Source organism: Dyella sp., assembly GCF_035503745.1.
Lineage (GTDB): Bacteria > Pseudomonadota > Gammaproteobacteria > Xanthomonadales > Rhodanobacteraceae > Dyella_B.
This window is the reverse complement of the sequence record NZ_DATJTC010000014.1, coordinates 1-57,671: the sequence shown is the minus strand read 5'-3', so window position 1 is coordinate 57,671 and position 57,671 is coordinate 1. Positions and strand designations below refer to the sequence as shown.

At 62.8% G+C, this 57,671-nt stretch carries 44 protein-coding genes and 2 pseudogenes (1 of these 46 running past the window's edge); 26 read left to right on the top strand and 20 right to left on the bottom strand.

Annotation, left to right across the window (positions count from 1 at the left end; all coding sequences use genetic code 11):
* The 7 genes and pseudogenes from VME63_RS05655 to VME63_RS18435 form a co-directional block, all read right to left on the bottom strand.
* On the bottom strand, positions 1–739 hold the 5' portion of the coding sequence (locus tag VME63_RS05655) for a nitronate monooxygenase (RefSeq protein WP_325431136.1). 335 nt of this gene lie to the left of the window's left edge; the window shows 739 of its 1,074 coding nt (coding positions 1–739); its start codon is at positions 737–739; its stop codon lies beyond the left edge, outside the window.
* A 112-nt stretch (positions 740–851) separates the two neighbouring features.
* Complete coding sequence (locus VME63_RS05650; protein WP_325431144.1) at positions 852–1,928, bottom strand: hypothetical protein; 1,077 nt, start codon at positions 1,926–1,928, stop codon at positions 852–854.
* A gap of 186 nt (positions 1,929–2,114) precedes the next feature.
* Positions 2,115–3,101 (bottom strand): hypothetical protein, encoded by a 987-nt coding sequence (locus VME63_RS05645; protein ID WP_325431134.1) that lies wholly within the window; start codon positions 3,099–3,101, stop codon positions 2,115–2,117.
* A 176-nt stretch (positions 3,102–3,277) separates the two neighbouring features.
* Positions 3,278–4,414: a CHASE2 domain-containing protein gene (locus VME63_RS05640; RefSeq protein ID WP_325431132.1), complete on the bottom strand. Its 1,137-nt coding sequence runs from the start codon at positions 4,412–4,414 to the stop codon at positions 3,278–3,280.
* Between the two features lie 60 nt (positions 4,415–4,474).
* Positions 4,475–6,139 (bottom strand): FecR domain-containing protein, encoded by a 1,665-nt coding sequence (locus VME63_RS05635; RefSeq protein WP_325431130.1) that lies wholly within the window; start codon positions 6,137–6,139, stop codon positions 4,475–4,477.
* 179 nt (positions 6,140–6,318) lie between these two features.
* Positions 6,319–7,749: pseudogene (locus VME63_RS18440) on the bottom strand (ATP-binding protein); the annotation flags it as partial.
* A gap of 210 nt (positions 7,750–7,959) precedes the next feature.
* Positions 7,960–8,994, bottom strand: a pseudogene (locus VME63_RS18435) (histidine kinase dimerization/phospho-acceptor domain-containing protein); the annotation flags it as partial.
* A gap of 370 nt (positions 8,995–9,364) precedes the next feature.
* Between VME63_RS18435 and VME63_RS05625 the strand changes: the two are divergent.
* The 4 genes from VME63_RS05625 (at position 9,365) to VME63_RS05610 (ending at position 13,344) form a co-directional block, all read left to right on the top strand.
* A complete protein-coding gene (locus tag VME63_RS05625) occupies positions 9,365–10,045 on the top strand; it encodes a response regulator transcription factor (protein WP_325431125.1) in 681 nt (226 codons plus the stop codon).
* A gap of 684 nt (positions 10,046–10,729) precedes the next feature.
* Positions 10,730–12,058 carry a sensor domain-containing diguanylate cyclase gene (locus tag VME63_RS05620; RefSeq protein WP_325431123.1) on the top strand — a complete coding sequence of 443 codons (1,329 nt, stop codon included), beginning with the start codon at positions 10,730–10,732 and terminating at the stop codon, positions 12,056–12,058.
* 66 nt (positions 12,059–12,124) lie between these two features.
* The gene (locus VME63_RS05615; protein ID WP_325431121.1) at positions 12,125–12,412 is read left to right on the top strand and encodes a hypothetical protein; all 288 of its coding nucleotides are present in this window, start codon (positions 12,125–12,127) and stop codon (positions 12,410–12,412) included.
* A gap of 137 nt (positions 12,413–12,549) precedes the next feature.
* The gene (locus VME63_RS05610; protein ID WP_325431120.1) at positions 12,550–13,344 is read left to right on the top strand and encodes a FadR/GntR family transcriptional regulator; all 795 of its coding nucleotides are present in this window, start codon (positions 12,550–12,552) and stop codon (positions 13,342–13,344) included.
* A gap of 28 nt (positions 13,345–13,372) precedes the next feature.
* Here the strand turns inward: VME63_RS05610 and VME63_RS05605 are convergent, their stop codons facing one another.
* A complete protein-coding gene (locus VME63_RS05605) occupies positions 13,373–14,542 on the bottom strand; it encodes an aldose epimerase family protein (RefSeq protein ID WP_325431119.1) in 1,170 nt (389 codons plus the stop codon).
* Between the two features lie 545 nt (positions 14,543–15,087).
* Here VME63_RS05605 and VME63_RS05600 point away from each other — a divergent pair.
* The 19 genes from VME63_RS05600 (at position 15,088) to VME63_RS05510 (ending at position 38,035) form a co-directional block, all read left to right on the top strand.
* Positions 15,088–17,958 (top strand): TonB-dependent receptor, encoded by a 2,871-nt coding sequence (locus VME63_RS05600; RefSeq protein WP_325431117.1) that lies wholly within the window; start codon positions 15,088–15,090, stop codon positions 17,956–17,958.
* A gap of 105 nt (positions 17,959–18,063) precedes the next feature.
* Positions 18,064–19,908 carry a glycoside hydrolase family 35 protein gene (locus VME63_RS05595; RefSeq protein ID WP_325431115.1) on the top strand — a complete coding sequence of 615 codons (1,845 nt, stop codon included), beginning with the start codon at positions 18,064–18,066 and terminating at the stop codon, positions 19,906–19,908.
* 104 nt (positions 19,909–20,012) lie between these two features.
* On the top strand, positions 20,013–21,218 hold the full coding sequence (locus tag VME63_RS05590) for a glycoside hydrolase family 27 protein (RefSeq protein WP_325431113.1): 1,206 nt from the start codon (positions 20,013–20,015) through the stop codon (positions 21,216–21,218).
* Between the two features lie 16 nt (positions 21,219–21,234).
* Complete coding sequence (locus VME63_RS05585; protein ID WP_325431111.1) at positions 21,235–21,465, top strand: hypothetical protein; 231 nt, start codon at positions 21,235–21,237, stop codon at positions 21,463–21,465.
* 179 nt (positions 21,466–21,644) lie between these two features.
* Positions 21,645–22,355 carry a FadR/GntR family transcriptional regulator gene (locus tag VME63_RS05580; RefSeq protein ID WP_325431109.1) on the top strand — a complete coding sequence of 237 codons (711 nt, stop codon included), beginning with the start codon at positions 21,645–21,647 and terminating at the stop codon, positions 22,353–22,355.
* Positions 22,352–23,311 carry a 2-dehydro-3-deoxygalactonokinase gene (locus VME63_RS05575; protein WP_325431107.1) on the top strand — a complete coding sequence of 320 codons (960 nt, stop codon included), beginning with the start codon at positions 22,352–22,354 and terminating at the stop codon, positions 23,309–23,311. The genes VME63_RS05580 and VME63_RS05575 overlap by 4 nt, the downstream gene beginning before the upstream one ends.
* Positions 23,308–23,949, top strand: a complete 642-nt coding sequence (locus tag VME63_RS05570) for a 2-dehydro-3-deoxy-6-phosphogalactonate aldolase (protein WP_325431105.1) — start codon at positions 23,308–23,310, stop codon at positions 23,947–23,949. Before VME63_RS05575 ends, VME63_RS05570 begins: the two co-directional genes overlap by 4 nt.
* Complete coding sequence (gene dgoD / locus VME63_RS05565) at positions 23,946–25,094, top strand: galactonate dehydratase (RefSeq protein ID WP_325431103.1); 1,149 nt, start codon at positions 23,946–23,948, stop codon at positions 25,092–25,094. The genes VME63_RS05570 and dgoD overlap by 4 nt, the downstream gene beginning before the upstream one ends.
* 26 nt (positions 25,095–25,120) lie before the next feature.
* Positions 25,121–25,885, top strand: coding sequence for an SDR family oxidoreductase (locus tag VME63_RS05560; RefSeq protein ID WP_325431101.1), 765 nt, complete (start codon positions 25,121–25,123; stop codon positions 25,883–25,885).
* The gene (locus VME63_RS05555; protein WP_325431099.1) at positions 25,882–26,772 is read left to right on the top strand and encodes an SMP-30/gluconolactonase/LRE family protein; all 891 of its coding nucleotides are present in this window, start codon (positions 25,882–25,884) and stop codon (positions 26,770–26,772) included. Before VME63_RS05560 ends, VME63_RS05555 begins: the two co-directional genes overlap by 4 nt.
* A gap of 76 nt (positions 26,773–26,848) precedes the next feature.
* Complete coding sequence (locus VME63_RS05550) at positions 26,849–28,237, top strand: sugar porter family MFS transporter (protein ID WP_325431097.1); 1,389 nt, start codon at positions 26,849–26,851, stop codon at positions 28,235–28,237.
* Between the two features lie 97 nt (positions 28,238–28,334).
* Entirely contained in the window at positions 28,335–29,783 is a 1,449-nt protein-coding gene (locus tag VME63_RS05545; protein WP_325431095.1) for an APC family permease, read from the top strand.
* A gap of 429 nt (positions 29,784–30,212) precedes the next feature.
* A complete protein-coding gene (locus VME63_RS05540) occupies positions 30,213–30,521 on the top strand; it encodes a lipid-A-disaccharide synthase N-terminal domain-containing protein (protein ID WP_325431093.1) in 309 nt (102 codons plus the stop codon).
* Positions 30,518–30,790, top strand: coding sequence for a lipid-A-disaccharide synthase N-terminal domain-containing protein (locus VME63_RS05535; RefSeq protein ID WP_325431091.1), 273 nt, complete (start codon positions 30,518–30,520; stop codon positions 30,788–30,790). Before VME63_RS05540 ends, VME63_RS05535 begins: the two co-directional genes overlap by 4 nt.
* Positions 30,791–30,862: 72 nt before the next feature.
* Entirely contained in the window at positions 30,863–32,365 is a 1,503-nt protein-coding gene (locus VME63_RS05530) for a glycosyltransferase family 39 protein (protein WP_325431089.1), read from the top strand.
* A 55-nt stretch (positions 32,366–32,420) separates the two neighbouring features.
* Complete coding sequence (asnB, locus tag VME63_RS05525; RefSeq protein ID WP_325431087.1) at positions 32,421–34,328, top strand: asparagine synthase (glutamine-hydrolyzing); 1,908 nt, start codon at positions 32,421–32,423, stop codon at positions 34,326–34,328.
* Between the two features lie 236 nt (positions 34,329–34,564).
* On the top strand, positions 34,565–35,152 hold the full coding sequence (locus VME63_RS05520; protein ID WP_325431085.1) for a cysteine dioxygenase family protein: 588 nt from the start codon (positions 34,565–34,567) through the stop codon (positions 35,150–35,152).
* Between the two features lie 78 nt (positions 35,153–35,230).
* Positions 35,231–36,622: an FAD/NAD(P)-binding protein gene (locus VME63_RS05515; protein WP_325431083.1), complete on the top strand. Its 1,392-nt coding sequence runs from the start codon at positions 35,231–35,233 to the stop codon at positions 36,620–36,622.
* A 93-nt stretch (positions 36,623–36,715) separates the two neighbouring features.
* Positions 36,716–38,035 (top strand): thioredoxin family protein, encoded by a 1,320-nt coding sequence (locus tag VME63_RS05510; RefSeq protein ID WP_325431081.1) that lies wholly within the window; start codon positions 36,716–36,718, stop codon positions 38,033–38,035.
* Positions 38,036–38,130: 95 nt separating this feature from the next.
* On the opposite strand, the gene VME63_RS05505 is transcribed toward VME63_RS05510, so the two are convergent.
* Positions 38,131–38,517 carry a hypothetical protein gene (locus VME63_RS05505; RefSeq protein WP_325431080.1) on the bottom strand — a complete coding sequence of 129 codons (387 nt, stop codon included), beginning with the start codon at positions 38,515–38,517 and terminating at the stop codon, positions 38,131–38,133.
* A gap of 484 nt (positions 38,518–39,001) precedes the next feature.
* On the opposite strand from VME63_RS05505, the gene VME63_RS05500 reads away from it, so the two are divergent.
* Both VME63_RS05500 and VME63_RS05495 read left to right on the top strand, forming a co-directional pair.
* On the top strand, positions 39,002–41,704 hold the full coding sequence (locus VME63_RS05500; RefSeq protein ID WP_325431142.1) for a beta-mannosidase: 2,703 nt from the start codon (positions 39,002–39,004) through the stop codon (positions 41,702–41,704).
* An 83-nt stretch (positions 41,705–41,787) separates the two neighbouring features.
* A complete protein-coding gene (locus VME63_RS05495; RefSeq protein WP_325431078.1) occupies positions 41,788–43,233 on the top strand; it encodes a glycoside hydrolase family 125 protein in 1,446 nt (481 codons plus the stop codon).
* Positions 43,234–44,237: 1,004 nt separating this feature from the next.
* Here VME63_RS05495 and VME63_RS05490 read toward each other — a convergent pair.
* The 8 genes from VME63_RS05490 to VME63_RS05455 all read right to left on the bottom strand — a co-directional run bounded on the left by VME63_RS05490 (position 44,238) and on the right by VME63_RS05455 (position 52,591).
* On the bottom strand, positions 44,238–44,852 hold the full coding sequence (locus VME63_RS05490) for an OmpH family outer membrane protein (RefSeq protein ID WP_325431077.1): 615 nt from the start codon (positions 44,850–44,852) through the stop codon (positions 44,238–44,240).
* A 213-nt stretch (positions 44,853–45,065) separates the two neighbouring features.
* On the bottom strand, positions 45,066–46,055 hold the full coding sequence (locus VME63_RS05485) for an LLM class oxidoreductase (protein ID WP_325431075.1): 990 nt from the start codon (positions 46,053–46,055) through the stop codon (positions 45,066–45,068).
* Between the two features lie 237 nt (positions 46,056–46,292).
* Positions 46,293–46,610 (bottom strand): EthD family reductase, encoded by a 318-nt coding sequence (locus VME63_RS05480; protein WP_325431073.1) that lies wholly within the window; start codon positions 46,608–46,610, stop codon positions 46,293–46,295.
* A gap of 184 nt (positions 46,611–46,794) precedes the next feature.
* The gene (locus tag VME63_RS05475) at positions 46,795–47,610 is read right to left on the bottom strand and encodes an SDR family oxidoreductase (protein ID WP_325431071.1); all 816 of its coding nucleotides are present in this window, start codon (positions 47,608–47,610) and stop codon (positions 46,795–46,797) included.
* Positions 47,611–47,882: 272 nt separating this feature from the next.
* On the bottom strand, positions 47,883–48,863 hold the full coding sequence (locus VME63_RS05470) for a zinc-dependent alcohol dehydrogenase family protein (RefSeq protein WP_414648208.1): 981 nt from the start codon (positions 48,861–48,863) through the stop codon (positions 47,883–47,885).
* A 514-nt stretch (positions 48,864–49,377) separates the two neighbouring features.
* A complete protein-coding gene (locus tag VME63_RS05465) occupies positions 49,378–49,665 on the bottom strand; it encodes a DUF2845 domain-containing protein (protein ID WP_325431067.1) in 288 nt (95 codons plus the stop codon).
* Positions 49,666–51,354: 1,689 nt separating this feature from the next.
* Positions 51,355–51,897, bottom strand: coding sequence for a hypothetical protein (locus VME63_RS05460; RefSeq protein WP_325431065.1), 543 nt, complete (start codon positions 51,895–51,897; stop codon positions 51,355–51,357).
* Positions 51,898–52,468: 571 nt separating this feature from the next.
* A complete protein-coding gene (locus VME63_RS05455) occupies positions 52,469–52,591 on the bottom strand; it encodes a hypothetical protein (RefSeq protein ID WP_325431063.1) in 123 nt (40 codons plus the stop codon).
* 528 nt (positions 52,592–53,119) lie between these two features.
* Here VME63_RS05455 and VME63_RS05450 point away from each other — a divergent pair.
* Positions 53,120–53,452, top strand: a complete 333-nt coding sequence (locus VME63_RS05450) for a hypothetical protein (protein ID WP_325431061.1) — start codon at positions 53,120–53,122, stop codon at positions 53,450–53,452.
* A gap of 18 nt (positions 53,453–53,470) precedes the next feature.
* On the opposite strand, the gene VME63_RS05445 is transcribed toward VME63_RS05450, so the two are convergent.
* The 3 genes from VME63_RS05445 to VME63_RS05435 all read right to left on the bottom strand — a co-directional run.
* Positions 53,471–53,893, bottom strand: coding sequence for a hypothetical protein (locus VME63_RS05445; protein WP_325431059.1), 423 nt, complete (start codon positions 53,891–53,893; stop codon positions 53,471–53,473).
* 27 nt (positions 53,894–53,920) lie between these two features.
* Complete coding sequence (locus tag VME63_RS05440) at positions 53,921–55,912, bottom strand: RHS repeat-associated core domain-containing protein (protein ID WP_325431057.1); 1,992 nt, start codon at positions 55,910–55,912, stop codon at positions 53,921–53,923.
* A gap of 588 nt (positions 55,913–56,500) precedes the next feature.
* The coding region (locus VME63_RS05435) for an RHS repeat-associated core domain-containing protein (RefSeq protein WP_325431055.1) at positions 56,501–57,671 on the bottom strand (1,171 nt) is incomplete at its 5' end.

Genomic DNA, 57,671 nt, shown 5'->3' with positions numbered 1-57,671 from the left:
CGACGAAGGCCGTGCCCAGCTGCGCGGCGCTCGCACCCAACTTGAGCACGGCAGCGATGCCGCTGCCATCCATGATGCCGCCCGCGGCAATCACCGGCAGCGTGATACCGCGTGCAAGCACGCGCGTGAGTGCGAACGTGCCCAGGCGCGTGTCCGGCGCGTCCGGATCGAACATGCCGCGATGGCCGCCGGCTTCATAACCCTGCGCCACCACCGCGTCGACGCCCGCGCGCTGAAAGGCTTGCGCCTCCTCAAGGTTGGTGGCGCTGCCCAGCAAGACGATACCGGCGCCGCGCAACGCCTCGATCTGCGCCGGATGCGGCAGGCCGAAGTGGAAACTCACCACGTTCGGCTTCTCCTGCACCAGCATGGCGAGCATGTCCTCATCCTCGAGGAAGGAGGTATAGATCTCGCCGAGCGCTGCCGGCGGCTCGGCGTCGTAGCGCTCAAAGTGCGGGCGCAGGCGTTCGATCCATGCCGCTTGCTTGACGGCATCGGCTTGCGCGGGGCGATGGGTGAATACGTTGATGTTGAGCGGCCCCGCGCTCAAGGCACGGAACTGCCCGATCGCTTCGCGCGCCTTGGCCGCGTTCATGGCGCCGACGCCGAGCGAACCGAGCCCGCCGCTTTCGCTCACCGCGGCGGCCATGGCCGGCGAGGACACGCCCGCCATCGGTGCCTGGATGATCGGCACGCGGATGCCGAGCAGATCGAGCAGCGGGGAAGTTGGCGTGGCCATGGACGAGGTCTCCTGCGATGAACCTGACGGCACTCTACGCGCGCCTGAGGTCCCGGCGTAGACGCCGCGCGCGGCAGTCAGTCTTGCGGCGTGCGCAAGAATGCCGCGCCATTCAGCGGCTTGGCGTGGTGGGCCACGGCGCGAAGCGCCAGCAGCTCTGGTAGAAATCCTCCAGCGTGCTGCGCACGGGATTGAGCACGAACGCAAAGCCATAGCGATAGGCACGGTTGCTTTCGCTGACCCAGGCGCCAAGCGTGTAGCCATACAGCAGCTTGCCCAGCTGCGTGGAGGGATATTGGCGGCTGATCAGCACTGCCTGGTCGGCCACGCTGGCGCCGTCGCGTTCCTGCGAGGCCGATTCCTGCTGATTGACTTCCATGTAGGAGCGAAATCCGCGCGCTACGATCTCCCGCGCGCGCACGGCGCCGACCACGTCGTAGGCCGTGACATTCACCACACCGGGATTGCACTGCATCGCGATGCGATGCTCGCCGTTGCGAAAGACCTGGCTGATCACCAGCGAAGGCGCGCCGGGCGAGGGCGTGAAGCTTGCGGTGAGCGGCTGGTTGCCATTGTTGGCCAGACCCGTCTGGAGCATTTGGTCGGCCGACAGCCACAGCGTTTCCTCGCGCGACGCCGACGTTGGCGCCGGCAACGCTTCGGGCTTGATGCCCATCTCCTTCAGGTACGCCGCGATGTCGTCGGGCGCCTGCGCGGCGGCGCCGGGTTTCGCATCGACGGGCTTGAAGCCCATGCGATCGAAGCCCGACGGCGACCAGCGATAGAAACCGCCCAGGTACGCATACACACATGCATCGGTGCAGATCGCCGTCTTGGCTTTTACCGGCGCATGCAGCGGCTGGCGCGGCGTACCCAGATGCGTGGCCATCGCGCCCGCGCGGAACAGCCGGCCCAATGCCATGCCGGCGCGAAGATCGCCGCCCGACGCATTGAGATAGATGTCCGAACCGTTGGGAATCTTCCACGATTTCATCAGCGCCGCGATGCGTTGCGGCGCGTCGGCGTCGATGACGCCATACAGATACACCTGCGGTACTTTGGTGATCTTCAGGGTTAGTCTGTCGTCGTTGATCTGCACCGCCAGCTGTCCACCGCCCGGCCTGGACGCGGCGTGAACCTGGGCGTTTGCGCGCGCGCCAGCGTTGGCGGCAAGACCCGCGCAAAGCATCACGCACACGCTGCCAAGCAGGTACCGGCGCCGGCCCCTGCGGGCCGCAAACCCCTCACTGACGCTACCGATATGCACTGCCAACCCTCGACGCGGAACAGCTCAGTGTCTCTCGCTTGGGATGTCCTAAAGGTGAACGGCGCGGCTCTTGCGCTGCCGCGCCAGTCCATGCTTAACGGGCTCGCCTCAGCTGGAGATCGCCAGCACGCATGCATCGGCACCGTAGCTGCGGCAGCAGACGGCGAAGATGGACAGGTTGCGCGAAGGCACCACGCGGCCGATCAGGCCCTGGATATAGCCATCGAAAAAGCGGCAACCGGAATGGCCGCCTTCGGTGCATAGCTGGCTGTCGCCAATATGCAGCTGCCCGCCGTTGTAGTGGACCTGGGCGAGCGCGCTCATGGCGGGTATGCCGATGCGCCGCATGGCTTCGTCCAGATCCAGCTGCGTTTCTTGCGCGTAATCGCGTTCGAATACCCATGCGCCGATGCGCTGGCCCGCCAGCTGCAAGGTCGATTCGCGCGCGCCTTCGGCCACCGAGCGCTCCAAGGCGCTCAACAGTGGAAAAACGTGCGGATAGCCGTTGGTCAATTTGGCCAGCAGCTTCTCCACTTCCTCGGCATCGGCCGCCAGCTCGACCGGCTCGACATACGGTTCGATGACCACCGGCGCGGGCGCGGGTGCCGGTGCACGGGTGGGCATGATGAGGAATTCCGGTTCCGGCTCCGGCACGGCGGGCGCCTGCGCGCTCTGCACCGATGGCAAGGGTGCCGGCGATTCGTCGGCCGTTTTGGCTTGGTTGCTTTGCGCGGGCTTGCCCACTGCCGCCGGCGCGGCGGCGGCAGGTGCCGGTTCGGTCTCCACCACCGGTGCCGGCGGCGCGACGTAGTTGTGCGCCAGCTTGCGTGCAGCGGCGAAGTGCGGCTTGGGCGGACCGTCCTCGAAGGGCGCGGCGTTGAAGCTGATGATGCGCTCGTGTGCGTCCAGCGCTGCTTCCAGCGCGCGCTGCTTGCGCTCCGGGCCGCGCACGACCAGGGTCAGCAGCACGCCGTTCGGATCCTGCACCAGCCGTTGGCGCTGCAAAGTAAAGCCGCTGGCGACGACGGTTCGTCCCACGTCGACCAAAAGACCCTCTCGCGATTGTGAGAGTGCCTGTATTTCCAGCTCGATCATTAAGCCCCCTGTTGTCGATGCTGGCGAATGGTATGGTGGCCGATACGATGACCATGTCCATCGGAAAGTAATGTGACGCCAATCAAACCATCGACAGCGCCGGCATTCTACGCAATAGGAGGCATGAATTGTGCTACGTGCGAATGACGCGCCGTGCCGTATGGGCTTGAGCCAAGCTACGCCGACGGTTGCGCATGGCGCGTCAACACGCTCCAGGCCGCGAACTCCACCGCCACCACGATCAGGCATGCGACCGGCGGCCACCATAGATAAAATACGCGCAGCAAGCCCAGGCACATCAGCAGCACCAGTGCCACGGTGACGGCCAGCAGTTGCCAGTTGCGCCGCAGCGCGCGCGTTCCGTACAGCAAGAGCGGCGGGATCAGCATCGCGGCGGCCAGCGCGAACTGGCCGAGGAAGTTGATCGGCGTAACCAGCATGCCGCGCTCCAGCGACTCCAGCACGTTGGCCTGGTATTCCACGCCGGGCATCGGCGATTGCGGCGTCTGGAAAATATCGCCCAGGCCCTGGGCGGTCGCGCCGATCAGCACCCAGCGTCCCTTGAGCAGGCTGGCGGGCACGTTATCGTTGAGCACATCGGTGTAGGACAAGCGGCCGAACGTGCCTGCCGGGCCCGCATAGCGCAGCATCACGTAGTTGTCGCGCATCCACAGGTACGGCGAGGCATCGTCGTGCGAGGGATCGCGCATGCCCGGCAGCGGCGCGGTCGAATCGGGCTTGCCCAACTGCTGCAGCGCCAACGCCAGCGAAGGCCAGTAGGCACTGCCCAGGCCGGCTTTCAGATACGCGCCGCGCACGCGCTCGTCGGCGTCCTTGGCCACATCCACCTGGCCGAGCGCGGCGACGTGTTCGGCGATGGGCGAAACCGGCAGGGCTTCTTCCAGCGGGCCGCCCAGCGTGCGCGCTTCGGCAAACACCGGCATCACGACTTTGCCGCTGCGTTGCATCGCCTGCGCCAGCAGCTGGTCGTTGCCGGGGTTGTCCGATTCGGGCGTTGAAAGGGTGATATCCATGCCGATGCCGCGCACGCCATCGGCAGTGAGGCGATCGATCAACTGCGCATACACCGAACGCGGCCACGGGAAACGCCCGATCGCATCGAGGCTCTTGGCGTCGATCGCCACGATGACCACGTCATTGCTCGGCGTGTAGCCCCAGAACTGCGCGTGCGCATCGTAGAGCGCATCGTCCAGCGGCGTAGCCACGCCGCTGACCATCAGCAGCACCAGCAAACCCACGCCCGCCATCCAGATCATGCCGCGCGCCAGCCAGGTGAAAGCGTCGCCGCGCATCAGCGTACCGGTGCCGCTGGGCGTGGCGTGAAACGAGGGCGGACGCGCGTCATGCCTCTCTTATAGCAGGAGCCAGATCACCACGGCGCCGCCGCCGGCCACCGCCGCGATACGGCATGCCATGCATGCGATGCGGATTTTTTGCGCCGCGCCCCACGGTCCGGCGTAGCCGTCGGTGTCGATGGTCTGCACGCGCACATACCACACCCCTGCGCCGGGCTTGCGCATCTGCAGCACCGGCTGGGTCAAGGTCTGGTCGATCGCCGGATGCGCGAAATCGGCCTGGCGGTCCAGCTGTATGTGATAACGCTGCCCCGGCGCACCGGCCTGCCAGCCGATGCTCACCTGATGACGCGAGGAGGCAGGTTTGCCGACTTCGGGCGCGGGGGGCTGCGGCACCAGATCGAACGGCATCGGATCGGTGAAGGGTCCGACCTTGCCGTTGCGATCGCGGCTGGCGATGCGCCAGTAATAGCGGCCGTAGGGCAGCGCGTGCGGGGCGCGCACGCTGTCGCCGCTGATGGCCGGTTCGCTGCCGAGCACTTGCGTGAATGACGCATCGCTGGCGAGCTGCCAGACGTAGGACACCGCTTCGGTGCTTTGCGTCCATTGGAAACGCGGGCGCGTGTCGCGCGCCTTGCCGCCGGGCAGCGGCTGCATCACCAGCGGTGGCTGCGGATGGCCGCTGATGTGCAACGTGCACAGGCTGTCCAGTCCTTCGAGCTTGCCGGCGGCGATGCCGCGCACGCGCAGGGCGTAATCGCCATCGGGCACGTCGGGCAGCTGGAGTTGCGTGTTGCCGGTCACGCGATCGATCAGCAGCGCTTCGAAGCGATCGCTATGCGCCATTTGCACGCGATAGCCGGTGGCTCCGGCGAGCGCGATCCAGGTAAACGTGTAGGGAAGCTGGCCCACCGGTTGTACCGGACATTGCAGCGCGGGGCCGGCCAGCAGCGGCTGTGCGCCGGCCGGCCGCGCGCCGTCCGCCACGGCCACGCCGAGATTTTTGGTCACCAGCACGTGCGCGCGATCGCCGGCAACGTCCACGCGGCCCGTCAGCACTTCGGTTTGCGACTGGCCCTCATCGGCCGCGACGCGGAAATGCGTGCCACGCACGCTGGAAATGGTACCGGGCGTTTCCACGCTGAAGTGCGCGGCGACGCCAGTCATCGGCGTGACGGAACTGGACACGCGCCCGTGCTGCAGCCGCAGGCGCGTATCGACCATGCCGGTACGGCCGTAGGCGCTCATCTGGTCCAGGTCCAGTGCGCTGTTTTCCTGCATCAACGTGCGCGAGCCGTCGGCGAACTGCAGCGTGAGGCTGGCGTTGGCATCGGTGCTCAAATGCGCGCCATAGCCCAGCGACATGCCTGCCGTCACCGCCTGCGCTTGCGATTGGCCGCGCTCTTGCACGTGCGCGCTGCCGATCACGGCGATCACCTGCGCGTTGGCCGGCTGCACGCGCAGCCACTCGATCGGTACGCGCAGCATCATGCCCGGCGGCAGGTGATAGGGATCGCCGACGTGGTTGTAGTCCTGCAGTTTCTGCCAGGGCACGTCGGGGCGAAGATAACGTCCGGAAAGATCCCAGATGTTGTCGTGCGGGCGCACGCGATAGATCCAGTCCGTCGCCGCGGCGACGGGTATGCACGCTGGCAAGACGCAAGCTGAAAATGCGAACGCGAGGGCAAGCTGCTTAAGCAGCTTGTAGCGGGTGCGATGCATCGTCGGTACCCCCTGTAAACCTGTGCGGTCTGGCAACCGCACCAACGAAACGCCCCCTCACGTCACGGATCGGCCGATGGCAGGCGCCTTGGGTCCGGGGGTCGCCTGACAACGTCGAAATGGTTCAAGCGAATTTTGATGCAGGAAGGCCTGTAATACCAGCGTGGAACAGCCCCCGTTCATGAATGCGCCGTTGCCTGTGCCAGTTCCGACAGCAACGCTCGCAGGTTCTTGAGGTAATCGGGCAGTTGCCGCAGGGCATCGGGGGCATCGACACCGCCCAGGCCTTCCATCAGGGCACGCCCCTCGCTGAGCACGCGGCCGGAGGTGAACAGCTGCAGCGCGCCCAGCATGCGGTGCAGGGTGCGCATGGCCAACGGGGCATCGCCGCCGGCCATGGCGTTCTCAAGCGTGGCCAGGTCGGCCTCGCTGGTGCGGATCAGTACGTGCAGCATGTCGGTGCGCAGGTCCTGCATGCCCGGTTCGGCAAAAACGTCCTGGTAGAACTTGGGTTCGGCGGACACCGGGCGCGGCATCCACTGGGCGATCTTTTCTTCAAGCTGACGCAGTTGCACCGGCTTGCTCAGGTGATCGTCCATGCCGGCGGCGCGGCAGCGTTCGATCTCGCCGTCGAGCGCATTGGCGGTCATGGCGATGATCGGCAGGCGCCGGTTCGCGTGGGTGTCCGCTTCGTGCTTGCGCCAGGCGGCCGCCAGCTCGTAGCCGTTTAGCGACGGCATCTGGCAGTCGGTCATCAGCAGTGCGTAGTTGCGCCGGGCCAGCGCATCCAGGGCGGCGCGGCCATCGCCCACCACGTCGCAGGCGCAACCGAGCAGATCGAGCTGGCGCCGGATCAGCGACTGACTGATCGGATGATCTTCCGCCACCAGGATGCGCCCGCGCGATGCTGGCACGGCGGCGGTGGCAGCGGGAGGAGCGGCGACAACGTTGTCGCGCGAAGGGGGCGCCAAGGGTTTCAAGGCGAGCGTGCACACGCGTGCCACCGCCTGCCACTTCAGCGGATTGGCATTGAGCCAGATCTGCTCGTCATGGCGCAGGCCGCTGGTGCCCGCGGGCGCGGTGTCCACCAGCACCGGCTGCGCCGCGACCCGCGCGGCGCTGTCGCCATCGTCCGCATCGATAAACAGCAGGTTGGCCGCGATGCCGCTGCGCATGGGTTGCGCCGGCGGGATCTGTTCGACCGTGAGGCCGAGCGCGGCCAGGTGCGCGGCCAGCGCGTTGGCGGCGGCGATGGACGCCAGCCGCACGATCGCGTGGCGTCCGGCGAGCGCATCCGGACGATCGATCTGGCGCGCGTGCACCGGTAGGCGCAGCTCGAACGCGACCTTGGTGCCCTCGCCCAGACGGCTGCTCAAGGCGATGCTGCCGTCCATCAACTGCACCAGGTGCCGGCAGATGGCCAGGCCGAGCCCGGTGCCGCCGTAGCGGCGCGTGGTCCACGATTCGGCCTGCGAGAACGGCGTGAACAGGTTGGCCTGCTTGTCGGCGGCAATGCCGATGCCGGTATCGGTGACGCTGATGCGCAGGCGTTGCGCATGGCCGTCGTCGCCGACCACGCGCAGATGCACGCTGACGCTGCCGCGCTCGGTGAATTTGCCCGCGTTGTTGAGCAGGTTCAGCAGAATCTGCCGGATGCGCACGCTATCGCCCAGCAGCTGGCCGGCGAGCGTGGCATCGACGTCTACATCGATCTGCAAGCCTTTCTTGTGCATCGCGCCGGTCATCATGCCGACCACGTTGTCCGTCAGCACTCGCGGATCGAACGGCGCATCGTCCAGGCGCAGGTTGCCTGCCTCCAGCTTGGAGAAATCCAGCACGTCGTTGAGCATCTGCATCAGTACGCCGGCCGAATCCTCCACCGCATGCACCAGTTCGCGCTGTTCGGCATCCAGCGGCGTGCGGCCGAGCAGTTCCAGCATGCCGATGACGCCGTTCATCGGCGTGCGGATCTCGTGGCTCATGGTGGCCAGGAAATCCGCCTTCGCCTTGGATGCGCGCTCGGCCGCGTCGCGCGCGGCCATCAGCGCTTCGTTGTGCGCGTTGATGCTGGTGGTATCGATGAAATAGCCGATCCACTCCACGCTGCGGTCCGGCGAGCGCCGCGTGGCCATCACCAGATGGATCCAGCGCATACCTTCGGCGCCGTAGGCGCGAAAATCCAGCGTGGAGGTGCGCATGTGGCGCGTCGCCCGCTGCAGCAGGCGGCGCAGCGCGGGCGCGTCTTCCGGATGGATGCGGTCGTGGAACGGCCAGTCGCGCAGCAGGTCGTCCTTTTCCAAGAGGTCGCCCGGCTGCAGGCCGAACAAGGCGTGCACATTGCCGGCGATGAAGGCCAGCCGTTGCAACCGGTCGTGGCCGCGGCGCACGGCGAACACCACCACCGGAATGCGCTGGGTAATGTTGCGCAGGCTTTGCTCGGTGGCGCGGGCGGCCAGTTCCATCTGCCGGTATTCGGTGATGTCCAGCACTACGCTGACCGTGCCGCCGGGCGATCCATCCGGCGCGAGCGTGGGCGATTCCAGAAACAAACCGGCGCGCTGGCGTCCCTCGCCGCTGAAGTAATCCACTTCGCAACGCTGCACTTTGCCCTCGCGCAACGCCTCGACACCGAGCCGGTGGATGCGCTCGGTGGCGGGCGTGCCGTCGGCGACCGGCAGCCAGCGATGCGCGTCCAGGTCCAGGCTGGTCTGGCCGATGGCCTGCACCGGATCGATACCCAGCCGGCGGCTGCAGGCGTGGTTGAAGGCGCGATAGATGCCCGCTGCATCCTTGAGCATGATGGGAAACGGAATCGCATCCCACTGCGCCTGCGTGGCGGCGAGCTGCCGCTGCATGGCGTCCTGGGCACGCGCAAGCTTCTGCCGTTGCACAAACACCACGCGCAGCACCGCCAGCGCCAGCAGCGCGGTCAGGCTCAACAGGCTCGCCAGCACCACCACGGCCATGACGATGGGGCTGGCATCGAACCAGCTCGGTTCCGCGTCGTTGATCAGGGTGGCAAGGGTCACGGTGAAAGTTCGGTCGAAGGGCTGCGGCATGCTTGCCGGCCGCGCGGCCATGCGCGCGGCCTTGGGCTTCATCATGCCCGTTTGCCGTGCAAGATCAATCGACCGGCGGCGCCTGCACGAACGCGGCACTTGGGTAGAATCCTCCCAGGGGCCGCATCTTGCGCTCCCTGTGATGGAGTGCTGAGCAGCCTTGGCTATGTCCCCGAATGGCGCGATAACCCGGATCGTCATCGCCGACGACCATCCCGTCGTGACCCTTGGCATCCGTGCCCTGGTCAAGCCGCTGGGCGACGTGGAGGTGGTGGGCGAGGCCAGCAGCGGCGGCGAACTGCTGCACGTGCTCGCCGGCGCGCCTTGCGAGCTGCTGATTACCGATTTCTCGATGCCCTACGAAGACGGCTCCGGCGACGGCCTGCCGCTGTTGCGGCGCCTGCGCCGCGACCATCCGCGGCTGCCGATCATCGTACTGACCATGCTGCACAACCCGGCCCTGACCCGCGGCATGCTGGCGGTGGGCGTCAACGGCCTGGTCAGCAAGGTGGCGATGATGAAAGAACTGCTGCTGGCGATCGGCGCGGTCATGAACGGGCGCACCTATATCTGCGAAGCAATGCGCGAGCACGTCGCCGACTGGACCCTGCCGCGCGCCGCCGGCGAGGCCGCGCAGCCGGTTGCCGGGGACCCGGCCGTGCTGTCCCAGCGCGAGGCCGAAGTGGTACGGCTGTTCGCGCAGGGCATGTCGGTGACACAGATCGCCGAGCATCTGCATCGCAGCGTCAAGACGGTCAGCCAGCAGAAGAACGACGCGATGCGCAAGCTCGGCGTCACCAGCAACACCCAGCTGTTCGAATACGCGCGCGCTTACGGGCTGATCTAACGCGCGATTCCTCGCGGCCCGGCCGCGTCCGCGCGCACCTGGCGCATCGCGCGCGCCGCATGCAATTTAGGAATTTTCCGATACAGGCCGTGCGCCCCGCACAGCATTCTGAGCTCGTGAGGCGATGTTCCGCCCGGGCGCACCGATCTACCGCCCCCGCGCATGGACATTCCGGCTTTCCCGCGTGCCCACGGAAGGGGGCGTGTCGACGAGCCTACGTTGGCGACAGGCATCTAACTGCCCCCTGTGGTTATGTCTGTCGGGATTCTGATTGCAGCGATGGAAGGGGGAGCGGGGTAGTGCCGGGACGCAGTATGTCATCGAACAGGGACCGTAACCGCGCGATGCCGCCGCATCGCCGCGGCGCAAGCAACAAGGAAGACATGCCTGTTCTGGCCCATGGCCGGCGCAGCGGCGTGTCTGCCTGGCGTGGATCTGCCCTGGGTTGTGGGCATCGGATCGAAGCGTCGGCTGTAACGTGAGATCCATCGCGGGGTACCTCGCCAGTCGTCCGGCACACCATGGTCCGGATGCCGCAAGCGGCCGCATGGCGGCCGGCCTCGTCTGTTGGGATCGCACCGACGGTTCATCCATCGAACCCCTCGCGCATCCGGCCAGCACCGCCGGCCGCGCGACAGGCGCGGCTTAGGTTCGCCGCGCCCGATTCCCGACGAGGTATGGCAGATGTTTTTCGACTTGAATGAAGAAGCGCTCGATCCATTGCATGCCGTCATCCAGGCGCACCCGCAGCTGCAGTGGGAGATCGACCGGCGTTTTCGCTTTACCAAGATCGCCCGCAGCGTGCTCAAGCTGCTTGGCCGCGAACACGAGGCGGTCATCGGCGAGCCGATCCATGCTTTCATGAGCGAAGAGGAAGCCTCACGCGTGACGCGTTTCTTCCAGGCCCGCCAGGGTGGCGCGTTTTCCTGCCTCATTTCCCGTCACCTGCGGCCCGACGGCAGCACGGTGGCGATCGAATCGCACATGATGCCGCTGGAGGACGCGCAGGGCACGCTGCACGGCTATCGCGGCATCTCGCAGGGCATCGCCGGCGCGGATCTGTCGCGCAGCGAAAGCATGTATCGGATGATGGCCGTCTATAACACCGCGCCGACCGCGCTGTGCCTGATCGGCCGCGACGGCCGCTACCTCGCCGCGAACGCCGCCTATGCGGCGATCTTCAACCTGGCCCCGGATGCGCTGATCGGCCGCAGGGTCGGCGACATGATGGCGGGCGGCAACGAGCGGGCGCGCCGGAACTTCACGCTGCTCGATGCCGGCACGGATGTGCCCGCCTATGAAGTGGAGCGTGACGGCCGCCATTTCCAGGTGCTGGTCAACCCCGTGCACAACCTCATGGGCCAGGTGGCCGGCATCACCGTGGCGCTGATGGACATCACCGACCGCAAGCAGGCGGAGAAGAAGTTGGAGGATCTCAACCACAAACTGGCCCACTACGCCCGCAACGACCACCTCACCAGCCTGCCCAACCGCCGCCACGTGGACGAAGTGCTGGCCGACGAAGTGCACCGCGCGCTGCGTGCCGGCCATCCGCTTTCGGTGCTGATGCTGGACGTGGATTTCTTCAAGAAATACAACGACCACTACGGCCACCTTCGCGGCGATGCATGCCTGCGCACGGTGGCGGCGGAGCTGAAGAAATCCCTGCACCGCCATGGCGACCTGATCGGCCGCTACGGCGGCGAAGAATTCGTCGCGGTCTTGCCCGGCACCGATGCACTGGGCGCCCTGAAGGTGGCCGGCGCCATCCTGCACGCCATCCGTTTGATGAATCTTCCGCACGCCAGGAGCCATTATGGCCAGGTCACGCTGAGCATCGGCGCGGCCACACTCGCGACCGCGACGCAGGCGCATGCGCCCCGGGTCCTGTGCGACCGGCTTTTGAACACCGCCGATCGCGCGCTGTATACCGCCAAGCAGTCCGGCAGAAATGCCGCCCACGGATTGTCGCTCGAGGAGACGGCCGATGCGCAGCACCATCGCGTGGATTGACCGTACCTGCCCGTGGCTCCCCATGCTTGTGCATTCCGGCCTCCGCCCGCGCGCACGGTGCCGCGCATGATGCAGCGCCAGGTCACCCATGCCAGCGGCAGCTTCGCCGCCTGCGCCGACTGCAAGAAGGAACCCCGCCACTTCACCGCCCACGGCAGCGCCAAGCACGAAGACCCCCTGTTCGCCGCATGGGCCGAACGGCATCAACTGGAGTGCGTGTGCGCGCGGCGCACCGGCTGGTGCAACACGCTGGCCGATGCGGTGCGCGTATGGAACGAACTGGGCGACACCCTGCCCGCCGCCGCACAGGCCGGCGGCAACGTGTTACCGATCCGGCTGCACCGTCCGACCTGATCGGGCCAAGCACCGCGTGGCCGCGGCAAGATCGGCCGCGGGCAAACGTGGCATCATCTCCCGCACGGCGAGGGTGCAAAACCCCGCGCTGCAATGGGTTCATGGATCACATCGCGAGCTGGGCTGGAGATCGACGCATGGCATCATCCTTTCGAAGCGGCAAGGACGGCGGCACGGCGCAGTCGGCCCGTCCCTCGCTCGCGCGACGGGTTCGCACCGGCGTAGGTCCCATGGCGGCGCGCAATCTGCACGGCCACGTGGTGCAGCAACTGGGCATGCGCATCGTCAGCGGCGAACTGAAGCCGGGCACGGTGCTGCCGCCGGAGGCGAACATGGCCGAAGAGATGGACGTCAGCCGAACCTCGCTGCGCGAAGCGATGAAAGTGCTGTCGGCCAAGGGCCTGGTCGAGGCGCGCCCGAAGGTGGGCACACGCGTGCGCGACGCGCGCTTCTGGAACCAGCTCGATGCCGACGTGCTGGCCTGGCGTTGCAGCTCGATGCCCACCTCCGACTTCGTCGACAAGCTGACCGAGATGCGCGAAATCATCGAGCCGGCGGCAGCCGCCAGCGCGGCACGCCATCGCACTGCCGCGCAACTGCATCGCATGCAGAGCGCATACGATGGGATGGAAGCGGCACCCGACCCGGAAGCCTGGACCGGCGCGGATCTGGATTTCCACGAAGCGATCCTTGCCGCCACCGGCAACGAGCTATTGATCTCGCTGTTCTCGGTGATCGAAACGGCGCTCAGCAGTTATTTCACGATGTCGGCGCATACGGCCGCCAATTTCAAATATTCGCTGCCGCAACACCGCGCGGTGCTGCTCGCCATCAAGGACAAGCAGCCCGAAGTCGCGCACAAGGCGATGCTCAAGGTCATTGCCGACACGCGCGCCAACCTCGGCAGCAAGCGCCGCGGCAGGCCCGGCTGATCGATGTCCCACTTTCACCGTGCTCAGGTCACTTGGGCGATGCCGGCGCACGGCCGCCGTCGACGCCGAAGCGATAGACGATGATGTTGCGATAGGTCTGCCCGGGCAGCAGCCGCGCCGAGCCGAAGTCGGGGTGATTGGGCGTGTCCGGAAACAGCTGCGGCTCCAGCACGAAAGCATCGCCCTGCCGGTAGATATGATTCGCCTTGCCGACCGTGGTGCCGTCGAGGAAGTTGCCTGAGTAGAACTGCAACCCCGGCTGCGCGGACCACAACGTGAGCACGCGTCCGGATTGGGGATCTTCCACCCGCGCCACCACCCGCGCCTCGGCCACGGGCTTGCGGCTGATCACCCAGTTCATGTCGTAGCCGTGGCCGAACAGCAACTGTTGCGAGCGGCCATCGCGGATGTCTTTGCCGATCGGCTTGGCGACACGGAAGTCGTACGGCGTGCCCGCCACGGGAACGATGTCGCCGTTGGGAATCAAGTTCGCATCCACCGGCGTGATCGCAGCGCCCGGAATCGTCAACCGCTCGTCCATCACCGTGCCCGAGCCTTCGCCGCCCAGATTCCAATAGGTGTGATTGGAGAGATTGACGATGGTCGGCGCGTCGGTGGTGGCGCTGTAGGTGATGGTGAGCTGGTTGTCTTCACTCAGCTTGTAGGTTGCGGTCAGATTAACCTTGCCCGGATAGCCCTGGTCGCCATCGGCACTGGTGTATTGCAGCGTGACGCTCGCCGCCGAACCGATCGTCTTTACGGCAGTCACTTTCCACACCTGCATGTCCAGCCCTTTCGTGCCGCCATGCAGCGAGTCCGGGCCGTCGTTGAGGGTAAGCTGATAGTGCTTGCCGTCCAGCGTGAAGCGGCCGCGTGCGATGCGATTGGCGTAACGGCCCACCGTCGCCCCGAAATACTGGCGGCGATCGAGATATCCCTGCAGGTTGTCATAGCCGAGCACGATATCGTCCAACTTGCCGTTGCGATCGGGCACCCGCAACGCTTGCAGCGAAGCACCGTAGCTGATCACGCGAGCCTCCACGCCATGGCTGTTGGTCAAGGTCACGATCTCCACGTTCCGGCCATCGGCCGTGCGGCCGAACGGTGCGCGCGTCGCTTGCGCGCCGGCCTGCGCGGCCGCTACCGGTAGCGCGGCCATGGAAAGACACACGGAGCCAAGCAAAACGGCGTACTTCATTGAATACATCCCCTGACAAGACGCGAGCGTTAGGCCCAGGACTGTACACGCTGGAAAAGCAAAGTCGGTGACAGCCGGATCGATCGATGCCGGCTCCGCGGCGCGGTGAGCCTGTTCGCAAGCCGATGGCTTGGGATTGAAATCATCGCGCGCACGCCCGGCACGAAGACGCGCCGTTCCGGCCGCTGCGCTTTTGATCGTTCATGGCCTGCGCCTTGCCGGGCCGACGGCCGCGGCGACGAGCGAGTCTTGCGCGGGATGCTGCGGTGCAGCTTGTTGTCTCATACGAGAATACTATTATCCTAAAATACTACTAATACGCAGGCTAAGGCGGAAAACCGTCCAAAGCGCCAACCAACCGGCCGGCGCTCTGGCTTGCCTGATAGCGCGGCTCGCGCGTGGCTACCGACGAGGGAGCGGTGCCTCGGGCCGCGAGAGTAGTGAAGTGGGTGGGGCTCAATCTGGGCGAATCGACGTGACGCCAAATGGCGTCATGGACGTCCTTACATACATATCTACAAGCATTACGCATCCAGGGACAATCCATGCAACGAACCAAAATGACGTTGTCTGTGTGTCAGGCGCTGGCGATGGCAGGGGGCGCTTGTCTGCTTGGCTACAGCACATACGGATACGCGCAAACAAACACGGCCGCGCCGGCCGCCGGCACGCCTGCAACGACGGCATCCAGCCAGTCGGCCCCTGCTTCAGGTGCCAAGAAAACCGACGGCAAGAACAAAAAGGTCACCGACCTGACTGCGGTGACCGTTACCGGCCAGCTTGCCGCGATCCGTCGCGCCCAGGCGATCAAGCAGGATGCCACCAACGTCGTCGATTCCATTTCGGCGGAAGAGGCGGGCAAATTTCCTGATCCCAATGTCGCCGACGCATTGCAGCGCGTACCGGGCGTATCGGTGGATCGAAGCGGCGGTGAATCCAGCCAGATCGCCATTCGCGGCTTTGGCCCGGATTTCGTGGCGGTGACGATCAACGGCCGCCAGATGGCTACCGCTTCGGGTACGCGCGCATTCGACTTCGACGTGCTGCCTTCGGACATCATCAGTGTCGCCCAGGTCAACAAAACGGCGTCCGCCGACATTCCGCAGGTCGATATCGGCGGCGTGGTGGATATCCAGACCGCGCGCCCGCTGGATTTCAACGGCTTTCACGCCAGTGGCAGCGCCGCAGGCGTCAACGCCAACCTGACCGGCAGCTGGGCCGGCAAGACCACGCCCAAAGTATCGGGCCTGACCGGCTGGACCAATGCGGACCACACCTTCGGCTGGCTGGCCTCCGTGCAGTACTACAAGCGCGACGATACGCAGATCAATACGCAGGCCAACTCCTGGTATGCCAACCAGAATATTTCCCAGCTTTCGGGCCTGAGCAATCCCAATTACACGCACGTGGCGATCCCTGAAACGCTGGCCAACAACGTGGTCGATGAGGAGCGCACCCGCAAGAGTTTCAGCGGCGCGATCGACTGGCGCCCGATCGACCAGCTCACCGTCAAGTTCGATACCTTGTATGCGGGCTACCGGGTCGATCCGCTGGAGCATGAATTCGGCGAATACGGCAACGCCAGCGACATCCAGTCGCTGACGACCGATGCCAACAACACCGTGTTGAACTACGTGCGCAAGAATACGGGCGTGATGTCGAACGACTACGTCGTCGATTACAACCCGAGCAACGAAATCATGATCCAGAACGGGTTGAACGTCGCGTTCAACTTTGACCCGTCCACCGTCCTCACCCTGGACGTGTCCAACTCCAAAGCCTGGAACAAGGAAAGTCCGGACGGATACTTCACCGTGATCGGCGCGCGCAACATCGGCGTCAATCCGACCTGGACCAACAACGGCGACAACGAACCGCCGAGCTACACCAACATCATTTCCACCACCAACCTCAATGACCTGTACGCGCATTGCTGCAGCTGGGGCGGACAATCCAACAACGTTACCGACGGTATCACCGAGTACCAGCTGAACCTGGCCAAGTCGTTCGACACCGGCGTGCTGTCCACGCTCGAATTCGGCATCCAGGAAAACCGGCAATACAACAAATCGGTGCAATGGGTGACGCCCGAGGGCATCCTTTGCAATGCCTATTGCGGCTATGCGGTGTCGGTTCCGGCCAGCGTGGTCGGCGCTTACGTCTACACGCCGCCCGCGCCGATCAGCGGCGTATCGCAACCGGGCCTGCCCGCGCAGTGGATCCAGTACAACCCCATTGCGTACTTCAACTGGCTCACCACCCCGGCCGCCTACAACCAGCTGACGCCCGACAAGCGCGCGGCGCTGCTCGCCGCCCTCGCCCAATACGGAAGCTTCCGGCCGCAACCCAACCCGGGCAGCTTCAACGAGGTGCAGGAAACCGACAAGGCCGCTTTCGCCAAGGCGCTGTTCGAAGGCACGATGTGGGACAAGGCCTGGACCCTGGATATCGGCGTGCGATACATGGACACCAGCTCGGAGTCCCAGGCGATTTTCCAGCAGCCGATCAGCTACTACGTGGACCCCAACGACAGCAGCGCCAGCCAGGTGGCTTACGGCCCGCTGCAGCCGCAAACCGCTTATGGCGGTTATCACAAGTGGCTGCCGTCGATGAACTTCAAGCTCAACCTGCTCGACAACCTGATTTACCGCTTTGCCCTTTCCAAGACGCTGACGCCGCCGGAACTGAACAACCTGTATTACAACCAGAGCTTCGGCACGCGCCCCGAATCGCTGACGATTTCCCAAGGCAATCCCGATCTTCAGCCGTATACGTCGATCAACTACGACACCGGCATGGAGTGGTATATCGACGACGCCAGTTATTTGTCGCTTGAGACCTTTTACAAGAAGGTCAGCAACTTCAGCACGATCGTCAGCACGCCGGTGCAGTTCCTCGGCCAGACCTGGTCGCTGAGCGAGCCGATCAACTTGAATACGGCCAACATCTACGGCGAAGAACTGACCTTCAATTACCAGTTCATCCATGTGCTGCCCGCGCCTTTCGACGGCTTGGGCATGGCCTTCAACTACACGCATGTCAAAAGCAGTGCGGACCTCAGTCCCGGCACGATTGCCGCTTCGGGCAAATTCGCCGTTCCCGGCATCGGCGATTCGGCCAACCTCAGCGGCTACTACGAAAAAGGTCGCTGGCAGGTACGCCTGGCTTACAACTGGCGCGGCAAATACCTGGAGAGCATTGCCTACGGATCGGGCGCGCAGCCTGCCACTCGCACCGCTTATGGCGAATTGGATCTGAGCGCCAGCTACAAGCTCAACAAACACGTTTCGCTGTTTGTGTCCGGCACCAATCTGACCCAGTCGCATTTGTACGATTACTCTGTGTATCCCAACCGGTTCCTGTATGCCGAGGCGGATGGCACGGTGTATACCGTGGGTGTTCGCGGCACCTTCTGAAACGCGGTGGGATGACAACCGGTCCCGGGAGCGATGGCGGGACCGTGCCGGCTCGATGTGGCCGCTGACGCCGGCCACATCGGCAGTTCAAGTCGAGGAGTTTCGATGAAGGTTTTGAAAGTTACGTCGATGGGCATGGCGCTGGCGCTGTTGCTGTCCGGCCCTGCGTTGGCCGCACCGTCGCATGCCACGCAAAGTCTTGTCATCGAGCACGGTCAGTTTGTGCTCGACGGCAAGCCGTTCCGCATCATTGCCGGGGACATGCATTATCTGCGCATTCCGCGCGCGTACTGGCGGGCGCGCTTGAAAATGGCCAAGGCGATGGGGTTGAACACCATCACCACCTACGTGTTCTGGAACGCGCACGAAGCGACGCCCGGCCACTACGATTTCAGCGGGCGCAATGACGTGGCCGAATTCATCCGCGAGGCGCAACAGGAAGGCCTGTACGTGATTCTCCGCCCCGGCCCTTACGTGTGCTCGGAATGGGAATGGGGCGGCCTGCCGGCCTGGTTGCTGAAGGACGGCGACATGCAGGTACGCAGCACCGATCCGGCATTCATGCAGCCGGCCCTGCGCTGGCTGCATCGCCTGGGCCAGGAGCTGGCGCCGCTGCAACTGAGCCGCGGCGGCAACATCATCGCCGTGCAGGTGGAAAACGAGTACGGCAGCTTTGGCCACGACGACGCCTACATGGCGCAGATCCGGCAGGGCCTGATCGACAGCGGCTTCAACACATCGCTGTTCTTCACCTCCGATAGCGCCGAGCAGCCCGGCTCGCTGCCGGACTTGCTCAAGGTCATCAACTTCGGTGTCGGCCACGCGCAGGAAAAATTCGCCCAGCTACATCGCTGGCAACCCGGCGGCCCCTACATGGCCGGCGAATATTGGGTGGGCTGGTTCGATCACTGGGGCGGACCGCATCATGTGTCCGACCCCAGGCAGGTCGCCGGCGAACTGGATTGGATGCTCAAACAGGGCTATTCCGTCAATCTCTACATGTTCCATGGCGGCACCTCGTTCGGCTGGATGAATGGCGCCAATTGGGACGACGACAGCTATCAACCCGATGTCACCAGCTACGACTACGACAGTCCGCTGGACGAGAGCGGACGGCCTACGCCCAAGTACTTTGCGCTGCGCAAAGTGATCATCCAGGACACCGGAGCGATGCCGCCGCCGGTACCGGCCACGCCACCCACGCAGGCGATCGGCGGCATCAAGCTGGACGAGTCGGTATCGCTATGGAATGTGCTGCCCACGCCGACGGCGTCGCATGAACTGAAGACGATGGAAGCGCTCGGGCAGTCGTACGGCGACATCCTCTACCGCAAGCGCATGACGTCCGCCTTCGCAGGTTCATTGCGCATCGAAGGCCTGCACGATTACGCCGAGGTCTACGTCAACGGCAAGCGCATCGGCACGCTCGACCGCCGCCTGAAGCAGGACCGGCTGCCGGTGAAACTGGCCAAAGGCGATACGCTGGACCTGCTGGTGCAGAACGATGGGCGCATCAATTTCGGCGAAAAGCTGCGCACCGAGCGCAAAGGCATTGTCGGCGGCGTCAGCCTGCAGGGCCAGCCGCTGCTGGATTGGCAAATCTATTCGCTGCCGTTCAACGACAGCGATACGTTGCCCTACACCCACGGCGCATGCATGCATGCACCGTGTTTCTATCGCGGTAGTTTCGATGCACCGGTCTCGGGCAATGCCTCGGCCGATACGTTTCTCGATACCAAGGGCCTGGGCAAGGGCTTTATCTGGCTCAACGGACATCCGCTGGGCCGTAGCTGGAACATCGGCCCGCAGCGCACGCTGTATGTTCCCGGCGCATGGCTCAAGCCCCATGGCAATCAGCTGATCGTGCTGGATTTGCTGGTGGAAGGCGAGCCGGTGCTCCGTACGCTCAAGCAACCGCTGCTGGGCACGACCGTCGTGAGGGTACCTTGACGCATGCCTCGCTCGAATCGCGCAACGCTTTGTACATGGCCAACGAGGGGCCTGGGCCGTTCCGATGGCGCCTGGCTCCGTTTCACCTCAGTGGAGAGAAATCGATGAACCGTTCGCTTGGAGGTCTGCTGCGCATCGCGGCACCGTTCGCTTTCATAGTTGCCGTGCTCGGCAGCCCCGAAGCCGCCCTGGCGGGCCAGGCACCGCCGGCATTGCCGCAGATGGGCTTCAACAACTGGAACTCCACCCACTGCCGCGACGAATTCAACGAGGCGATGATTCGCGGCGTAGCCGACAAGTTCATTACCCTTGGGCTGCGCGATGCGGGCTATCGCTACGTCAATATCGACGACTGCTGGGCCAACTGGCAGCGCGACAAGAACGGCCGGCTGCAACCCAATCCCAAGCGCTTTCCCAGCGGCATCAAGGCACTGGCCGATTACATCCATCAGAAAGGGTTGAAGTTCGGCCTGTATTCCAGCGCCGGCACGTCCACCTGCGAGCCGCTGGAGGAAAATCGCGGCTTCCCCGGCGGCCTCGGCCACGAGAAACAGGATGCCGCGACGTTTGCGTCATGGCACGTGGATTACCTGAAATACGATAACTGCAACAACCAGAAAGTTGACGCGCGACAACGCTATGCCGCCATGGCCGAGGCCCTGCGCGGCACCGGCCGGCCGATCTTCTTCAGCGTCTGCGAATGGGGCGAGAACAAGCCCTGGCTGTGGGCCGGCAAGCCGCCGGTCAGCGCCGGTTCCTGGCGCACCACCGGCGACATCAGCGACAACTACGCATCCATGCTGAAGAACTTCAAGCAGAACGTGGTGCTCGACCGCTATGCCACGCCCGGCCACTGGAACGACCCCGACATGCTGGAAGTGGGCAACGGCGGCATGACCGATGTCGAATACCGCAGTCACTTCAGCCTTTGGGCGATCATGGCCGCGCCGCTGCTGATCGGCACGGACCTGCGCACGATCAAACCGGATGCGCTCAAGATCCTGCTCAACAAGGAAGTGATCGCGGTCGATCAGGATCCGCTCGGCGTGCAGGGCAAGCAGGTGAGCGATGCGGACGGCATCCATGTGATCGTCAAGCCGCTCAAGGATGGCAGCGAGGCGGTGGCGGTGTTCAATGAAACCGATAGCGCGCGCGATGTCAGCGTCGGTGCCGGCGAGATTGGCTTGAAGAAGGGCGCCAGCTATCGTTCGCGCGACCTTTGGGCACACACGGACACGACCGGCGACGGCTCCATCAAGGTCAACCTGCCGGCGCACGCCACCGTCATCTACCGCATCAGCCGGCTTTGAGATGAAGCGATCCCGCATGTCTGCGCAGGGAGCACAAGGCAACCGTCCGCGGATGGAAAAGCATGACGCCGATTGCCCGGGCGCAACGCGCAAGGGCGACGAATCGGTGTTGCGGACGCAAAGCGCGGCACTCCGCGCGCAGATCCAGCCAGAAGCCGGCGGTGCCCCCGCCGGCTTCGACTGGCTTGGGCGGATTCCTTTGTTGCACCGCTTTGTCTTGGGCGTGCTCGATACGGCACGACGTTGATTCGGGCGGGCGTCCCGAGGCCGCCGTCAGCTTGCAAACCCGGCCCGTTCGGGCTATTCGCTTCTGCGCATATTGTATGATTATATAGACGCAACGCCCATCCGGCTTGCACGTCGCAGCAGGTTGCGACCCACCGCAGGACGCGCCCCCATTCCCGTCACCCGGCAGATCATCCGCCCATGAAAGTCGCGAACACCCGCAACTTGCACGGCCACGTCACCCAGGAACTTGGCGTGCGCATCGTCAGCGGCGCGCTCCGTCCGGGCGACGCCCTGCCGCGCGAAGAAGTGCTGGCCGAGCAAATGGCGGTAAGCCGCACGGCCTTGCGCGAAGCGATGCGCGTACTTTCGGCCAAAGGCCTGGTCCAAGCGCGGCCCAAGGTCGGCACGCGGGTCCGCGAAGAACGCTACTGGCAACAGTTGGATGCGGACGTGCTTGCATGGCGCTGCGCCTCCATGCCCACCGCCGATTTCGTGCAGAAGCTGGTGGAGATGCGCGAGATTTTCGAGCCGGCCGGGGCCGCCCTGGCGGCGCGGCGCTGCCATGCCGACCAGTTCGAACGCATCGAACAGGCCTACAAGGCGATGGAAGCTGCCAGCAATAGCGACGAATGGGCGATAGCCGATCTGGCCTTCCACGAATCGGTGCTGGTCGCCACCCATAACGAGTTGATGATCTCGCTGTTCTCGGTAGTGGAAACCGCGCTGGGTTCCTACTTTTTGCTGTCCGCGCGCAAGCGCAGCGATTTCAATTATTCGCTGCCGTATCATCGCAAGGTGTTCGAGGCGATCCGCCAGCGGCAGCCTGAGGCAGCGCGACGTGCCATGCAACAGATGATCCTCGATTCCCGCGCCAACATGACCGGCAAGCGCCGCAGGACATCGGCATGAGCGCGCACGTGCGACTGATCGGCCTGGACTGGGGCACCAGCAGCCTGCGCGCTTATCTCTACGATGTCGACGGCCGCGTGGTGGCTTCGCGCCGGCACGCCTGGGGCATCCGCCAGCTGCCCGAAGGTGGCTATGCGGCGGCATTGCAGGCGATCACCGCCGACTGGCCGCCCTGCATCGCGGTCGCCGCCGGCATGGTCGGCAGCCGGCAGGGCTGGCTGGAAGTGCCCTACGTGGATGTACCCGCCGATGCGGCCGCCATCGCGCAAGGCGCGCGCCGCGTCGAAGCATGCGACACGCATGCCCTGTGGATCTTCCCCGGCCTGCGCCAGCAGGCGCCCGCAAACGTGATGCGCGGGGAGGAAACCCAGGTGGTCGGTGCCTTGACGCAACAACCCCGGCGCGGCGCGCATGCGCGCTTCGTGCTGCCCGGCACGCACAGCAAATGGGCCAGCGTCAGCGATGGCCGCATCGTCGCGTTCGATACATGGATGACCGGCGAGATTTATGCACTGCTACTGCAACATTCGATACTCGGCGCCGGGGTATCGGTCGATCATGCCAAGCCGTTGCCTGGCCCGGCCTTCGAACGAGGCTTGCACGATGCCCGTGCAAGCGGCGATGCGGGTGTGTTCGGCCGCCTGTTCTGGGTACGCGCGCTGATGTTGAATGGCGAGCTTGCCATCGAGGACGTACCCGATTTTCTTTCAGGCCTCTTGATCGGCGAGGAATTTCGCCTCGCCTCGCTGCGCGATCGCGGCGACAGCGCCGTGCCGCTGTGCCTGATCGGCGACGCCTCGCTATGCCAGCGCTATGCCACGGCGGCCGCCCATTTCGGCTATACGGCGCCCACCATCGTCGAGGACGCCGCGGCGTCGGGCCTGTGGCAGCTGGCCTGGGCCGCCGGCCTGCTCGCGCAGGCGCCTTCTTTCGGCTTTTTCGGAGTGCACGCATGATCCGCGCCTGGCTCGATACCCTGCCCCTCGTTGCGATTCTTCGCGGCATCAAGCCGGAAGAAGCGGTGGAGGTGGGCCGCGTGCTCTTCGATGCCGGCTTTCGCGTCATCGAAGTACCGATGAATTCGCCCCAGCCGCTGGAAAGCATCCGCTTGCTCGCTGCGGCGCTGGGCCAGCAATGCCTGATCGGCGCGGGCACGGTACTGCGTACTGAACTGGCCGGCCAGATCGCCGCGGCCGGCGGCCGCCTGATCGTGATGCCGCACGCGGACGTCGCGATGATCCACGCGGCCAAGCGCGCGGACCTCTATTGCGTGCCGGGCGTGGCCACGCCCACCGAGGCGTTCACGGCGATCCACGCCGGCGCCGACGCGATCAAGCTGTTTCCCGCCGAACAAATCGCCCCCGCCGTGGTGAAGGCGTGGCGTGCGGTGCTGCCGCGCGAGCTGCTCGTGCTGCCGGTGGGCGGCATCACGCCCGAATCGATGGCGCCCTACGTGGCGGCGGGCGCCAACGGCTTCGGGCTCGGCTCGGCGCTCTATTCACCCGGGCGCGATCTGCAGGACATCGCTCGCCGCGCCCGCGCCTTTGCACACGCCTGGAAGGCAGGCATCGCTTCGGAAGGAAGTCACGCATGAAGATCACCCGTCTCACCACCTTTCTCGTGCCACCGCGCTGGCTGTTCGTGCGCATCGATACCGACGAAGGCATCAGCGGCTGGGGCGAGCCGGTGGTGGAGGGCCGCGCGCACACCGTCGCCGCCGCCGTGGACGAGCTTTCCGATTACCTGGTGGGCAAAGACCCCCGCCACATCGAAGACCACTGGAACGTGATGTATCGCGGCGGCTTCTATCGCGGCGGCCCGATCCTGATGAGCGCGATCGCCGGCATCGACCAGGCATTGTGGGACATCAAAGGCAAGCATCTGGGCGTACCGGTGCATGCCCTGCTGGGCGGCCCGGTGCGCGAGCGCATCCGCGTGTATTCGTGGATCGGCGGCGATCGCCCGGCCGATACCGCGCAGGCGGCCAGGGATGCCGTAGCCCGCGGCTTCACCGCCGTCAAGATGAATGCCACCGAGGAAATGCATTTTGTCGACACCCACGCCAAGGTGCAGCGTGTGCTGGAAAACGTGCAGGCGGTGCGCGACGCGGTGGGCCCCGACGTCGGCCTGGGGCTGGATTTCCACGGCCGCGTGCACAAGCCGATGGCGAAGGTGCTGATGCGCGAGCTGGCGCCGTTCAAGCTGATGTTCATCGAGGAACCGGTGCTTTCCGATCATCTCGAATGCATTCCCGAACTGGCCGCCATCTCGCCCGCGCCGATCGCGCTGGGCGAACGCATGTATTCGCGCTACGACTTCAAGCGCGTGTTCACCACCGGTGGCGTGGACATCATCCAGCCCGATCCCTCGCATGCCGGCGGCATCACCGAAACGCACAAGATCGCGATGATGGCCGAAGCCTACGACGTGGCGCTGGCGCTGCACTGTCCGCTCGGGCCGATCGCGCTGGCCGCCAACCTGCAGCTGGACGCGATCTGCCACAACGCGTTCATCCAGGAGCAAAGCCTGGGCATTCACTACAACGCCACCAACGATCTGCTCGACTACATCGCCGACCGCAGCGTGTTCGCCTACGAGAACGGCTATGTCTCCATGCCCGGCGGCCCGGGGCTGGGCATCGAGGTCAACGAAGCCTACGTGGCCGAGCGCGCCGCCGTGGGCCACCGCTGGCGCAATCCGATCTGGCGCCACAGCGACGGCAGCGTCGCCGAGTGGTAAGCGCGTTTACTCGCACGGAATCGAACATGTCCACGTTTGCCAGCTATCCCAGCCTGATCGACCGCACAGTCTTGATTACCGGCGGCGCCACCGGCATCGGTGCCGCCTTCGTCGCCCATTTCGCGCAGCAGGGCGCGCGGGTCGCGTTTCTGGACATCGATGAAAAAAGCGCATCGGCCTTGTGCGCTTCGCTGGCCGGCGCGCGCCACGCGCCGCTGTTCCTGGCATGCGACGTCACCGACATTGCGGCGCTGCGCAAGACCATCGCCAAGGCCGGCGATGCGATCGGCCACATCGGCGTGCTGATCAACAATGCCGCCAACGATCGCCGCCATCGCCTGGAGGACACCACGCCGGAAGACTTCGAGCAAAGCATCGGCGTCAACCTGCGCCACCAGTATTTCGCCACGCAGGCGCTGGTGCCCGGCATGCGCGAACTCGGTGGCGGCTCGGTGATCTGCCTGGGCTCCACCGGCTGGATGATCAAGAACGCAGGCTATCCGATGTACGCGATGGCCAAGTCGGCGGTGCGCGGCCTGGTCAACGGCCTGGCGCGTGAACTGGGCCAGCACCGCATCCGCATCAACGCGCTGGTGCCCGGCTGGGTGATCACCGAAAAGCAGCGCGCCTTGTGGCTGGATGCCGCCGGCGAGGAAGAGATCGGGCGCAAGCAATGCATGCCGGGGCATCTGGGTGCCGACGACATCGCGCGCGCGGCGCTGTTTCTCGCCGCCGACGACAGCCGCATGTGCACCGGGCACGACTTCATCGTCGATGGCGGGTGGGCATGACACTCGATGCGCGGCTGGTGCTGGATGCGCGCAACACGCTCGGCGAGGGCGTAACGTGGTGCGCGCGCAGCCAATCGCTGTACTGGACGGATATTCATCGCGCGGTGCTGTGGCGCTGGCGTCCGGCCGACGGCCGCACGCGACAGTGGCCGATGCCCGAGCGACTGGCATGCTTTGCGTTGTGCGAAGACGCCGGCTGGCTGCTGCTGGGGCTGGCGAGCGGGCTGGCTTTTTTCCACGAAGAAAGCGGCGAGCTGATCGATATCGCCAAAGTGGAGCCGGGCCTGTCCACGCGCCTGAACGACGGCGCTTGCGATCGCCAGGGACGCTTCGTGTTCGGCACCTTGCACGAGCCGGCCGGCGGTGAAATGCGCCGTGCGGCCGGCAGCTTTTACCGCTTGCACGCCGATCGCACGCTGGAGCAACTGCCGCTGGGCCCTGTGGCGATCAGCAACAGCATCGCCTTCAGTCCCGATGGCGGCACGATGTATTACTGCGATTCCACCGTCGGCGTCATTCAGCGCTGCGATTACGGCGAGCGCATCGCCCATATCGGCGTGCACGCGGATCTCTCGCACCTGAGCGGCGATCCCGACGGTTCGGCGGTGGACGACGAAGGCGGTTTGTGGAATGCGCAATGGGGCCTGGGCCGCGTGGTGCGCTACGACCGCGACGGCAGGGAAAGTTTCATCGTCAACGTGCCGACGCGGCAACCTTCGCGCGTCGCCTTCGGCGGCGAGCGCCTCAATACGCTCTACATCACCAGCGCGCGCGACGGCCTGGACCAGCAAGCCTTGTCGGCCGATGCGCACGCCGGCGGCCTGTTCGCTATCGACGTGCCCTTTACCGGCCTGCCCGAACCGCGTTTCGCGGGCCGCCCTGCATGAATCCGCTTTTTATCCGCGTCGGCCAGAAGGCGTTCCACGAAGCGCCCGCGCGACGCAACCGACTGGGGAGTCCTTCATGAATGACATGGCAGCACCTGTCGCCACGCACGCAAAAGCGACAGCGATCTTCACTTGCGTACTCGCCGCGCTGGCCGGACTGATGTTCGGCCTGGATATCGGCGTGATCTCGGGCGCCACGCAGTTTGTCCAGCGCCAATTCGCCGTATCGGACCGGGTGATCGAATGGATCGTCAGCAGCATGATGCTGGGCGCTGCCGTCGGTGCGTTGCTGGCCGGATGGATGTCCGCCGCGCTGGGGCGCAAACGCTCGCTGATCCTTGGCGCGGTGCTGTTCGTGGCCGGATCGCTGCTATGCGGCCTGGCCTGGTCGGCCGATACGCTGATCGCCGCGCGCGTCGTGCTGGGACTTGCCATCGGCATCTCCACGTTCACCGCGCCGCTTTATCTGGCGGAGGTGGCGCCCGAATACATTCGCGGCGCGATGATTTCGCTGTACCAGTTGATGATCACCATCGGCATTCTGGTCGCGTTTCTCTCCGATACGCTGTTGAGCTACAGCGGCAACTGGCGCTGGATGCTCGGCGTCATCGCCATTCCCGGCGCGCTGTTCCTGATCGGCGTGCTGTTTCTGCCCGACAGCCCGCGCTGGCTGATGATGCGCCAGCGCGATCAGGAAGCGCTGGACGTACTGCGCCGCCTGCGCGGCGACCCGGATGTGGTGCGGCGCGAGGCGAGCGATATCCGCGAACAGTTGCGCACGCCGCAACGCGGCTGGCACTTGTTCCTGGAGAACGGCAATTTCCGCCGCTCGGTGGGCCTGGGCGTCCTGCTGCAGCTGATGCAGCAGTTCACCGGCATGAACGTGGTGATGTACTACGCGCCGCGCATCTTCAAGGACATGGGTTATGACACCCAGGCGCAGATGTGGTTTACCGCCATCGTGGGGCTGACCAACGTGCTGGCCACCTTCATCGCGATCGGCCTGGTCGACCGCTGGGGCCGCAAGCCGATTCTCTACACCGGCTTTGCCGTGATGGCGATCGGGCTGGGCGTGGTCGGCACGATGATGGGCATGAAGGTCACCGCGCACGGCGCCCAGCTGTTTACCGTGGGCATGGTGCTGGTGTTCATCGTGGGCTTTGCGATGTCGGCGGGCCCGTTGATCTGGACGCTGTGTTCGGAAGTGCAGCCGTTGAAAGGGCGCGACTTCGGCATCGGCTGCTCGACGGTCACCAACTGGGTCGCCAACACGATCGTGGGCCTCACCTTTCTCAGCCTGCTCGCCAGCGTGGGCCATACCACGACGTTCTATCTGTATGCGGCGTTCAACGCGATCTTCATCGTGCTGACGTTCTGGCTGGTGCCGGAAACCAAGGGCGTGACGCTGGAACAGATCGAGCGCAACCTGATGAGCGGCAAGCGGCTGCGCGATATCGGCCGCTGACTGTCTTTGCGCTGTCCCCGCCGCGCGGCTGATGTAGTCTCTTGGACAACATCACGCCGCGTGGTGCGATGCATCGCGGCATCCGGGGGAGGCAACCATGGCTGCAGCGCCGACGGCCGAAGGCGAGCCGGTTCTTCACCGCGTCCTGGGCACCTGGGACCTGGTGCTGTTCAACATTGCCGCCGGCGTGGCGTTGCGCTGGCTGTCGATGGCCGCGCGGCTGGGGCCCTCCAGCCTGGTGCTGTGGATACTGGGGCTGATCGGTTTTTTCATTCCGCTGGCGCTGGCGGTGCTGAGCCTGAGCGCGCGCATGCCCGGCGAAGGCGGCCTCTACATCTGGTCGAAAACCGCCTTCGGCGATCTGCATGGCTTCGTCGCGGGCTGGACGTACTGGGTGTCCAATCTTGCCTACCTGCCGGCGGCGCTGCTGTTCAGCGCGGGCATTTTCCTGCACGTGGGCGGCGAACGCTGGGTGGCGCATGCGGCGGATGGCCGCTACAACCTTGTCTATTGCCTGGCGGTGCTGTGGCTGGCCACGCTGCTGGGTATCGTGGGCCTGGCGCGCGTGAAGTGGCTGCAGAACCTCGGCGGCATCGCCACCTGGTCGGCGGCGGCACTGATCCTGGGCGCGGGCGCGTTCGCCGCCTGGCGGTTCGGGCCGGCGACGACCATGACGGTCGCGAAACTCACCCCGGATTTCCGCCAGCTCGCGACCTTGTCCGCGTTCACCACCATCGCGCTGGCCTACCAGGGGCTGGAGCTGGGGCCGATCCTGGGCGGGGAGATCAAGGATCCGCAACGGCAGATTCCGCGCGCGACCCTGATCTCGTGCATCGTCATCGCCGCGATCTACATCGCCGGCACGGCCTCGCTGCTGATTGCGCTGCCCACCTCCACCATCGACATCATCGGCGGCATTCCGCAGGCGCTGGCGGCGATCGGCGCACGCATCGGCCTGCCCTTTTTCGGCGCGCTGACCGCATTGCTGATCGCGCTGGGCACGATCGGTTCGGTGTCCGCCTGGGTCACCGGCACCGCGCGGCTGCCCTTCGTGGTGGGGCTGGATCGCTTTCTGCCCGCCGTACTCGGGCGCCTTAACCGCAAACACGGCACGCCGCAGGTATCTTTGCTGACCCAAGGCGTGCTGGCTTCGCTGATGCTGGCGGCGGCGTTGTCCGGCGCCACCATCCACGACGCCTACATCGTCCTGATCGACATGACCGCGATCATGTCGCTGCTGCCGCTGCTATACATCATGCTGGCCTATCCGGTGATGCGCCGCCGCGCCGGCGGCGGACACGCCAGGCACCAGGGCCTGCGCGCCGCCATGAGCTGGATCGCCGGACTGACCGGCTTCGCGGTGACCCTGATGGCGATCGGCGCATCGACGATTCCGCCCGCGGACGGCGGCAGCGCCGGCCTGTTTCTGTTGAAGGTGGTGGGCGGCTCGGCGCTGCTCATCGGCGTGGGCCTGATTTTTTATCGGCGCGGGCAGCGGCGGTCGGTACGCGGAGCACAGGCGTCAGCTTTGCGCAAGGCCGCGTGAGGCCGGGTCATGCCGGCGCCATCAAGATGTCGCTTTCGTATGGTTTGCTGGGCGGCCGGCCGTATAACGCGGGCATAACAGGCCACTAAGCCAGAGCTAAGATATGTCTTCCAGACTTGCCCGCGCAAAACCCTGCGATGCCCCGCACGCGTCCGTCTGCATGCCGTTGGCGGGCCGATGCGGTGCCCCAAGCACAGCGTACGGCTGTCAGGGCTTACCATATGCAGGTTTATCGCTGCCCCGGGTCGGCTATGCGGTTGGCCCGGAACAGGCGTATTGACCGGTGCCCCAGCGTTGCATGACCCGATTAAAGCGATGCGCGACGCTTTACGCAGGAAACTGCGCCGCGCGGCGATGCTTCGCCACCGTTTCGACGACGGCGCGTGCCGCTGGCAGCGCCGCCGCAGACCACTTATTCGGATGTATGGCATGGGAACGTTAGAACACAGCTGGTTGGAACATGGCTGGCTGGCACTGGGATTGCTGGGCCAGGCGGTGTTTTCCGCGCGCTTCCTGCTGCAGTGGGTCTATAGCGAGTACAAGCGCGAGAGCGTGATGCCGCTCGCCTTCTGGTACATGAGCATCGTCGGCGGCGCGATGCTGCTGTGCTATGCGCTGTACAAGCACGATCCGGTCTTCATCGCCGGACAGTCGTGCGGCGTATTCATCTATGCGCGCAATTTGCAGCTGCGGCTGCGCGAGCTGGCGGCGACGCAGGGCGGGGAGTCCCAGCCATGACGATCGACCAGCAAACCTTGTGGGTGGCCACGGGATTCCTTGGGCAGGCGTTCTTCGCCGCCCGTTTCCTGGTGCAATGGCTATACAGCGAATCGCGCGGCAAAAGCCGCGTGCCCAATGTGTTCTGGTACCTGAGCGTGATCGGCGGCGTGCTGCTGCTGAGCTATGCGATCCATCGCAAGGAGCTGGTGTTCATCATCGGGGAAACCACCACGCTGGTGATTTTCCTGCGCAATCTGCAGCTGCTGAAGCCGCGCCACAAATCCTGATCCCACCCATGCGCGAACCGCGGCGAGCATCCGCGGTCTTTATCAGCCATCACGCTTAGCCTGGAAATCCACGTGCTGCCTTCTTCCAACGTTCACTCGACACGTTCGTCATGGCTCTGGCTGATCGCCCTGGGCTTGTTGCTTGGCTTTGGCTTCCAGGGCACGCGCGGCCTGTGGAGTCCCGACGAAGGCCGCTATGTGGACGCGGCGCTGCAAATGCTCGATTCGGGCCATTACATGGCGCCCGCCTACAGTCCCGACGAGGTCAATTTCTCCAAGCCGCCAAGCACGTACTGGATCATCGCCGCGTCGATCAAGCTGCTGGGCCGCAACGAATGGGCCGCGCGCGCGCCATATGCGCTGGCATTCGTGCTGACCCTGCTGCTGCTGGGCGCCATGGGCCGGCGGGTGGTTCCGGACAAGCCCTGGCTGCCGGGGCTGATCTATGGTTGCTCGGCGTTTCCGTTCGTCGCCGCCAACATCGTCAGCACCGATGCGTTCCTGGTGCTGTCCGAAGCGGTGGCGATGCTCGGCTTCTTGAACGCCGCGTTCGGCGAGGACGGCATACAGCGCAAACGCAACGTATTGCTGATGTGGCTGGGTTTTGGCCTGGCGTTTCTCACCAAGGGGCCGCCGGGCCTGATTCCGTTGCTGGCGGTGATTCCATTCATCGCGCGCCGCGACGGCTGGCGCGGCCTGGGACGTTTTTTCCACCCGCTGGGGCTGGCGTTGTTTTTGCTGGTCGGCGCATCGTGGTATCTGGTGGTCATCGCGCGCTACCCCGGCCTGCTGCACTACTTCCTGCATCAGGAGGTGTACAACCGCCTGTTCACTCACGCGCATCACCGCAACGCCGGCGCGCTGGGCTGGATCATCGCCTATTTGCCCACGCTGGCGCTTGGCCTGCTGCCGTGGTGGCCGGGCGTCATCAGCGGCCTGTTCTGCCTGGCCTCGGCGCAGACGCGCCGGACATGGATCGCCCAGCACAGCATCGAGCTGTTCCTGCTGCTGTGGTTCTTTATCCCGTTCGTGGTGTTTTGCCTGGCGCAGTCGCGCCTGCCGCTTTACATCCTGCCGCTGTTCCTGCCGCTATCGCTGCTGCTTGCGCTGACGCTGCGCGACCGGGTGAACCTGCGCGGGATCGGCCAGCGCGCCTTGCTGGGCGCATGGATCGCCGTGCTGCTCGCCGCCAAAGCGTATGGCGCGTATGCCCTACACCCCTCCAAGGACGATCGCCAGGCGTCTGCCGAACTGGCGGCGATCGCTCGCGGCCAGCCCTATGCGGCGCTGGCTTTCGTGCAGAACACCGACTACAGCTACACGATCGAGGAAGAAACGCCCTGGGGCGCCCGCATGTACCTGGGCAAGCCGGTGTACGGCATTCCATGGCAGGCCGCACAAGGGCCGGCCGCGTTGTGCCATGCTTTGCGCAGCGCGGGGTCCACGCTGGTGGTGGTCGATCCGTATCTGAAGGCCGAGAATATCCTGCAGCGCATCCAGCCGTTGTGCGCGCCGCGCCGCGTGGTGCCGGTGGGATCGTGGCGCAAGCGCGAGCTTGAACTCATCCAGATGTGATGCTGGCCCGATCGACCTGATCCAACATGACCTGATCTAAAAGCGTGTATTGAACATGTGCGGTATTGGCGGCTTATTGAATCGGGATGTCACCCACCCGGTTCCACACCTGGCGCAAAAGGCCAGGACCATGCTGGCGGCGATGACCCATCGCGGCCCGCACGGCGATGCGTTCTTCACCCGCGGCCAGCTCGCCATTGCCTGCAACCGCCTGGCCATCCGCGGCGTGGAGCAGCATCAGCCGCCGCTGATCGAACACGAGTCGGGCATTGTGGTGGCCTGCAACGGCGAGATCGACAACCACCGCGAACTGCGCCGCGAACTGGCCCACGCCGGGCATGCCATCACCTTGAGCACCGACGTGGCGGTGATCGCGCCGCTGTATCTGGAAAAGGGCCTGGCATTTCTTGAACACCTGCAAGGCGTGTTCGCGCTGGCCTTGTGGGATGCGCGCCAGCAGCGCCTGATTCTGGCGCGCGACCGTGGCGGCGAACGCCATCTTTATTACACCGCGTCGGAGCAGGCCGTGTGCTTCGCCTCGGAACTGGCCGCCCTGCTGAGCGCGCGCGACGCCCCGCCGCAGCTCGACCGCACCGGGCTCGCGCGCTATCTGCGTTCGGGCTATTGCCCAGCCCCGCACAGCCCGTTGAAAGACATCCGCAAAGTCGCGCCCGGCGAGATGATCGTGGTCGAACCCGGCGGCATCGAACATCGGCGCTACTGGAACATGCCTGCGGGCAATCCCTCCGCGCCGATGCCGACGGCGCGGGATTTCGACCCTGTGTTCCGCGCGGCGGTCGCGCGGCAAAGCGACATCGACGTCGACTACGGCGTGCTGCTGAGCGGCGGCATCGATTCGGCACTGATGACTGCCGTGGCGCGCAGCGTGCGTCCCGACAAGAAAACCACCGCCTATTGCATCCGTTTCGCCGAAGCCTCGTTCGACGAAGGACAGTATGCGGCGGAGCTTGCGCAGGAACTGGGTTGCGATTTTGTGCCGGTGACCGTATCCGCCGCGGATTTCCCCGTCGCGCTGCGCGAACTGATCCATGCCACCGGCGAACCGCTGGCCGACCCGGCGTGGATTCCGCTGTCGCTGGTGACGCGCCGCGCGGCGAAAGACGTACGCGTGCTGCTCGCCGGCGAAGGCGCGGATGAATTATTCGGCGGTTATCCCACTTATCTTGGCGCGCAATGGTCCAGCCGCTACGCGCGCCTGCCCGCGCCGGTGCGGGCGCTGTGCGAAAAGCTGATCGATGCTTTTCCCACCAGCGACAAAAAAGTCACGCTGTCGTTTTTGCTCAAGCGCTTTATCCGCGGGCAGGAACTGGACGGACTGTCGCGCCATCTGTTGTGGACGGCCAGCATCGCGCCGGCGTGGATGCGCCGGCTCGGCATCGAACCGCCGATCGACGATACGCACGATGCAACGTCCAGCCTGCTCGATACCATCCAGCGCTACGACTTCGGCCATTCGTTGCCCGACGCCTTGATGGCCAAGGCCGATCGTGGCGGCATGCTGCATGGCGTGGAGATTCGCGCACCGTTCCTGGATCAGTCGGTGATCGAATTCGCCGCGCGCCTGCCCGAACAGGCGCGCGTGCGCGGCCTCATGACCAAGGTTTTCCTCAAGGGCTACGCACTCAACTACGTACCCAAACCGGTGGTGACGCGACGCAAGCGCGGTTTGTCGGTGCCGTTGGCGGCGTGGCTGCGCGGGCCGCTGCGCGAGTGGGCGCAAGCGCAATTGTCTCATCGCGTGCTTGGCGAGGCGGGCATCGACACGCGTGCGGCCGGCGAACTGTTCGACGCGCATCAGGCGCGCGCCGGTGATCACGCCAGGGCGCTCTGGACATTGATCGTGCTCAGCGAATGGCTGCAGTGGCTCGACCTGCGCAGCCATTTGCCGGCGCAGCCGGTAGCCGCGCGCGACAGCGTCGATGTCGCGCAGGTCACGCATTAAGTTGCGCCGCAGCACACCGTACTTATTCGCAAATCATTCGTCTGTGATAGCGAATCCATCTTAACGACGCACGACTTGACTCGATTCAAACGCGCCGTTTTTACGCTCAGCCTTTTTTAACGCTCGCTGCGGCGTTTTCGTCATATGCATCGGCATCCGTGCAACTCGCGCATAGCGGATCTTTAACGCACCCTGTGGTTGTTTAAATAACGAGTACGCCTACACAGGGTCAAGCCATGCACGACGCACTCAAGCCTGCCATCGCCACGTGGACGCAGCGCGTTTTCGCCAGCATCGACGCGTGCATCGCACCGGATGCCACCATCGACATGCAACGCCTGGCGAACACGCTGGCAGCGGCATCGATGTGGGAAGGATGTCCTCGCGCCGGCGATCTGTCCGGCGAATCGCGCGATGTGTCCTACCGCCGCATTGCGCTGGGCAATCATCAAACGCTCGGTTATGAAGCATTGCTGATCCTATGGCCGCCCAGTCACGTCACGCCCGTGCATGACCACGATGGCTTGTGGGGCATGGAATGCGTGCTCGATGGCGTACTGCAGGTGGAAGCGTTCGACCTGTCGCTTGACGCGCATCCGCACCTGGTCGCGCGCGATACCACGGTGCTTGGCATCGGCGATCACGTGGCGTTCTCCGATGCCGACTACGCCCATCGCTGCCGCAATCTTTCTTCCAATCGTTCCACGCTTTCGCTGCACATCTACGGCGGCGAACTGAACCAGTACCGCAGCTTTCATATCCAAGAGGAAGGACGCTGGGCCGTCCGCACGCACGATGCCGTGCGCGACGCGACGCTGGTCTGAGCGCCGGCACCAAGGTTGCGCGCCCGTGTGTTTTGCAACCGATTGCGGCAACATGCTTGTCTGTCCCCCGGAGTTGTCATGACTGATATCGCCATCATTGGAGGCGGCGCCGCTGGCGCCGCGGTGTTCGGCTCCCTTCTCAACCGGGAAGACGCAGGTGCGCTGCACTGGATCGCCGGCCACGCCGTCGCCGGCCGAGGCGTGGCGTATGCCACGGACGACGATCATCACCTGCTCAACGTACGCGCCGGCGGCATGGGCCTGTATGCCGACCAGGACGAAGAATTCGTACAGCACGCCGCGCGCGGCGACACAAACGTGCGTGCGACGGATTTCCTGCCGCGCCGGCTGTTCGGCGACTTCGTCCAAGCGCAGCTGCGCCGGCGCATCGAGGCGGCGACGCAGCGCGGACGGCGCTTCGTCGTACACGCGCAGGAGGCCGTGCGCGTGGAGCCGCAGCTCGACGGCTACGAGATTTTGCTCGCCGATCGCGCGTCCTTGCGCGCGGATGTCGTGGTACTGGCGGTCGGCGCGCTTGCACCACGGCCGCTGCGCACGGTAACCCCGCAGGCGCTCGCCAGCGGCGCCTACGAACTCGATCCCTGGCGGCTGCCCACGCGCACACGCGCACCGCGCCGCCTGATCGTGATCGGCACCGGCCTCACCGCCGTGGATACGCTGTTGTCCGCCTCCACGCGCTGGCCCGACGCGGAGCTGATTGCGGTATCGCGCCATGGCCAGCTGCCTTTCGTGCATCCGGTCGCGCCCGCGAGCGCGTATGCCGGACAGCCCCATCTCAATGCGCAACTGCTCGCCTGCGACGGTGCCGCACCCATGCTGCGGCATATCCGCGATGCACTGCGCGAACGCCCGAACCTGGACTGGCGCAGCGTGATCGACGGCATGCGTCCGATCAACGCGTCCCTGTGGCAGGGGCTGACCGCCCCGCAACGACGGCAGTTTCTGCGTCATGCGCGCTGGATCTGGGAAGCCGCGCGCCATCGCGTGCCGCCGCGCTCGGCCCAGGCCATCCAGCAGTTGCGCGACGAGGGGCGCCTGCAGGTACAAGCTGCGCGCGTGCTTGGCGTCGATGGCCAGGGGCCGCTCGAGGTGACCGTGCGTTCGCGCGCCACGCAAGTTCTTTCCACCTTGCAGGCGGACCTGGTGGTGCAGGCCACGGGCCTGGATACCGCTGTCGCCTTTACCGAGCATACGTTGCTGTCGCAGTTGCTTGAGGACGGCCTGGCGGTGCCCGATCCGCTGCAGCTGGGCGTACTGGCCGGCGCCGACGGCCGGCTCGTCAACACGCGCGGCGACCTGCAGCCGGGCCTGTATGCCATCGGTTCTCTGCTGCGCGGCAACCTGTGGGAATGCACCGCGATGCCGGAAATCCGCAGCGCCGCCCATGCGCTGGCCGCGGCACTGGTGCCGGACCGCTCCCAGGCCGCCGCCTCGACCCTGCCTGCCTGACGCCATGGCCTTGCCGTCGTGGCAGATGGCCATCTAGCCATCTAGACGGTGGCGGGTTATGTTGCCAAGGCCCATTGCCGCTGCGGGGAATCCATGAACCTACCACTGCGCACCTTGATGTCGGCGTTCGTCTTTTCCCTGGCCGCCGCCGGCCCGCTGCACGCTGCCGATCTCGCCGACTCGCCCACTGTCGCGGCCGCGTTGCAAGCGTCCGCCCGGCAGCATCGTCCGGTGCTGCTGGATTTCCATGCGGTGTGGTGCTACTCCTGCTACTACATGAGCAGCCACGTGCTGACCGGCGCGGACTGGCAGGCGCTGCAGCACAAGGCCATCGTGGTCGACGTGGATGCCGATTCGCCCGACGGCCAGGCGTGGATGGATAAGTTGAAGATTTCGTTCCTGCCCACGTACGTCGTTCTCGACGAGCATGGCAACGAACTGGGCCGCATCACCGCCGAACAGCCAAGGCAGAAGTTCTATCCGCTCATCGACGCGATTCTGGCCAACGGCAATACGCTCGATACCTTCAAGCGCCGCGCGCAGGGCGGCGCGATCGATGCGGTGGCTGCCGTGCTCGACGCGTACCAGGCACGCTCCGAAGGCGCACCGGGACTGGCCTGGTTTGCCACGCTGCCGCAGGCCGTGCGCAAATCCGCTTCGGGCGATGCGCACGTGACGCTGGCGCTGGACGAACTGGCGCTGGCCAAGGCCGAGGCCGGCACCGACCAGGCCGCGATCATCGCCAGTGCGCAGAAGGTGCTGGCCGCCGACACCGACTGCCAACGCCCGTACGTGCTCGACAGCTTGCTCGATGCCAGCAAGCATCTCGGCGACGCGCAGCGCAAGGCGTTGCTGGCTGCGCAACGCCAGCCGCTCGATCGCTACCTGGATACGCAGGTCTTTGCCGCCACGCCCAGTTGCGCCGATCAACGCAGCGCCGTGCTGACCAGCGCCGATCTCGATGCCGCGCTGGGGGACAGCGCGGCGGAGACGGCGGTGCTCGACCGCGCCATCGACACCACGCGCAAGCGCCTGGGCAGCCATCTCGCCAGCGATCGAAACCTCGCCGACAACCTGTGGGTTTATCTGTCGCGCGCCCATCGCGATGCGGAGCTGGACGCTTATCTGCGCAAGCTGATCGCCGCCTACCCGCACGATTTCGTCTATCCCTACCGTTACGGACGCATCCTGCTGGCGCAGGGCAAGCCGGCCCAGGCGTTGCCCTATCTGGCGCAGGCCTACGACGCCTCATACGGCGAAAATCGCCTGCGCGTTACCTCCTACCGCGTGACGGCGCTCAAAGCCCTGCATCGCGACGCCGAGGCCAGGCAGGCGGTGGCCCAGGCATTGAGCGCCAACGGCCCCTGGTTTCCCAAGGCCGCCGCCGCACTCAAAGCCCAGGTGGCGTCCTGATAGCGCACATCCGCAGAGGTGCGCGTGATGCGGCCTAAAAAGCGAGGGCCATCGCGGCCCTCGTTTTCGTGAAGCAACCTGCCACGCGCACGCCATCAATGCACGACGTTGCCGTGCCCGTCGCGGTATTCATTGCCGTGGAATCCGCCGCCCGGATGCGGCACCGGATGGTCGCCGTGGCGCGGGATCGGCCCGTGATAACCGCCACGCACGTCGTAACGGCTATCCACGTGACCGCGAAAATACGCCGGACCGTGATACCAGGGGCCTGCGCCGATGAACACGCCACCGGAGAACCACTCCGGCCCGTAGTAGCCGTAAGGCGCGCACGCGTAAGGCGCGTAATCGTAATAACCGTAAGGGCACACCGGTGCCGGCCCGATGTTCACGCCGATCGCAACCTGAGCCTGGACACGCGGAGCGGCGAGAGCGAACGCCAGCACGGCGATCGCGGTGGCGGCAAGACCTGTGAAGATTTTCATGCGATAACCCTCGTTCAAGGTGAGGTTATCGTCGGCGCCACGACCTGAAATGCGCATAACTGTGAAACGTAACGGTTTAGCCGCGGTTACGGCGATTTTCATCGCACGTTGCCCTTGGACATTTCCTCGGCGCGTATTGCGTTGATTTGCCGTTGGATGGTGGACATCCCGACGTTGCCGACGGACACCTGCCGCGGGCAACGATGATCTCAAGCTGCGGGCGTTTCATCCGACGGCACCGACGATAGGTACATGAGGCGGCCCTCATGTGATACGGCCGCCTAGGCGCACACATCCACCCCACGCCGCCCCTATTGCGCTGCGGCATGCGCCACCCGGTCCGGAACTGTTAGTGTCGTTGGATATGGATCGATCTAAATGGGTATATTCCAACGATCCGACAGCACGGAACCGGGAATGCAGCCATGGCTTGAAGCGTTGCCACGGCGCGGCCGGCATGATCCAGCAAGGGCGATCCAACCATATGATGCACAACAATCTCTCGACCCGGCCGGGTGGCAAGCGGCGCGCGGCCATGTTCGGCCTCTGCCTTGCATTGGCCTGCCTGGCTTTTCGGCCGGTCGCGGCGCAGACCACCACGCAAAACCTGGACAGCGGCTGGCGCTTTCGCCTCGCCGAGGGCGACAGCCAGGCCAAGGCACACGCCGCCGCAACGCGCTGGCATGCCGCCAGTGTGCCCGGCATGGTGCAGGCCGACTTGTTGACGGCCAAGCTGCTGCCCGATCCGTACTTTCGCGACAACGAAGCGAAGGTGCAGTGGGTGGGCCTGGCCGACTGGCAATACCAGACGCATTTCACCGTCGATCAAGCCACGCTCGATCGCCAGCACGTGGAACTGGTGTTCGACGGGCTGGATACCTTCGCCGACGTCTATCTCAACGGCACCAAGCTGATCGACGCGGACAACATGTTCCGTCGCTGGCGCATCCCGGCAAAACGTGCGCTGCATGTGGGCAGCAACCTGCTGGAGGTGCGCCTGTATTCGCCGATCAAGCGGCTGCAGCCGTGGCTGCTCAAGCAACCGTACGCGTTGCCGGGCGAATTCGATTCCGCCTTCGGCGACGAACCCAAGGGCAAACAGACGGCCAATTACGTGCGCAAGGCCAACTACCAGTACGGCTGGGATTGGGGCCCGCGCATCGTCACCGAAGGCATCTGGCAGAAGGTGCACCTGGACAGCTGGAACGGTCCGCATGTGGAGGACTTCCATATCGAGCAAACCTACGTCGCGCGCGAAGCCGCGCACGTGCAGGCGCAGCTGGAGATCCAGGCCGACGCCAGCAAGCCGCTGCACGTCAGCATCGACGCGATCGGTCCGGACGGCCAGACGGCGGCACATGTGGAGCGCGACGTTATTGTCGATCCCGGCACCAACCACCTCAGCTTGCCCCTGCGCATCGCCGATCCCAAGCGCTGGTATCCGGCCGGCTACGGCGCGCAGGACATGTACACCTTCAAGGCTGACATCCGCGATGCCGATGGCGACATCTACCAGGCGCAGCACGCCACCGGCTTGCGCACCGTCGAGCTGCGCCGCGAGCACGATGCCTGGGGCCGCAGCTTCGCTTTCGTGATCAACGGCATTCCGGTATTCGCCAAGGGCGCGGACATGATCCCGTTCGACAGCATCCCCACCCGCGTCACCGACGCGCAGATGCGGCAGGTGCTGCAGTCGGCGCGCGACGCCAACATGAACATGCTGCGCATCTGGGGCGGCGGCTATTACCTCCCCGACGCGTTTTACGAAATGGCCGATCGGCTCGGCATCATGCTGTGGCACGACTTCATGTTCGGCGGCGCCATTCCGCCCAACGACCAGGCTTATGTCCAAAACACGCGCGAAGAGGCGATCGAGCAGGTCAAGCGCCTGCGCGACCACCCCAGCATCGTGATCTGGGTGGGCAACAACGAAGTGCAGACCGGCTGGGACAGCTGGTCCGACCGCATCGCGTTCAAGGCCGCAATCTCGCCGGACGAGCGCGAGCGTATCGTCACCGGCATGGTGAATCTTTTCAGCAATACCCTGCGCAATGTCGTCGCGCGCTACGACCCCGGCGTGCCGTACTGGGCCAGCTCGCCCAGCACCGACTACGAAGGCCCGGCCAATGTGCTGGACAACGGCGACTACCACTATTGGAACGTATGGTCGGGCGAGGCCAAGCCGGTCACCGAATACCTCAACGTGACGCCGCGCTTCCAGTCCGAATACGGCCTGCAATCGTTCCCCGACATGCGCACCATCCATGCCTTCACCGAGCCCGGCGACCTGCAGCCCGAATCGCCGGTGATGCGCGCGCACCAGAAATACGACAGCGGCAACGGCAACAAGCGCCTGCTGCTGTACATCACGCGCAGCTTCGGCGAGCCGAAGGACTTCGCCTCCTTCGTCTACCTGAGCCAGGTCATGCAGGCGCAGGGCATCCAGCTGGCCGCCGAACACTTGCGCGCTTCGCGGCCGCAGGCGATGGGTTCGCTGTACTGGCAGCTCAACGATGTGTGGCCGGGCGCATCCTGGGCCAGCATGGACTATTTCGGGCGCTGGAAGGCGCTGCAGTTCCATGCGCGGCGTTTCTACGCACCGCTGATGATTGCGGCCTTGCGCAATAACGGCGCGACCACCGTATCGCTGGTTTCCGACAGTACCGCGCCCAAACGCATGCGCTGGCGCATGCGCACGATGGACTTCTCCGGCAAGGTGCTGGGCGAACACGACGAAGCCGCCAACCTCCCGGCCTTGAGCAGCAGCAAAGTCGCCACGTACACCGATGCGCAATTGCTCAACGGCGCCGACCCGCATGCGACGTTCGCCGTCTTCGAACTGCTGGATGGTGATAAGCCCGTCTCGCAGAACCTGGTGTTTTTCGACGAACCCAAGCAACTGCAGCTGCCCTCGCCACATATCGACGCGAAGCTTGAAGCGGGTTCGGACGGCTATACGCTGACCTTGAGCACCGACACGCTGGCGCGCGACGTGTGGGTGTCGTTCGGCGATCTGGATGCAAACGTGTCGGATAACGCGTTCGACATGCTGCCCGGACAAACGGTTACGCTAATCGTGCACAGCAAGCAGTCGCTGGATACGCTCCGCCACATGTTGACGCTGCAAAATCTGGCGGACGTGATGCACGTGGCGCAACAAGCGCAACAAGCGCAACAAGCCCCATAACCCCCATACCCCCTTTCTCCTCGCGGTCATTCCGGCGTTCACCCCAATGACCGCGAGGTAAGCATCAAGGATCGCTTTCGCCCATGCCCACCCGTCGCGACGTCCTAAAACTTCTGGGCACAGCCGCCACGTCAGCCGCCGCCGCGGGCCTGCTCCCCGGCGTGTCCGTGGCGCAGGCCCCATCATCGTCGTTCGTCAGCAAGCGCCCGCCGGCCAACAAGCGCAAGTTCGTCAGCGACGCGGTCGAACGCCAGCTGGCCTCGGTCAAAGCTGGTATCGGCGATCCCAAGCTCGCCTGGATGTTCGAGAACTGCTACCCCAACACACTCGACACCACGGTGGAAGTGGGCACACTGGAGGGTAAGCCCGACACGTTCGTCATCACCGGCGACATCGACGCGATGTGGCTGCGCGACTCTTCCGCGCAGGTGACGCCGTACCTGCCGCTGGCCAGGCAAGATGACTCGCTGCAGCGCCTGTTCCGTGGCTTGATCCATCGCCATGCGCGTTGCATCCGCATCGACCCCTACGCCAATGCCTTCATGCCCGATCCGCATGCGCAGCCGCTGGTGTGGGCACGGCACGACGACACCGACATGAAACCCGGCGTTGGCGAGCGCAAATGGGAAATCGATTCGCTGTGCTATCCGATCCGCCTCGCGCATGGCTACTGGCAGGCCGTCGGCGACACCGTACCGTTCGACGACGACTGGCGCGCCGCGATGCACCTGGTGCTGCAGACGTTCCGTACTCAACAACGTAAGCACGACCGTGGCCCGTACCACTTCCAGCGCACCTCGCCCACCCCGACCGAGACGCAATTCCTGTCCGGCTACGGCAATCCCACCCGGCCGAACGGCATGATCCACTCCATGTTCCGGCCGTCGGACGACGCCTGCGTCTATCCGTTGCTGGTGCCGTCCAACCTGTTTGCGGTGCTGAGCCTGCGCCAGCTGGCGGCGATGAGCCGCGCGATCCATCACGATGCGGCGTTCGCCGCCGAATGTGAAGCGCTGGCCGATGAAGTCGAACAGGCCGTGCACCGCGACGGCCGCATGCAAGATGCCGATGGCGGTGAACATTGGGCCTACGAAGTCGACGGTTTCGGCAACCAGCTGTTCATGGACGACGCCAACGTGCCCAGCCTGCTCGGCCTGCCCTATCTGGGCTGCTGCGATCGCAACGATCCGCTCTACCAGCGCACGCGCGCGCGGGTATGGAGCCATCGCAACGCCTATTTCTTCGAAGGCAAGGCCGCGCAAGGCATCGGTGGACCGCACGAAGGGCTGCGCATGATCTGGCCGATGTCGATCATGATGTACGCGCAGACCGCCAACGACCCCGCGCAGATTCGCCAATGCCTGAGCTGGCTGCGCGACACGGACGCCGGTACCGGCTTCATGCACGAATCATTCGACCAGGACGACCCCGCCACATTCACCCGCAGTTGGTTCGCCTGGGCCAATACGCTATTCGGCGAGCTGATCGTGGACGTGCGGCGCAACCATCCGGCGTTATTGAGCAAGTAACACCGCTCAGGCGTCGGATGCGTCGCCGCGCAACACGCAAGGCTCACCTGCGCTTTAGCTCACGCGACAGAAAAGGGGCCAGCCGAACGCTGGCCCCCGCGCACGCTATGCCATTCAGGCCGCTTTCTCCACGCTGCCTGCCCGAATCACCACGCTGTCGGCCGGCTTATTGGATACCTTCGGCGGATCGGCAAAGGACACCGAGTAGTAGTTGATCGTCAGCTTGGACGGCTCGGCGGGAAGAATCGCTTCCAGCGGCAGCGTAAGGCTCTGCGCGGTAAACGGCGGCGGCGCAATGAAGCGCGCATGTTCGGCGGCGGGTGAAACCGGATTGCCGGTTTCGCGATGAGGCTTGGCGAAGCTTGCGCCAAGGTAGCCTTTTGTCGCGTGAGATTGCTTAGGGCCTGTTTACCCTATTGGCGTGGCCCGCGCCGGGAGCTGTTTGCTCGCCAGCCAAGGAAGAGCGAAGGCGTGTACGTCCGTACACGACTGAGCGATGACGCCGGATGGCGGGCAAACAGACCCTAAACATGTCAGGTCCTCCAGAAAGGGTTGGTCAAGCCGCGAATGCGGGAAACGAAACCGTCAGGAAAAAACGCGGACACAAGCGAGGCCATCGCAAAAATTCAAGCGAAGAAAAAACAAGGGAGACAACAAGACCCATCGGCCAGTACGGAGCGATGGCAATCGCAACACAGAGATCGATCAAAGGTGTGTTTACGGCGTGCTGCAGCAAGGCATCCGGCCTTATGTGCTCGTCCTTCCACGGCCATCCTGCCGGCCGCCCCTGACGGCCGTGTGACGCTGTGCCGACTGCGCCGCGGCATCGCCCTGTGACGGCGATTCGTTATCCCGCCGTGAAGCCCGGAACGCATCTTTGCCCGGCGATCGGCAGCTGTCACGACCCGCATCGGCAACTTCACCGGCCATGCGCGCGGTGAAGCCTGTTGCGTTTACCGCAAGGGCAAGAAGCTGCATGGCGGCAGCTTCTTGCCAGGTTCGCACTAGGGCGTCGCGCCGGTATTGGGCGCGCTCGCGGCAGGGAGCGTTTCCAGGTTGAACGAGATGGTGGTGACCTTGGCGTCCAGGCCCGCCACGACTGCGGGCGTGAGGTCGTTGGTCATGTTGCCGCCGAACACCACGTTGCGGTCCAGCAGCAGGCCGCAGTGCTGGTTGCTGTAGGCGCTGACGACGATCGGTTGCGCATCCTGCGCGATCTGTTCCATGGCCTTGGCGCGGGTTGCCTCCAACTCGCGCGCAAGCAGGGCCTGGTCGGCCTGCACTTTCTCCATACGTTGCGCCAGCGCCTGTTCGCGCTGCTGGCGTTGCTCGGTCGACAGCGACGCCTGCTGCGAGCGGTAGGTCTGGATGTCCGCATCGATCGGCTGACGTTCGGTACGAATCTGCGCCTGGGCCTGGTCGGTGAGCTGCTTCAAGCGCGCCGAGGCCGCTACGCCGATCTTGGCATGGGCAAAAATCGCCTCGCGCGAGAGCATGCACACGCCAGGCACCGCCGGGCCGGTCGAGGGTATGCTGGCGGCCTGTGCATGCGCGGCGGCAAAGGGCACGCCCAGGGAACAAATGGCGGCAAAGGTCATCAGGGTCCGATCGAGGCGCATGGTGTTTCCTTGGATTTGGGTGAAAAGACGAACGACTACGTTCGCACTAATTGACGAATTTTGCATGACCCGGTGCGGCAAGCCTTGCTCTCACGCCTTTTTCACGGCGGCGGCCCGGGGATCCTGGCACTGCTCCGCGGGTGGTGGCCATCGTCCTGAGCCCCAGCTTTGTCCGCCCGGACGCCGCAACGGCTGGCGCCGGGGGCTGCGACCTTACGTGTGTGAAGGGAATGCGGGCAGCACGTACTCGGCCAGCTCCTCCATGACGGCCGCGAACGGCCGTTGCAGCGGCTTCAGGTTCAGTGCCACGTGCGAGACGCCCAAGGCTTCCTGCTGTTTCCATAGATCGATCAACGCATGCCGTCCACCGGTCAGTACGCCGTGGATGACCTGGATGGGTGCGTCCGGATTCGCACTGAGGTCAAAAAAGGTGCCGTAGCCATAGGGCTTGAATGACCCGGGGCCAACCGCCTGCCGCCATGCCTGGACGACCTTGCCGATCTGTTGATAGTCGCTGACGTACCAGATCCATCCGTCGGCGTTATGGGCGATCCACTCGATGGTCTGCCTGGAACGGCCAATCACGATGAGCGGAATGCGTCCGGCTGCCGGCTTGGGCACCATGTCGATGGTGCCTTGAAGGGTACCGTAGTGCTGCCAATCAAAGCGCGGAAAGCTCGTTTCGGTCAGGGCGCGGATGATCGGAAACGTTTCGCGATAACGCTCGTCCCGATGATCGAATTCGATGCCAAACGCGGGGTATTCAATGGGCCGGTCGCCCGATGCCATACCCAGCACCAGCCGCCCGCCCGACAATTGATCGACCGACGCAGCTTGCTTGGCCACGATCACCGGATCGCGCAGCGGCGCAACGATGCCGGCAGTACCCAGCGTCAGGCGCTTGGTCACCGATGCGAGAAAACCCAGGTAGACGAACGGATCCAGCACCTGCCCGACATCCCCGAAACCGGGATCGTAAAAAGGAACATCCCGCAGCCAGAGGCTGGTGAAGCCGGCTTGATCCACCTGCCTGGCCAAGGCTTCGTGATCGGCAAGTGTGGGAAACGGCGAGCGACGGTAGCCTTCCAGGGGCGCGATGAATCCGAATGTAAGTTTTCCCGGCTGGAAGACGCGCGAAAATCCCGGGTGGCGGCTGAGGTCCGCACTATCGCTGGCTGCGTTGTTGCGTGAATGCATGTTCATGGCTTGGTGTGTGTGTTATCGATGCAGTACAGAATCCGCATGGGTTGTCGGTGGGATGGTCGCCGGCGGCCGCCTTGCCTGCGCTGCGGGTGCTTTGGCGAATGCACGGCGCCCGCGCATGTCCTGGAAGCCTTGGTGGTAAGGGATTTATGCAGTCGCGCGGCTTTTGCGACTTGCCGAAAACTTTCTCGCTCGATCGAGCACCCGGCCCATCAAGGCCGCGCATGGCAAGCGGCCTTAGGTCACTAGCGCTTCGCTAATCTGTAAGACAGGTGGCTCATTGGAGTAATTGACCAAGTCGGCCCACAGCATTTCATCGACGTGCGGATTGAATGCCTGATGAAAAGATTCCAATGAATCGAAATGGAGCTGGGTGTGGACGAGAAACTCGGCCTTGGAATCAGCCGTACCGTCGCTGATTCCCTTGGACACCGAGATACTTTTCAAAGCCGGCTCAAGCAACTTCCTGGCCAGAGGAATGTGGCTTTTCAGGTAGTAGTCGGTATTGAATTCAACGGTTGGAGTATTTCGATACAGAACATTGATAACGATCACATGTCTTCTCCGTAAGAACGGGGCCGGTCACTGGGTCGATACCTTCGCATGTAGGTGTCATTCGAAATCGATGGCTTCCCATGCGCGACCGACCCGAAGTCGTCGTGGCAGCATCACCGGTTTGATACGACACGCCATGATGATTGGCCTCCTTGCAGGCCAGCCACTCACCGCTAACGTCGCATCATCCTTTTCGGCGCTGTTCTTCCACGTAGGCCTGTTGCCCCAACTGCTGGCGCAGGGCAAAAAGTTCTTTGGCATCGTCACCGGCGAAGTAGCGCAACTGGTTCTTGCCATCGGTGGCCGCTTCATACACCGATTCTGCGATTTTTTCCGTGGTGGAAGCGTGCGCAAGATACTCGGGACTCTTGAAGGCGGCGTGCATCTTGTCCACGTCTTGCTGATAGGCGCGGTGCGGCGCGGCCTTTACCATATGACTGTCGCTAAAAAACTCGGTGCCCGTCATCCAGCCAGGATTTACCGTCTTGATGGTTATGCCTACTTTGTTCAACTCATAACTGACCGACTCGGTCCATCCTTCTATCGCCCATTTGCTTGCGGCGTACATGGAGTTCAGGGGCACACCCACATAAGCGGCGATGGACGAGGTGTTGATGAACAGACCGTTGCCGCGCTCGCGGAAATAAGGCGTGAATGCCTTGATGACACGGATGTAACCAACGAAATTGACATCCATGACGTCTTGCACCTGTTCGATGGTGCTTGCTTCCACGGGGCCGGCCAGGCCATATCCTGCGTTGTTGAACACCACATCCACGCTGCTGCCGCCGGTGGTGGAGGCCTTTACGGCGTCGGCCACTTCGTGGTCCTTGGTTACATCCAGCTTCAATAGCCGAACGTTGGGGATGTGGTTCAACTCTGTTTCGTTTTCAGGCGCAAGCATGGTGGCGATGACATTCCAGCCCTTGGCCGCAAAAAATTTGGCCGTTGCCTTGCCTAAACCAGAAGATGCGCCGGTGATAAAAATGGTCTTGTTCATGACTTTTCCTATGAGGCTTTCATTTGCATGACATAAAAACCCACAACGTGGGGTTGGCTCAAAGCAGGAAAGCTGCGGCCGCGGATCTCTTTCAAAGAAACGGCGTGCGCTAACCTGCCGAGCAGGTTGTTTCAGATAAGCACGTACTCGCACGCGTTGTTTATGCGGGAGGCTTCCAGCAGCGGCGACGAGCGGGCTGTTCGCGAATTTCAGCGCCGTTGCCCCACTTGGGCGTGGGCACTGAAACGCGCGTCATGCATCCGGCTACCGGCTTAAGCGACGTCGATGACGGCCTTGCCGACCACGTTGCCGCCTAGCAGCGCTTCATGCGCGCCGATCGCATTCGACAAGTCGAAGCGTTGCGGATCCACCATCACGCGGATTTTTTCCGCTTCGATGAGCGCAGTCGCCTGGCGCAGAATGTCGCCATGATGGGTGCGGCGTTTGCCGGTCAGTAGCGGCAGCAGCACATAGACACCCGTTACCGTAACGCCCTTCAGTGAGCCCGGGGCGAGGTCGATCGGACCAAAGGCCAGGCTGCTCGATACGTGACCGTGCATGCCTGCTGCCACCAAGGCTTGCTCAAGCAGCTTGCCGCCAACGGTATCGAACACGGCATCGAATCCTTGTCCGCCTGTGTACGTGTTCACGTAGGTATCGACATCGGTGCTGCGATCGATCCACGTTGCACCGTATGACTCGATGATCTCGCGCTTGGCCGGCGCTTCGGTAGCAAACACTTCTGCGCCGCGGGCGCGTGCGATTTGCACCGCCATGTGGCCTACGCCGCCGGCACCGCCCAACACCAACACCTTTTGGCCGGCGCTGACGCGGGCGCCATCAACCAGGCCTTCCCAGGCCGTCAGCAGCACCAACGGAATGGCGGCCGCCTCGCGCATGCTGATGTTCTTCGGCTTGATCGCCAGCACATCGGCGTCCACGGCCGCATATTGGGCGAGCGAGCCCGGCACCCCGCGCACACCGCCGGCCAAACCGTAGACTTCGTCGCCGACCTTGAATGCTTTGACGCCCCGACCAACGGCCTCAACCACACCTGCCAGGTCCGTTCCAAGAATGGCGGGCAGTTCGGGCATCGCGTGGGGGAATTCGCCGGTGCGGATCTTGGAGTCAATCGGATTTACGCCGCTGGCCGCGATACGAACCAGCACTTGTCCAGGGCCTGCCTCAGGGCGGGGAACCTGGGTTTCAACAAACTTGCCGTCCTTGTAGCTGTTAAGGACAAGGGCACGCATGGTCTGGGGGGATGTCATATCAAACCTCTACAAAAATGAGCACGGGGGGAGTTCGGAAGAACTGTGTAATCAATCAGTAGTGGTAGTTTGATATGTACTAGATATTTCGTCTATTAGGCACGTTTATGTGATCTAGTAACTAAAAGGGTACCATGATAAAAATCAGCGCCATGAAACGTCGGCCAGGTCATCTCCGCTCGTTGCGAGGGAAGACATTCGCCCGGGCGCACCCACAGGTGATCGGACTCTACAAAGCCCAAGCCGTCCGCCGCCGTTCCTGGCCGCGCCGGAACGATATGGAGCTAGCCACGCTAGCGCCCGCCGTAATGCCTGGGCTACTCAGTTAGCGCGGACCGGTCAGAAGAGGCGCAGGATCCGTTACCCATCCACCCGCCATCGCATCATCAACCCCAGCCTCTACTTCTGGATAACTCGAAGGGGCAAGGGTGCTACGCCGTTATGGGCGGATTTCTGAAAAAGAACGTTGAAATGATCGTGTCGGCGTGATGATGGGTCAGTGATACAAAGTCTCGATGTTGGCCACTCTGCCACCGACAATGGTTATGACCACCGTGCTGCCCTCTCGGGCATATTGCCACTGCTCGCCACGCGCCATTTGATTATTTGGCATGCCGCCCGTTTCTTGAGTGAGAAAAGTACGCATGGCCGGCAACCCCATTAATGCCTGCACACGCACTGCGCTGTCGCCTATGGTTAGTACCTTATTGCCTACGCGCAGCGACGTAGCGGCGTGAGCAATGGTGCTCAAGAGCAACAAAACCAAAGGAAGATAGCGTGACATGGTGGCTCTCCTTTTAGCAGTGCGCTCAATATCAAGACTCTCAAAAAGCGGCCAGGTTCCAGGATCGCCCTGAACACATACTCGCTTGCGACGCTTCAGCGATGGCGCTGAAACGATAGCGCCCAGCGGCGGAAGGCATTCATCGCGGTGATCAAGGTTCGCGGTAAGCCAGCAAGGCGCATCAACAGCTATTTGCGTACGCCGGCTTCGTAGTCAGCATCAAGCGGACAGTCATGTCCTGCGACAACCCGGTGATGGAAAGCTTCCTTGGCTCGCTTAGCCTCACTTTCCTTTCCCGTGAAAGTTGATTCAAAATTTGTTGGGCCGCGACCCTATCATGTATGAATTCTTCTGGATCCGCAGGCGTAATCACGATCAGGCGGAACAACCCGTTTCGTTTGTGTTTCGAGGCTCTCATGGCAATGACTCGTGAAATACAAAGTACAACCTGGAACGGCCACTCATCACGAACGCAAAACTCGACCTGGAACCGTTATTCGCAATGTGTCGTAGCTGTATTGCAGGACCGTGCCATCGCTTTGCGTCACCGCAACCACGCGACCGTTGGCGTCGTGTACATAGCTGATTTGGGCGTGCGCGGCACCTATCCAAAGACACGTAGTGCAGAGCAGCGCATACAAGAATGCTGAAAGGAACCGAATGGTTCTACGCAACGCTCGTGGTTTGGTGCCCTCCATGTCATGCATACCAGTCGGATGTACGCCGTTGCCCTGCGACTTCATACACACCCCTTGGACCGTTCCTTCGGATACGGCGACTGGATTTTGCCGTGCGATGACGCGTTAAAGCGACTGTTTCCTACGCTGGCACTAAGTGAACTGGCTCGCCCAACCACAGTTCGTAAGTCACCCTGGTACCGTTATTCGCCGCAGCGCGATCTGCTCCATGGCAATGCAGGGAAGCGAGGATTACTCTCGCTGTTGACGTTAGCGGCAAAACAGTGACCCCTTTGGTTCCGTTTCGGGGTCATTTTCTTCCTCTCACCTGATAATGGGCAACTACTGCCCCGGTGAACATGCCAAAGCCTAACAATAGCAGACCCACATATAGGCTTACCGAAGCGGAACCAAGGTGGGTTATTAGGTTCACAACGGCTGATATAAAGAGGGTTGCGCCGAACAAGAACCAACAAGTTTGGGGGTATTTTATAGCCGGCCAACATGGAGAGGTCATCCGAAACATTTGCTCACTGACAACCGAATTCTTGCTAACAACAAAAAATACGAACAAAAATCCAACCGCACCGCTGATTAATCCAGCGATTGGACCGAAATTTGTATCGGCATAAGTGGCTCGACTTAAAGAAAATATGCCAAGAACCACCGCCAATATCCGATAGAAAAACCATATATTAAGCCGTTTCATCACTTATAACCCTCACCAGTACATCTGCCCACCGGAACCCTGAAAAGCGCTTTCATCATAGACAACATTTACAACGGGCGCTGGTGAAATGTTGCCATCTTCGATCGAAGCTCCGGTTTCTAGCGGCTTGACGAATGGAACACCAGAAGTGAATTCCGTACTGTTCACCCCTTGACCAGCTAGCGCTGTAAAACTGGTGGAGAAAAAGCCGTTCAGGACACCGATCTTGCCGTCGGTCCGTGTGGATTGGAAGGGGCCGGGCTCATGACTCTCGACACTCTCGGTTGCACCAAACTTGCAGACTCAATCGTGGAACGTAGCCTCCCCCAACGCTTCAACCTTGACATCTTTAGGCGCTTCGGCCCTCACTTTCTGCGCAAGGAGATCGAATTCACTGACACCCCCCTCAAAAATGGCTAGTCGTCTCTTTCCATTGTAGAGCTTTAAGTTGATTCCGTTATTAATTTTGTAGTAGCGAATTAACGTCACGTTGGATAAGTCAACTCGAGTCGTCCAGAACGCACCATACTCAATTGCGCCATGCTGAACTTCAATCCGATACTTACGAAGATAGATCCATCCAAAAAGAAAAATGCTACCGAGCATAAGACCGAACACATCGGTTTCTATCCTCAGGCCGTTAATTGCAGCATCAGGGAGGAAAAAAGTTATCAACGGCAATATGACGCTAAAAACGATCACAATATTCGAGACGTTTTCGGGATATCGAAAAACCGACAAGGTCGTTGAAGGCGGCCTCCTAGTAGCCTGGGATTTTTCGATAGACCTAACGATCCACCTTGCACCCAAGACTGTCAAGAATGGAACAAGAACAATAAGCTTCATAAGTCACCTATTTCCTGCAACCGCAACCGGGGGTTTCTGAAGCCTCATTTTTCGCGATTTGTGTCTGAACCGTGCCGGTGGTTGCGGTTATTCCGCCGAGTGTGGCAGTGAGGTAGGCAGCGCCACATTCGAGCACCACCCCGTGCCGCCCACTGCGCAACAAAGGGGTCATTTAATCACTATCGTTCTTTTCAGTAACGTCTTCATTCGTCTTCGCCAATGGCTTATATCTCAACTTGCTCCTTATGATTAGTAAAGCAATCACCGTCAATACGAGATATACAAAAGAGGGAACATACCAACCCAAATACGTCTTAATGACATATGCAATTCCCTGAATAATCACACCGGCGAGCAAGATCATCGGAGCCACTTTAAAACAGGAGTGTCGCAACTTTCGCCAGTCATATTTCTGCCAGTCATTTTTTGCAGCCACAATCTTGCCCCTTTTCCAACACTTCCTGCGTGATGCCGCCGATTAAACCACCCAGCAATCCCCCCAATCCTCCTGCAGCAGCAGACTTGCCTGCCGCAGCCCAAGTTGCTGCGGCAGGCACACGGAAAAACCCCGTTACAGCACCGCCAGCAAGTCCGCCGGCTCCACCCGCAGCCCATAAGGGGGCACCAGATTGTTGTGCAGCGTAGGTGACGACCCCACCAACACCTCCACCCACAATACTTGAGTTAGACGCATCTACGACTCCGCTGGTCAGAGCACCAGCGTATCCTGCCGCTGCCGTACTGCTTGGAACCCACGCGCCAATGACTGCACCAGCAAGTCCGCTCTCCACACCCATTCCTAGGGCACCTCCTATGGCACCTGCGGGTCCACCTACAAGGAAGCCTTCAATACCCCCGCTGACCGCACCACCGACAAAACCACCGACACCGCCGGAGATGGCACCTATTTCGGCTTCGGATAGACACCAAAGGCCGTAAGGATCGATGTAGTTGAGCGGATTACCGCCTACGTAGGCATACGTGTTGGGGCCAGCGAGCAGCCCCAATGGATCACTCTCCAAAACGGGGTCAGGTTGCGTTTCTCAGCAGCAGCGTGCGTTGAGAACGACACGGTTTCAGCGCGAGATCGAGGCCACGATTGGAAGGTGCGTCAAAACCCGACCGCCCCACCGTCCATCACACAAACATTTGGCCCCGCAGCATGGTCAAAAATAAGGCAACCTGACCCCGTTGTTCAGAGCTCAGCCCCGTACGAGCAGCCATGGTGGACAACCCCGAAAAGTACGCCTGGTCGAGCTACCACGCGAACGCCCTAGGTCAGCACGACCCGCTGGTGAAACCGCACGCACAATACCTCTCACTGGCTCCGACAGCAGAAGAGCGGCATAAAGCCTACAGAGCGCTTTTTAATACAGCGATTGATGATGACCGACTCACCGAAATTCGTTCCTACATTCAGCAGCAGCGTTGGGAACGACACGATTTCAGCGCGAGATCGAGGCCACGATTGGAAGGTGCGTCAAAACCCGACCGCCCCACCGTCCATCACACAAACATCCGGCCCCGCAGCATGGTCAAAAATAAGGCAACCTGACCCCGTTGTTGCTTGCTCTCAGCTTGCCCCCTTTTTTTGGGATGGTGGATTTGAAAAAAAATTACGCCAAGCCCAGACCGCAGTCAGCATCGAAGCACCTATAGCCAAGCAGAGGCTTGTACCAACCAACCGGTGTTGCGTATAAAGTGGCAAAACTGTCCGGATCGCACCAACCAAAGTGAAGAGATATCCAATTAAGACGAACTGTTGAGCGGGGTATCGTGATTGAGGATAAAACGGTGATGTCCATAAATACGGAGAGCCCTTGTCAATCGCCCTTCTTCTATCCACAACACAAAGAAACCCGAACACGGAGGTCGCCACGACCAGCGTCGCAATAACCCAAAACATAAATGGAGGGGCACTCGTCTGATCCGGATAGGTAATGGATCCTAAAATTGCAGCCAGTACCAACGCTAACCTCAATACCAACCACATCATATTTGTCGCCTCTATTTGCCCAGATTGTTATTTGCCGAATGTATAAGTGCCACCTACGCCAATAAACGTAGACTCCCCCCCTTGCCATGTAGGTCCCGTGCTCTGGAAAAATTTAAACGTATTAATGTCACCATTCTCTACCGAAGTTTGGTACGACAAGTGCGTGTCCGCTGGATCATTGACGTTGACGGAAGATTCGGTATCACCTGTCGTGTAACTATGGTTAACTTCAGCATCAACTCCGTCGACGAAGCCTAATTTTCCTGAGGAGTTGGTCCCCCAGTCCCAGCCGCACTCCACCTTTTGATCATTAGGATCGTATTCAACCGAAAGGCCTTCACCAATACCTGCTTTAAGGCCAATCGACCATTGCCCGTTGTTGTATCCGATGGTCAGCTGACCCGCCAAAATCGCACCTACGTTGATCGTGAGTTGCGCCAATCCGAGCGGATCGACATTCATTAGCGGATTTCCGTTCACATAGGCATAAAAACTCAACTGGCCACCCGCAAATCCGATCCGGTCCTCGCTAATGAAGCCAGGAAACTGTGGACTGTAGTAGCGCGCACGGTAGTAGTAGAGACCCGCGGTGTCCGCTTCGCGCCCTGTGTACTGGTAGGGATTCGTGAAGCCTGTCGTCGTGTCGCTCGGTGTCACATTACCGTAGGGGTCATAGCTGTATTGCTCGCGGATCGCACCGGTCGGATCGGTCAGCGCAATCGTGCTTCCTAATCCATCCGCGAGGAAGTACGTCCTTCCCGTCACATCGTTTCGTGCAAAACGCTCATCGATCCCGAGGCCATTGAGGATCGGGTTGATCGCACTGCCTTGTGTCTCCTGCACAGCATTGAAGCGATCGTAGAGGTACTGCGTCGGCGTACCTCCTTGCACCGTCTTGCTCGTTCTACGACCAAGCGCGTCATACGTGTAACTCAGCTGTGCCACACCATTCTGACTCACCTGTGTGAGCTGGTTTCTGGCATTCCACTGGTAGGTATTGGTCCCATCGCTGGTCAAATTACCATCCGCGTCATAGCTCAACGCCTGCCCATTAAAACTGGTCTCCCTGTTATTGAGGTCAAACGTAGCAGGCTGCGCGGTGGCGGCCGGCAACACGTCGGTCGCGAAACTGCCGCTCTTGCTATTGATCCGTCCATCACTGTCGTAGCCGTAGACCAGATTCCCCAAGCTCGTACCGTTGCTCTGCGCGTACGTTAAGCCAGTCAACTCGCTGGCCGCGTCGTACCCGTAGTTGACGGTTACGCCGTTGGGCAAGGTCAGCGTGGACCTGCGGTTGTCCGTGTCGTAAGCCAGCTGTACCGTTTCACTGCCCTGTGTAATGGCGGTGAGGTGGTTGGCGTTGTCGTAGGTATAGTCGGCCGTGGCTTGCGCAGCCGGTGTCATGCTGACGCGTCGTTCCGCCGCGTCGTAGGTATAGCTGATACTTCCTTGCGGCGTCGCGGTGCCGGTAACGTCGTTCAACCCGTCATAGCTCCAACTTAGCGTGCCGCTGCTGGAATCGACCAGGCTGGTGAGACGGTTGCCGGCATCATAGCTGGCCTGGATACCGGAGCCATCCGCATAGGACACCAGGCTGCGCCGATTGAGGGCGTCGTAGCTGATATCCGTGACCTGCCCCTTGCGGTCGGTGTGGCTGAGGACGTGATTGAGCCCGTCATAGGTCCACGATTCGCTCTGATTCATCGCGTCCGTGCGGGTGATCAGACGATTGCGAGCATCGTAGGCGTATTGAATTACCCCTGTGTTGGGTAATGCCACACGCAAGACGTTGCCGTTGCCGTCGTAGCTCAAGGACGTCGTCTGATTGAGTGCGTCGGTTGTCGAGGAAACGCGATCGTTGGTGTCGTACTGCGTCAAGGTCACGTTACCGAGCGGATCACGCGCCGCAATGCGGCGGCCCAGGCTATCGACGGTGTAGGTGGTGGTGCGGCTGAGCGGGTCGGTGATGCTCTGCAGGTCGATTAGAGAGTCGAAACCGATCCCTGTTTTAGCTTGCACACAAAATTTCTGACACTCTCGGAAAGTCGGACCTCTCCCTAATTTTGCTGTGTCTGAACCGTGCCGGTGGTTATTCCGTCGAGTGTTGCACTGATATAGGTGGCATCACCTTCAAGCGCTGACCCAGTGACTCCCACCACGCAACAAATGGTCGCCATTTCGCCGCTGTTCGCTCTAACTGATGCTCAGATCATCGCAAATTAATGCAAATGAGCCCCCATAAGAAAAGTTAATTTGTACAAGAAAACATTCAAAAAACCTCTTTTTCACATTCTGGATTTCCGCTTGGATTGCACTACTTTCCGTTACATCAGAAAACAGTACTGACCACGCTCCGTCACTTATTTGCAAAATTTCTTGCGGAACGTCACTTACCTTCCACAGAAAAATTTCACTCAATATTCCATCCAACTTAAAATTGCTGAACCCGCTGCATCTTATATTCTTTATGTATATGACATAACGTTTACCCCCCTTATCAAGAGTTAGTTCGAGGCTTGCATTCGCATAGCTAAGTGCACAAAGTTTTGAGTCATGAAGAGGGAAGCCCGTTAGCATCCCTGATTTGTCTGTCTGTATCATCATTAATTAACCCTGAGGTGGAGGCACATTTGGACCACGCGGCTGCGGCGGATCTCCAGGCTGCGGCTCTCTCGGTGGACCACGATCTCCGCTCGATGGCGGACCACCATCGGACGGTCTTCCCCAATCATGACAATGATCATCACTGCCGATACCCGCTTCATCTGGATGAGCAAGATCTCGATCAGTTACCGGATAACCATCCGGACCGTATGTACGACTACCAGTTCCTCCACGAACAGTTGACCCAGGCGCCCCTGTCCAAGGCACCTTGTTTCCAGGAACATCGATGTAGTCCGGCGTAGCAGAATTATGACCAATGATGGCACCAACCGCTGCACCAGCGGCTGTTCCGGCCCCAACCATCCAGGCAACTTCCGGCGCAATAAACGGAGCATTGAGGCCCCCTGTAGCCCATGTGAGACTGGCAGCGGCTCCGACGCCGAGAGTGCCTCCAATCGCAGCGCCCCAAGCAGCGCCAACGGATGTAGCGCTTAACCCTATAGGATCGTAGAAATCTAATGGGTCGCCGCTGGCATAGCCGTAGTACGTGAGCTGCCCACCGAGGAATCCAGCCGAATCTTCACTGATGAATCCACCCATCGTCGGACTGTAGTAACGAGCGCGGTAATAATACAGCCCAGGTGAGTCGGCTTCTCTGCCCGTGTACTGATACGGATTGGTAAAACCTGTCGTCGTGTCACTGGATGTCACGTTGCCGTAGGGGTCATAGCTGTATTGCTCTCTGATTGCACCTGTCGGATCAGTGAGAGCAATGGTGCTGTTCAGTCCATCGCTTAGATAGTATGTGCGCCCTGTGATGTCGTTGCGTGCAAAACGCTCATCGATCCCGAGGCCATTGAGGATCGGATTGATCGCACTGCCTTGTGTCTCCTGCACAGCATTGAAGCGATCGTAGAGGTACTGCGTCGGCGTACCTGCTTGCACGGTCTTACTGATCCTTCTTCCCAGCGCGTCATACGTGTAACTGAGCTGCGCCACTCCATTCTGGCTTACCTGTGTCAGTTGGTTTCTGGCATTCCACGTATACGTATTGGTCCCATCGCTGGTCAAATTACCATCCGCGTCATAGCTCAACGCCTGCCCATTGAAGCTGGTCTCCCGGTCATTCAGATCAAACGTCGCCGGCTGGCTCGTCGGTGTCGGCGCCACGTCG

Coding starts and splice junctions, on each gene's coding strand:
- VME63_RS05540 (WP_325431093.1), top strand. CDS start 30,213: ATGGGAACGTTAGAACACAGCTGGTTGGAACATGGCTGGCTGGCACTG.
- VME63_RS05495 (WP_325431078.1), top strand. CDS start 41,788: ATGCCCACCCGTCGCGACGTCCTAAAACTTCTGGGCACAGCCGCCACG.
- VME63_RS05535 (WP_325431091.1), top strand. CDS start 30,518: ATGACGATCGACCAGCAAACCTTGTGGGTGGCCACGGGATTCCTTGGG.
- VME63_RS05625 (WP_325431125.1), top strand. CDS start 9,365: ATGTCCCCGAATGGCGCGATAACCCGGATCGTCATCGCCGACGACCAT.
- VME63_RS05470 (WP_414648208.1), bottom strand. CDS start 48,863: ATGCGTGCCCTTGTCCTTAACAGCTACAAGGACGGCAAGTTTGTTGAA.
- VME63_RS05550 (WP_325431097.1), top strand. CDS start 26,849: ATGAATGACATGGCAGCACCTGTCGCCACGCACGCAAAAGCGACAGCG.
- VME63_RS05555 (WP_325431099.1), top strand. CDS start 25,882: ATGACACTCGATGCGCGGCTGGTGCTGGATGCGCGCAACACGCTCGGC.
- VME63_RS05500 (WP_325431142.1), top strand. CDS start 39,002: ATGATGCACAACAATCTCTCGACCCGGCCGGGTGGCAAGCGGCGCGCG.
- VME63_RS05590 (WP_325431113.1), top strand. CDS start 20,013: ATGAACCGTTCGCTTGGAGGTCTGCTGCGCATCGCGGCACCGTTCGCT.
- VME63_RS05485 (WP_325431075.1), bottom strand. CDS start 46,055: ATGAACATGCATTCACGCAACAACGCAGCCAGCGATAGTGCGGACCTC.
- VME63_RS05520 (WP_325431085.1), top strand. CDS start 34,565: ATGCACGACGCACTCAAGCCTGCCATCGCCACGTGGACGCAGCGCGTT.
- VME63_RS05640 (WP_325431132.1), bottom strand. CDS start 4,414: ATGCGCGGCGACGCTTTCACCTGGCTGGCGCGCGGCATGATCTGGATG.
- VME63_RS05490 (WP_325431077.1), bottom strand. CDS start 44,852: ATGCGCCTCGATCGGACCCTGATGACCTTTGCCGCCATTTGTTCCCTG.
- VME63_RS05515 (WP_325431083.1), top strand. CDS start 35,231: ATGACTGATATCGCCATCATTGGAGGCGGCGCCGCTGGCGCCGCGGTG.
- VME63_RS05450 (WP_325431061.1), top strand. CDS start 53,120: ATGGTGGACAACCCCGAAAAGTACGCCTGGTCGAGCTACCACGCGAAC.
- VME63_RS05570 (WP_325431105.1), top strand. CDS start 23,308: ATGATCCGCGCCTGGCTCGATACCCTGCCCCTCGTTGCGATTCTTCGC.
- VME63_RS05475 (WP_325431071.1), bottom strand. CDS start 47,610: ATGAACAAGACCATTTTTATCACCGGCGCATCTTCTGGTTTAGGCAAG.
- VME63_RS05645 (WP_325431134.1), bottom strand. CDS start 3,101: ATGATCGAGCTGGAAATACAGGCACTCTCACAATCGCGAGAGGGTCTT.
- VME63_RS05610 (WP_325431120.1), top strand. CDS start 12,550: ATGGCATCATCCTTTCGAAGCGGCAAGGACGGCGGCACGGCGCAGTCG.
- VME63_RS05585 (WP_325431111.1), top strand. CDS start 21,235: ATGTCTGCGCAGGGAGCACAAGGCAACCGTCCGCGGATGGAAAAGCAT.
- VME63_RS05460 (WP_325431065.1), bottom strand. CDS start 51,897: ATGAAGCTTATTGTTCTTGTTCCATTCTTGACAGTCTTGGGTGCAAGG.
- dgoD (WP_325431103.1), top strand. CDS start 23,946: ATGAAGATCACCCGTCTCACCACCTTTCTCGTGCCACCGCGCTGGCTG.
- VME63_RS05455 (WP_325431063.1), bottom strand. CDS start 52,591: ATGCGTCTAACTCAAGTATTGTGGGTGGAGGTGTTGGTGGGGTCGTCA.
- VME63_RS05615 (WP_325431121.1), top strand. CDS start 12,125: ATGATGCAGCGCCAGGTCACCCATGCCAGCGGCAGCTTCGCCGCCTGC.
- VME63_RS05545 (WP_325431095.1), top strand. CDS start 28,335: ATGGCTGCAGCGCCGACGGCCGAAGGCGAGCCGGTTCTTCACCGCGTC.
- VME63_RS05580 (WP_325431109.1), top strand. CDS start 21,645: ATGAAAGTCGCGAACACCCGCAACTTGCACGGCCACGTCACCCAGGAA.
- VME63_RS05575 (WP_325431107.1), top strand. CDS start 22,352: ATGAGCGCGCACGTGCGACTGATCGGCCTGGACTGGGGCACCAGCAGC.
- VME63_RS05635 (WP_325431130.1), bottom strand. CDS start 6,139: ATGCATCGCACCCGCTACAAGCTGCTTAAGCAGCTTGCCCTCGCGTTC.
- VME63_RS05600 (WP_325431117.1), top strand. CDS start 15,088: ATGCAACGAACCAAAATGACGTTGTCTGTGTGTCAGGCGCTGGCGATG.
- VME63_RS05595 (WP_325431115.1), top strand. CDS start 18,064: ATGAAGGTTTTGAAAGTTACGTCGATGGGCATGGCGCTGGCGCTGTTG.
- VME63_RS05445 (WP_325431059.1), bottom strand. CDS start 53,893: ATGATGTGGTTGGTATTGAGGTTAGCGTTGGTACTGGCTGCAATTTTA.
- VME63_RS05505 (WP_325431080.1), bottom strand. CDS start 38,517: ATGAAAATCTTCACAGGTCTTGCCGCCACCGCGATCGCCGTGCTGGCG.
- VME63_RS05650 (WP_325431144.1), bottom strand. CDS start 1,928: ATGCTTTGCGCGGGTCTTGCCGCCAACGCTGGCGCGCGCGCAAACGCC.
- VME63_RS05605 (WP_325431119.1), bottom strand. CDS start 14,542: ATGAAGTACGCCGTTTTGCTTGGCTCCGTGTGTCTTTCCATGGCCGCG.
- VME63_RS05620 (WP_325431123.1), top strand. CDS start 10,730: ATGTTTTTCGACTTGAATGAAGAAGCGCTCGATCCATTGCATGCCGTC.
- VME63_RS05560 (WP_325431101.1), top strand. CDS start 25,121: ATGTCCACGTTTGCCAGCTATCCCAGCCTGATCGACCGCACAGTCTTG.
- VME63_RS05510 (WP_325431081.1), top strand. CDS start 36,716: ATGAACCTACCACTGCGCACCTTGATGTCGGCGTTCGTCTTTTCCCTG.
- VME63_RS05465 (WP_325431067.1), bottom strand. CDS start 49,665: ATGTCACGCTATCTTCCTTTGGTTTTGTTGCTCTTGAGCACCATTGCT.
- asnB (WP_325431087.1), top strand. CDS start 32,421: ATGTGCGGTATTGGCGGCTTATTGAATCGGGATGTCACCCACCCGGTT.